Genomic DNA, 54,807 nt, shown 5'->3' with positions numbered 1-54,807 from the left:
TGTCCATGGGCACGGGCGGCGTGACGATCTCATAGGGGACCACGAGCTCCGCAGCGGCCCCGAACAGATTTGCGAGGCGCGCGCCAACCTCGTCCAGAAACTTGTGGGACTTGCCCTTGTAGTGGGCATAGCTCGTATCGAGCATGACCTCGAAGTCGCCCAGGGACGTGCCGGTCACCTTGTAGGCGAAGGGATCGGTCTGGCGGTATTCGCCCCCAAGCTCCTCGGACAGGAAGACGGCCGTCGTCAAACCGTCGAGTCCCCCGAACTCGATCTCCACTCCCACACAGCGCATTTCGCCCGCTTCATTCCGAGGATGGGGCGGGATTTCGAAGTTCTCTTGCCTTGTCATACAGGAATAAAATGCCGGAAATATTGGCTGTTGCCTCACCTTACAAACAACGGCTTGCGTGGAGAGTTCCTATCGGCGGAGGGACGCCACGGGGACGAGGACCGGCCGTTCCGCCTGTGATAAAGATGAGAATCAAACGAAGCGCGATGAGGGACGGAATGCGGATTGTCGTTGTGGCGCTCGCCGGTCTTGCGATTGGCGGCCTGGGGCTTGTTGCGCCGGCGGGGACTCAAACGGGGCCCTCGAGCTGGATTTCTGACGCGGCCTGGGCCCAGGCGGATCCGGATGTCGAGGCGCCGGATACGGAGGAACCCGACGCCGAGGAGCCCGACGAGCCGGTTGTCCCCCCGCTTCCCGTGAAGAAGGACGAGCAGGCGGCCCGCGAAGCTCTCAAGCGGCGCTTCACCGAGTCAGGCTGGATCATCTTCAAGGCGCCGGAGCAGCTCTTCTCGGTCGCCCTGCCCGGCCAGCCCAAGGTCACCGCAAAGCCGGTCGCCGGCCATACGCCGTTGATCCAGCACGACTATCAGGTCGATCCCGGCGACGGCACGGCCTATCACACGATCGTCTTCGAGTATCCCGAAGGCCGCGCACCCGAAGCCGATGTCGACTATTACCGTCGGGTCGTCGAAGCCTACGCGAAAGGCAGCGGCTCGACCGTTTCCAAGCAGGGCCCGGCCAGGATCGACCGTCAGCACGGCTATGAAGCGACCACGATCGACAAGACCAACAGCCTCATCCACCTGATCGATCTGCTGCCCTCGGGCGACAGGATCTACATGCTCGTGACGGCGGGCCCGCCCGGCCACGCCAAGACCGAGGAGGCTCTTCGCTTCCGCCAGTCCTTCCACCTCATCGACCCCAATGCGACGACGGAAGAAGTCGTCGAGGAGACCCTCGAGCAGGAGGCGCCGGAGGCTGAAGGCCCTGTCACAGAAGAGACCGCGCCGGACAAGCCCCTCGCCACCGAAGAAGATCTGATGGGCGAGGAGTCGGTTGAGGAGGCCGTCGAAGAGGACGCCGAGGACGTAACACCGGAAGACGATAAGAACACCGGCGGGACCGCTGCGGACGAGGTTCAGACGGAGGAGACCGGGAAGGCTCAGGACGAGGCGCCCGAAAGCGAACCGGCCGCCGAAGCCGAGTCCGGCCAGACCGAGCCTGACGACACCGCTCCCGGCGAAAGTGCCACGGAAGAGCCGGAGCGCGACGCACCCTTGTATGGCAGCGAGACGCCGGAGCCGGACGCAGCACCGAAGGCTGAAGAGCCGGCGACAGAGCCGGAACCCGCCCCGGCGGAACAGGACGTTGCGCCGGCGGAGGAGCCCGCTCCAGAGGAGAATGCGACCGAGCCCGAAGCGCCGGCAGCGCCCGAGGACGAGGCACCCGAGAGCGCCGAGACACCGGACGAGAAGGCTCCGGTCCCGCCCCTTCCCGACGAGAATGCGGAGACAGTGCCCGAGCCGGATACGGACTCCGTCGAGGAGATGGCGCCGAAGGATGAGCAGGCGCCCGAGACTGAGGAAGCTCCGTCCGAGAAGCCTGCCGAGGAGAAGCCTGCCAAGCCGGATACCGCTAAGCCCGGCACCGAGGAAGCCGCTCCTGACGAGGGAGAATCGGAGGATGACGCCCCGCAGGAAGAGGCGCCGGAGACCGACGAGACGCCCGAGGCGCCGGCTCCGTCACCTTACGACGGAGAGGTCGATCCGGACGAGCAGCTCTCGATCTAGGCGCTGCTCCCGGCGCCACAGGCTAACGTGCTGTAATAGAGAGATGCCGTAACAGGTTGCTTCGCAACAAAAGTTCGGCGCCGACCACCTCGCTTGAATGCGTGGCGCCTGGGGTAGCCTTTGCCAACGGCCCCGGAATTGTTGGAATTTCTTCATCTTCGCGTTTTCTCGTGTTCATGACGCATTGGCGGGGATTCGTTATGATCCCTTGCAATAATAAACTTGCAGGACATGCGGGTCCGGGGACGTTGCCCGCGCCCGAACCTCGCAAGACAAGAACCGAGGTAACGCCGTGACGAAGATATTGAGCCCAGAGGAACTGGAGGCGGAGCTTCGCGCCATTGGGGCGGAGCGCTATCACGACAAGCACCCGTTCCATAAGCTGCTGCATGGCGGCAAGCTGAACAAGGGTCAGGTCCAGGCCTGGGCATTGAATCGCTATTGCTACCAGTCGGCCGTCCCGCGCAAGGACGCTGCCCTGATGAGCCGCTGCTACGACCGCGAGCTCCGCCAGGAATGGGCCCACCGCATCACCGATCACGACGGCGCGCCGGGCGAGGAAGGCGGCATCGAGCGCTGGCTCGCATTGACCACCGGCCTTGGCCTCGACGAGGACTACGTGAAGTCCATGAAGGGCGCCCTGCCCGCCACCCGTTTTGCCGTGGAGGCTTACGTCAATTTCGTTCGCGAAAAGTCCATGGTCGAGGCGGTCGCGTCGTCGCTCACGGAGCTCTTCGCTCCGAAGATCCACGAAGAGCGCATCTCCGGCATGCTGGAGCATTACGACTTCATCGACGATAGCGTGATGCAGTATTTCCGCCGCCGCCTGACCCAGGCGCCCCGCGACGCGGGCTTTGCCCTCGAATACGTGAAGCAGCATGCCCGCACACCGGAGGCCCAGGCCGGCGTCCTTGATGCGCTGCGCTTCAAGACCAATGTTCTGTGGGTGCAGCTGGATGCGCTTTATCTCGCATATTACGACCCGGGCATGATCCCCCCGGGCGCATTCGTACCGGCGGAGCAAGATGGCTGAAACGAACCGGCCTGGCCGCCTGATCGTCGAATCGGGCACCAAGCCATACCTGCCTCCTTATCTGAAGCTCCGCCACGATAAGGGGCGCGACCGATGGATCTTGCTGGCGCCGGAACGGATTTTGACGCCGGACAAGATCGCCGTCGAAGTGCTGCAGCTTTGCGACGGCGCAAGCAGCGTGGAGGATATATCGAAGACTTTGGCCGATCAGTATTCAGCACCTGTCGAGGTCATCCGGAAGGATGTGATCGAGCTGCTGCAGGATCTGGCGGACAAGGGCTTCCTCAAATCCTTCTGACGCTTTGGTGAGCGATATGACGACTGAGCTTAAGGACCATGTCGGCGAAGAGAACGCCCATCTGGAGTCCGTCACCGTCGACGACGAGCCGACCAGCGGCGTGACCGGCGGGAACGACCCGCTGGACGGGCTGTGCGCCCGCGCGCCGATCGGCCTCCTGGCCGAGCTGACTCATCGCTGTCCCCTGCAATGCGGCTATTGCTCCAACCCGATCGAGCTGGAGAGGGTCAACAAGGAGCTGACCACCGAACAATGGGTCTCGGTGATGGAGCAGGCCGGCGAGATGGGCATCCTGCAGGTCCACCTGTCCGGCGGCGAGCCCACCGCGCGGAAGGACCTCGAGGAGATCGTCGCCGCGGCTTCACGCTCCGGTCTCTACAGCAACCTCATCACCGCCGCCGTCACCTTGAAGCGCGAGCGTCTGGAGAAGCTGAAGGAACTCGGCCTCGACCACGTGCAGATCTCGTTCCAGGACGTGGATGCGGAGAATGCCGAGCGCATCGGCGGCTATCCCGGCGCTACGGCAAAGAAGCTGGAAGCGGCCAACTGGGTCACCGATATGGGTCTGCCGCTGACCATCAACGCGCCGATCCACCGGCAGAACATCCACAATGTCGGCCGCTATATCGATATGGCCGTCGAGCTCGGCGCCCAGCGCCTGGAGATCGCCCACGTGCAGTATTACGGCTGGGCGTATCTCAACCGCGCGATGCTCATGCCGACCTATGAGCAGACCATGCAGACGGTCGACGTCGTGGAAGCCGCGCGCGAACGCCTCAAGGGCATCCTGACCATCGACATGGTGGTGCCCGACTATTACGCGAAGCGCCCCAAACCCTGTATGGGCGGCTGGGCCAAGGGCTTCATGAATGTGACGCCGGCCGGCAAGGCCCTGCCCTGCCATGCGGCGGAGAGCATTCCTCAGCTTACCTTCGACAACGTCGCCGACCGGCCGTTGCTCGATATCTGGCTCCACGGCGAAGCGTTCAACGCCTTCCGCGGCACAGATTGGATGAAGGAGCCGTGCCGCTCCTGCGCTTTCAAGGAAATCGATTGGGGCGGCTGCCGCTGCCAGGCTATGGCGATCACCGGCGACCCCACCAATACCGACCCGGCCTGTGCCCTCTCCCCCTATCATGGCGAGATGGCCGCCATGGCCCGCGAAGAATCGCGCCGGCCCCTGAAGCCGTATGTCTACCGCAATCCGAAGAATGCGGCCGAGGCCCTGAAGCCGAAGCAGGAAGAGCCGGAGCTCACCCCGGCCGAGTAGCGAAAATCTAACGCCAGACCGAACAGCCGAAAGCCGGGCTCACTATGAGCCCGGCTTTTCTGTGCTTGTCGTGCGTCGGGAAGCGGCCAGTCGCCGATCGACGGCCCGCCTCCGCCCGTCGATGCCCCGCTACAGCGTGGCATCCGCCGGCGCGCGGATCATACCCGCCCCGCCGCTCAGCGTGCGGTAGGCATAAACGATCGCCATCGTCGTGACGGGAATGGTCACGAACAGGCCGACGAACAATGCGAGCGCGCCCAAGATATTGATGCCGGCGATGGCCAAGATGAGCCCGAAAAGGGTCCAGCGATGGCCCTTGGTGATCTCCATGCTCGCCTTCAGCGCTTCGATCGGTCCCATGAGACGATCGATCACGAGGAAAGGCGCGAAGAAGAAGACCACGAGCGCGATGAGGCCCGGAACGATCAGCAGAATAAGGCCGAGGCCGATCATCAGGCCGAACAGCACCGTAACCGCCAGATATTGCAGATAGGATTGCGGGTGCCAAAGATCGCCGTAGGACGCCCTCGGAAGGTCGTCGTAGGACTTCAGGAAGAAGGCCACGGCACCCATGTTCACGAGGGTCGAGAGTAGGAAGTTGACCAGGTTGCCGATCACGGTGCCCTGGCTTGGGTCTTCCGGATTGACCACCGTATCGCCTACCAGCACGGAATCGATCGCTTCCGTGAGCAAGCCGATGACGACGCTGGCGATAAACAGAATGATGCACGCGCCGATAAAGAACCACGGGCGGGACTTGAAGATCTCCCAGCCCTGCTTGATCGCGTCTCCAACAGAAAAGGTCATGAAATAGCCCCCCTTCACGGCATTTCACCCAGAATCAACTTTAGCGCTATTGCTGCATATTCGCACCCCAGAGCAACGGCAATATTACCGGCGCTTCAGGCCGGGGTAGCGCGCGAATTCAGGACCGGAGCATCCGGCTCCTCGGAAGCTCGAACGCGCTGACCATTATGCCGTCGGAGTCACCCCGAGGGTCCAGAGCGATCCGACCGCGATCGCGCGCCGTCCACAGCAGAAAGCGCTTGGCCCGGAGATCAGGGAAGTCGACACCCCTGAAGGGCCTCCCGGCCCCTGCGACAAATTGCCATTAATTCCCGAAGGTGATACCAAATCTTCCTGATCCTCCGCCTCAACCAAGGGCGGAAGCCCCCGGTTTTGAAGGAAGTTGTCCCATGACTTCGACCCGCACCGCGCACTCGCTCCCGCTCGCCCTGCTGGCCGGTGCGGTCCTGTTTCTAGGCGCTGCGCTGCTGGCCTTCCCCGTTCCGGCCGCCGAGTCTTTCAACCCGGCAGCGGGCAAGAAGGTGAACGAGATCGAGATCGGATATCTCAAGAAGGAGACGCGCCCGAACGCCCTGTCCGCCTCGCGCCTCGAGAAGGAGCCGGAGGATATCGGTGTTGCCGGTGCGGAAACGGCGTTGCGGGAGAATAATTCCGCCGGCCAGTTTCTCGGCGACCACTACTCGGTCACCGAAACTGTCGTCGGCCCCGATGACGACGTGGTGGCCGGCCTGAACGAGCTTGTCGGCAAGGGCGTCCGCTACGTCATCGTGGACGCGCCGGCCGATGATCTGCTCGCCCTTTCCGATGCGGCCAAGGGTAAGGACGTTCTCCTCTTCAATGTGCGTGCCCCGGAGATCGCGCTCCGCCAGGACAACTGCCGCACGAACGTTCTTCACGTCGCCCCCGACCGCGCCATGCTCGCCGATGCCCTGGCCCAATATCTGATCGGCCATGAGTGGAAGGATTGGCTGCTGGTGACCGGCCCCACGCCGGAAGACAAGGCTTATGCCTCAGCCATCGAGCGTGCCGCGGACCGGTTCGGCGGTAATATCGTCGATCGCCGGAGCTACAAGGATCTGCCTGGGCGGGATCGAGACGAGATCGGCACCATCCCCGGCCCGAGCCAAGGCGCCGGCGACGATGTCGCCCGCTACGACGTGATCGTCGTCGCCGATGAGGCTCAGTCCTGGGCGCCTTACGCACCATATCGCGGCAATGCCCTTCGCCCCGTGGTCGGAACCTCGGGCCTGATGGCCGAAAGCTGGCATGGCGCACACTCCAAATGGGGCGCGCGCCAGCTCAACAGCCATTTTGAGGAAGAGCATAACCGCTTGATGCGCCCGATCGATTATCACGCCTACATCGCAGCCCGCACCGTCGGCGAGGGTGCCACCCGGAACCGCAATGCGGATTTCCAGACGATCCATGACTTTATCCTGTCCGACAAATTCCAGCTGAACGGCTTCAAGGGCATCCGGCACACCTACCGTCCCTGGGACGGCCAGTTCCGCCAGCCCATCCTTCTGGTCACAGACAAGGTGGTGGTCTCGGTCTCGCCCCAGCCCGGCTTCCCCCATCCGAGCGCACCGGACGTGCTGGTCGACACCCTGGGGATCGATCAGGACGAAAGCCACTGCAACATCGCCGACCAGGCCGAAACGGCCAAGCCTTAGGGGCTTCGGTTTGGGCTGGCCTAGCGTTCGGCCGACTTGATCAACTCGCCATCGGGGGCGAGCAGCGGCACGTTGTAGCTCAGCAGGATCGCGTTGATCTCGTCCTGGTTCTCGGCAATCACCTTGTTGAGCTGATGCTTCCACTGGGGATCGTTCGGCGGCACCCCCATGGTGATCCCATAGACCAGCGCCGGACCGGCGGTCTCGTTCACCAGCGGCACGACATCGATCGGGACGTGGGAGTTCTGGGCGAAATACCCGCCGATAGGGCCCCAAAGAATGGCCGCGTCCAGCTCACCCTCGGCCAGCGCCTGGATCATATCGAGAGCCGGCCGCGGCGCATCCTGCTCCGAGCTGCTTTCATACGGCACGGCGCTCGCCGTCAGCCCGTTGGTCGCGAGCAGCGCCGCCGGAGGCGTACGGGCGACGATGCCGATCCGCTTGCCCTTGAGCCTCGGATCCGAGAGCCGCTTCACCCCCGCCATGCCTTCGTCGTCGCGCCGATGCAGCAGCACATAGGAGGTGTAGTAATAGGGATTGGTGTCTTCGATGAGCTCGGCGCCTTGCGCATACCCCATCACGATCGCGCAGTCGCGGTTGCTGAACGGGGTTGGCATCCCGCCCCGCGCCTCGGGATACCAGCTATAGGCCAACCGACGGTCAAGCCGGTCGGCGACCAGCTCGGCGAGCTTGTTCTCGAAACCGTGCCCCGCCTCGTTCGAGAACGGCATGTTGTCGGGATCGGCGCAGACGCGCAGCGGTCCCTCGTTCTCGGTCTCGCTCGGTTGCGCATGGGCCTCCTGCGCTCCGGCGAGGCCGCACGGACCCGCAAGCAACAGGACGGCAAAGCCAATGGCCAGGCGATACCCAACGTTGCCGGGACGTCCAAACACTCTCGCTACCTCCGACATCGGCGTCGGCAAACCTCTCATCGGCACAGGGTGCCAGTCTATATCAAAGCGCACCAATTTGCGCTTCCCATGACCTGGGGCCACCAGACGGTCGTCTGCATTTCGGGGTGGTCCTCGACGGCCGCCAGCCCCTCGAAGTGCGGCGGCCCGCAACCGGAGAAATGCTTCTGTTGAAGGCTTTTGACCGAACCGACTTACTTGGCTTCCGCACAGGCGGCAATGTTCGCCGCCCGTTCGGACCCGGTCGGGTAATAGGCGCCCGTCGGCTCGTCGCCGAACGCCGTCATGGCATTCTCGCCCGCGAGGATGCTGTCTTCCTCATGGGTGGCTTTGAGAAGCTTGACGGCGCAGCAATCGGCCTCGAGCTCCATCTTCCGCAGAGCTGGCTTAATGTAGAAGAATGGCTGCGGTCCCATATGGCCCAACCCCTTCTTCAACATGCTCACATGACCGAGCGTATGATGGCAGCATTCATGGGCCAGCAGGAAGTGGCTGTAGGCGGGCGTCTTGGACATGGCGGAACCGCTCACCACGATCATCCCCTCTCCGGCGTCATCCGTCAGGGAGGCGGCCTGCTCAGGAATGCTGGGCAGAACGAACGTCGCCACCTTGCAGTAGGGATTTTCGATCTCGGGCAGCCACATCGGCCGCGCTTCCGTCCTGTCGGACCGGAACACGCCGAGGGTCAACGCCGTTGCCGTAAGCAGAAACAGAAGACGCATGTTTCGTCCGCCGTTCATGAGAGGCTCCCAGTTCTGTGACTCTACCGTGACGCTCACACCCCGCAAAAGTGTCTTTTGTGCACCTGCGAACAAAATCCACGAGAAGGAAGCTTAAATCCTGTTCTCGTTGTGCAACTGCGAACAAACGACACTGCGACACACGTGAACGCCGCCGAAGACCAAATATCGCCCTGTTCACCCTGTTGAAGCTTGCGGACGAAACGTAAAATATAGGTACCAGCCGCCACCAAGCTTAAGTAAAAACAATGTGATAGCGGATTCGCGGACCCGCTGTGATGAGGAGGCGAAAGGACGTCATGGACGTCAGCGGCAAGACGGACAAGATCGTGATCATCGGCGCCGGACCATCGGGTCTGGCCGCGGCGAAGGTCTTCAAGGAACGAGGCATCCCCTTCGACTGCCTGGAGCGCGAGGGGGACATCGGCGGCCTCTGGAACGCCGCCACCGAGACCGGCGTCGTCTACGACACCACCTTCCTGGTGTCCTCCCGCAAGTTCACCGCCTTCGAAGACTTTCCCTTTCCTGACGACTATCCGACCTATCCTTCCCATCGGCAGGTGCTGAGCTATCTCAAGGATTACGCCCGCGAATTCGGACTGGATCAATCCATCGAGCTGAATGCGGAGGTCGAGGAGGCCACCCGGATCGACGGCGGCTGGCGCGTGAAGATCAAGGGCGAGAGTCATCCGCGCTTCTATCGCGGGCTCGTCATGGCGAACGGCCATCACCATATCCCGCGCCGGCCGGATATCCCTGGCGAGTTCACCGGCGAGACCATGCATTCCCGCGACTACCGCTCCGTCAGCCAGCTGGCCGGCAAGCGGGTCCTCGTGCTCGGCGCCGGCAACTCCGCCTGCGATATCGTCGTCGATGCTACGAGTGTCGCCAAATCGGTCCATCAGAGCATGCGGCGGGGCTACTACTTCGTCCCGAAGTTCCTGCTCGGCAAGCCTATGGACGGGCTGATCCACTTCTTCGAGAAATTCCCGTTGCCGCGCGCATCCGAAATCGGCTCTACACGCGCTGGCACCGCATCTTCGTCGGCAAGAACGAGAATTTCGGCCTTCCCGCCCCCGACTATCTGATCATGGACACCCACCCGACCATGAACACCGTGCTGCCCCAGCTCGTGGCCCACGGCCGGATCGACATCAAGCCGGACGTCACGGAATTCGACGGCAAGACGGTGCGGTTCTCGGACGGCAGCGAGGTGGAGGTGGATCTGGTGGTGTTCGCCACCGGCTATGAGATCAGCCTGCCCTTCATCGACAACAGCCTGGTGTTCGACGAGAGCGGCAAGCCCATCCTCTTCCTGAATGTCTTCCACCCGCAATACGACGATTTCTTCGCCGTCGGGCTGATCCAGGCCAATGGCAGCATCTGGCGCCTCGCCGACGATCAGTCCCGTCTTATCGCCGCCTATCTCATCGCCCGGGACAAGGGCGATCCGAAAGCGGACTGGTTCGCCAAGCTTAAGCGCGAAGGGGCCGACCACAAATCCTACAAGGGCTACGTTCAGAGCGAGCGCCACCGGCTGGAAGCGAACTATTTCGCCTATCGCCGCCTCGCCAAGCGCTTGCTGCGCAAGTTCGGCCGCTTTGCCGACGAGACCATCCGCGGCGAGAAGCTTCCCTCCCGCGAGGAACGGGCCCAGGCGGTCGTTCAGCGGCGCGAAGCCGATCCTGTGGGCCACGCTTCGCCGGATGGCGACACCGCCTCCCGCGGCGAGACTGTCTCCAGCGGCCGCGGCTGACCGCCGGCCACCCGCCCTCAGACTGCTGGAGCAACGGCCGCCCTTGCACTAGGCTGCGCGCGCCGGTTCGCCGGCCCATTCCAACGCCACGTGCCGGGGCCGCACCATGAGACCCGCCTTAAGCTACGCCGTGATCCTGGCCTGCGTAATCTTTGGCGCGCTGGCCTTGCGGCTGTGGGACCCGGCCCCCGTCGCTCGCCTCCGGGCGCTTGCCTTCGACAGCTTCCAGCGCATCGCCCCGGCGGAGTTCAGTCCCGACGCGCCGGTCCGGATTGTCGATATCGACGAGGAGTCCCTCGCCAAGCTCGGCCAATGGCCCTGGCCGCGCACCCTCCTCGCCGAGCTGACCGACAAGCTGCGGGAAAATGGGGCCGCGGCCATCGGCTTCGACATGGTGTTTCCCGAAGAAGACCGCATGTCGCCTGCCAACCTCGCCCGGTACTGGGACGGCGCCGACACCGGTCCTCTCGGCGAGGCCCTGCGCAATATGCCGGCCAATGATGCGCTCTTCGCCCGGTCGATCGGCGAAGCGCCCGTAATTCTCGGCTTCATCGCTTTGGGCAATGGCGGTGGGCTGCCGGAAAGGAAGGCCGGCTTCGCCCATGGCGGCGACGATCCCCGCCTCTTCGCCCCGCGCTTTCCGGGCGCCGCCGTCAGCCTGCCCGAGCTCCAGGATGCGGCCCAGGGCTCCGGCGCTCTCAACTGGATCCCCGAGTACGACCAGGTCATTCGTCGCATGCCCATGCTCGTGACCGTGCAAGACACGCTCCTGCCCGCCTTTGCCGGCGAGATGCTCCGGGTCGCGCAGGGCGCCTCCACCGATATGGTGAAGTCGTCGGGGGCGAGCGGCGTTGAATCGTTCGGTGAGCAGACCGGCATAAGCCGGGTCCGGATCGGCGATTTCGAGGTTCCGACCGACCCGAACGGTCAGCTGTGGATGAAGTTCTCCAAAAGCGCGCCGGAACGCTACCTCCCGGCCTGGAAGGTGCTGAACGGCGACATCCCCGCCGCCGAGATTGCCGGCCGCATTATCATTATCGGCACAAGCGCGGCGGGGCTCCTTGACCTGCGCGCCACGCCCCTGGAGGCCTCGGTGCCCGGCGTCGAACTGCACGCCCAGGCCGTGGAACAGATTATCGCCGGCGACTTCCTGCTCCGGCCGGATCTCGCCCTGCCCGGCGAGCTCCTCTACATTCTGTTGCTCGGTATCGTGATCGCCACCCTCATCTACCTGACGGGTGCGGCGTCGAGCGCGCTCATCGCCATCGCCGCCATCGCCGGCGTGGTGGGCTTCTCCTGGTACGCCTATGACAGCCTCGGTTGGCTGGTCGACCCCGTCTTTCCTTCCCTGGCGCTGATTGCGATCTACCTCACCGGCAGCCTGCTGATGTTCCTGCGCACGGAGCACGAGCGGAACCGCGTCCGCAACGCCTTCAGCCACTATATGGCGCCCGCCCTGGTGGAGCGGTTGGCGGCCGATCCAGCCCGGCTGAAGCTCGGCGGCGAGATGCGCAACATGACGTTGCTCTTCAGCGACGTGCGGGGATTTACGACGATTTCCGAAGGGCTTGATGCGGAAGAGCTGACTCGATTTCTGAACGAGCTTTTCACGCCGTTGAGCAACATCATCGTCGCCCAGGACGGCACCATCGACAAATATATGGGCGATGCCCTCATGGCGTTCTGGAACGCGCCGCTGGACGACCCGGACCATGCCGAGCATGCCTGCCGCGCCGCCCTCCTCATGATGGAGGAGATGCGGGCTCTGAACGAGAAATGGCGGAAGGAGGCGGAGAAGAGCGGCCGCGACTATCGCCCCGTCACCCTCGGCATCGGCATCAATACCGGCGAATGCTGCGTGGGCAATCTCGGCTCCGAGATTCGCTTCGACTACTCCGTGATCGGCGACAACGTGAACATCGCCTCGCGAATCGAGGGTCAGTCCAAGACCTATGGCGTCGGCGCGGTCATCGGCGAGTCCACGGTGGAGCGCGCGCCCGGCCACGCCTTCCTCGAGCTCGATCTCCTGAAGGTGAAAGGCAAGACCCAGGCCACCCGGATCTTCGCCCTGCTCGGCGACAGGGCGGCCGGGAACGACGATGCTTTCATCACCTTCAAGGAACGCCACATGGCATTCCTGGAAGCGTTCCGGGCACGAAATTGGGACGAAGCCGACAAGAGTGCGGAAGCTCTCGCCGAGGACCAGCCCTACGGTCTGGAGACCCTCTACGGCCTCTACCGGGAGCGGATCGCCATCTTCCGCGAGACGCCGCCCCCGCCCGACTGGGACGGCAGCGCCGAAGCCGCGACGAAGTAGCGATAGATCACAGCAGGAGCGCGGAGATCTCGCGATTGGCGAAGTCCAGCCGGTCGGCCAAGAGCCGCACGATGAGCTGGTGGAACGCCGCGGCCGCGGCCGGGTCCTTCTCCCGCATCGTTTCGAAAGACGCCCGGGAAAGCCGGAAGACGAGGGTCGGCTGCTCGGCGACAACATCGGCCGTGCGCGGCAAGTCGCGATAGAAGCCCATCTCGCCCACCACGGTCTGGCCGACCATGCGCCGAAGCCGGATCATCCGGCCGGTCTCGTCGGTCACCGTGACCGCCACGCAACCCTCGGCGATCATATCCACCGAATCCGACGGCTCCCCCTGGCGGAATAGCACGTCGCCCGGCATGAACTCGCAGCGATCCAGATAAGGCTCGATGCGGCCGAGATCCGCCAGCACCCCGAACTCCGCCTCGATCCAGCCCTCGAAGGTCCGGTGGGACACCGCCGGCAGAGCCCTCTCGCGCAGCAACTCCTCCTCGCACCACTCAATGGCCTCGTTGCGGCTCCGAAAACTGCGATGCCGGTGTCCGTCTACGAAGAAGCCGGCCCTGGAGAGATTGTTACGCATGGTGTCGTCGAGACCGGAGAAGACCAGGGTCACGCGGGTCTCGTCGCAATAGTTGCGCAGCTTGACCAGGCTCAACACCGCCGACGTATCGAGGCCGGAAACCGCCCCGAAATCCAAGACCACATAGCCGACCGGGATGTCGGTCTGCCCGTCGATGGTGCGGCGGACACGCTCGAACAAGCCGTTGGAGGAGCCGAAGAAGATGAAGCCGGAGAGCCAGAAGATGTGAATCCGGCCGCCCTCCTCCCGTAGGATCCGCGCCTGCTCGGCGGCTCGCTCCACATTGCCGGCAAATTCCTGACGCGTCAGATGCCGCCGGATGACACCGATACGGCTGTAGCTCATGGCGAACATCAGACACGCGCCGATGACGCCCAGCACCACACCGAGAAGATAACCGAAATAGCAAATGACGATCGTGATCGCCAAGGCGAGGGCGAAATCCGCATAGGAGCGCTTGGCCGGGGCGTGGAAAAGCGCCTCGACCAGGATCACCACGCCGAGATACGCCAGCATCCCGCCGAGCACGGATTTCGGCACGAACATCCCGACATCCAGCCCAACGAACAGCACCAGCCCGCAGGTGAGCGCCACGAAGACGCCGCTCAGCCGGCTGACCGCGCCGGCCTCGTTGATCAGGATGCTGCCGTTCAGTGAAAGATTGCCCGCCACGCCGCCCAGCACCGAGGCGAGCAGATTGGCAAGGCCGTTCACCCGGAGCTCGCGGTCGAGATTGGCGGTTTTCTGCCGCGCCACCTCCAGGCTGGAGACGTCGAGCAGCATGGAGATGGCGGTGACGCCGCAGACCGCACCGATTTCGGCGCTGCTGCTGAGCATCGCCGTCCAGTCGATATCGTTGCGCATGGCAGCCTTCAGCGGCGACCAGGGCGTCAGTTCCCCCACGCTCGCCAGGAACCAGCTGCTGGATTGGGAATGATCGAGCAAGAGGAACAGGACCACGTCCATCACGATCATGAAGCCGACGAAGGCGATCGGCAGCGCCAGGAAGGTATGCACCCAGCGGCGCAGGATCACGATGGTCAATGCGAAGACCGCTGCGACACCGAGCTGGGCGGCATTTTGAGACGAGAAGGTCTCCACCCAGCTCGACGGCGAGATCGTGAGGCTGGTGCCGGTGATCACTTCGATGCCGCCGGTCATCAGCAGCCAGCCGGACGCGGCCAGGAAGCCGCCGATCACGGGATACGGCACGAAGCGGAGAAACTGGCCAATCCTAAAGGCGCCGAGCCCGAACAGCAGCAGGCCGGTGAAGAAGGTGCTCACCGCGAGGGCCAGCAGCACGTTGATGATGATCGTGTCCTGGCTCGCCCCCTGCGCCGCCAGGGCGGACGCAATGGTCGTCGCCAGCACGCTCATCACCGCGACCGCAGGCGTATCCGGCCCCGCATCGGAAGGCACCAGGCTCGTGGTGAGCGAGACGATGACGCCGGTGACGATGGTCCCCATCAGCAGCGCCGCCAGGCCCATGGCGAAGCCGCCCGCCAGCGAGCCTTGGAAGATCAGGGCGCTGAAGGAGATGCAATACGCGATCTGGACGACGCCGGCGATCGCGCCGGCGAGCATGTCGCGGCCAAGCGAGGCTGCCTGCGGTCCATCGGGACGCTTGAGAATGGGAATGCGGAGCGAAGACAAGAGCGCTTCTGTTTCAGGAGCGTTTGGGCCATCGCCGGCCATGGTCCGCAAACGTACAGGTTACGGTTACCCCATGCCGCGAGAAGCGGAATGCAAAACCGGCCAAAGCCAGACTTATACAGGTTTTGCGGGCAGTGCCTAGGGGGAAACCGGCCTTGCTGAAGCGGCGTCCCGAGGCTCTAGGCCGCGCCGGAATAGGCGGCCGGACGCGGATCGCGATCGGCTTGGCCGCCACCGTCGGCGAGGCGCCAGGACCCGAGCGCGGCAGGTCCCCCACAGGCCTTTTCGAGGAAGCGGTTGAACGCCGCCCGCGGCACCAGGCAGAACCCCTGCTGGCAAAGTGCACCGCTCAGATGCTTGGCGTCGTTGGCGAGATACCCCCGCGCCTGGAGATGGCAGTTGAGTGCGGCCAGGGCCATGCGGCCCGCATCGGGGCGCGCGGAAAACTGCGCTTCGGTGAAGAACACCTTTCCGACGGCGAGCCCGTAGCTCCGCCTACCAGATTGCCGTCGAAATCCCGCACCTCGACCGAATGGGCCGCACCGGATTCGTGGGCACGCTGGAACGCGGTCGAAAGATCGTCTCGGATCCAGCGCTTCCGCCCCTGACGGTGGCTTGCCTGGGCGCAGGCGTCGACGACCTCTCCGAAGGCCTCGTCGAAGCCGATGCGATAGAAGCCTTCAGAGAGCTTCCGGGCGATCCGGCTGCCGAGCTGGAACTGCTCCAGGAACAGCACCATCCGCTCTTCCGGCGCCCACCATTTCTGGGGTCCGAAGCTGGAGCGGGGATAAAAGCCCCTGGCGTAGGCGGAAAGCAGCGTAGAGACGTCGAGATCGCCGCACAGCCCGGCGAGCCCGTCGGCACGCGCCGAGCTGGCTTCCGGGTCGGGCAAGCCTGCACCGGCCTGGCCGAGAACCTGGCGGGCCATCAGGCCCAGCGTGGCGGGAACTTCGCCAAACACCATCATACGCTCCTACAAGTGACTCAGGCGGACGCCGTTTTTGCCTCTGCCGCTTCTCGATCCGGGTGCACGTGGCGACCTCTTCCGGTCCGATCTCGACCTCCCAGCGGCCGACCCAGCCCTGGGCGTTCATCGCTTTCTCGTTCATGGAGAGGAAGCGATCCCGCGGGATCTCCTGGAAGCCGAAGCTCTCCATGAGCGGGTTCATCAGCTTCGTATCGACGAAGGAATAGCCCCACTCCACCAGGTGCCGCATGAGCACCGCCACGGCGATCTTCGAGGTGTCGCGGGCGTGGGAGAACAGGGACTCGCCAATGAAAACACGGCCGATCGCTACGCCGTAGCCGCCGCCTTTGAGGTTTCCCTCGTGGTCCCAAACCTCGATGGAATGGGCGAAGCCGGCATCGAACAGCCGCGCATAGGCGTGCTTCATCGCCGGCGTGATCCAGTTCACATGCCAATGGCCGGGCCTCGGCTCGGAGCACGCGACGATGACCTCCTCGAAGGCCTGATCGAACGTCACCCGGTACTGGCCTTTTCGCATGGAGCGGCGGGCGCTTTTGGAAATGTGGAAATCGTCGAAGAAGAGCACTGCGCGGGTTTTGGGCGAGCACCATTTCGGGGCGCCGACATGGCCCAGCGGGTAGATGCCCCGCTTTGCTGCGGCGACCAGCGTCGTTACGGAGAGGTCGCGTGCGACGCCGACCACGATCCCGGCCTGCTCCTCGGACCTGGGGTCAGGAATACGGGGCAGCAGCCCGACCTGGTCCTTCAGCCAGAGCTTGGTCAGCCCCGGCATGTCCCCGATATTGTCGGGCTTGAGCGACCAGGCGGTCCCCAGCACCACGCGCTTGGCCCACTCGTAAGGAGGCTCGCGGAACAACTCTTCGCGGGATGAACGGATTTCAGACATCGTACCGGCCGCCTCGACCGACTCGATCTCCGCGACACTCGCTTGCATCAATCGATTGAGCGAAGACACGCACAACTCCAGACTTGCTCGAAACCTAAAGCTCGCGGGCGGAAAATGCCGCGAACCATCATCCCTCGAACAACTGGGTTACACGCCGAAGATTAAGATAGGTTTTCGCCGGCCATGAGATTGCTGGCTATCGGGCGACAGGCCATCCGCAGCCCACCGGCCTCACGAAACCGGCTTCGTCTGCTCCAGGATCCAGTCGCGATAGCCCTCCCCGGCCGCTTCCGTGGGCAGAACGAGCAGCGCCGGCACGTCGTAGGGATGCAGCTCCGCGGTCTCGGAGAGAACGGCCTGTGTGAGCGCGCGGCGGGTCTTGATGATCATGGCGATCTCCGCCTCTTCGTCGATCTCGCCCTGCCATTCGAAGATCGAGATCATGCCGGGGAAGATGTTCACGCAGGCCGCCAGCCGCTTTTCCACCAGCGCCCCGCCGACCCGCTTCGCGTCCTCGAGCGATCCGAAAGTGGTGTAGATCATCACCGGTTGCTCGCCTGTCCGCATCCGTCTTCCTTTCCGTCGTCGTATCTGATGTGCCCGGAAAATTGCGTGCGGGCTTGCTATTGGTGCATCCCCTCGCCTTTATAATGCCCGCTTCCCCGCCGGACACCAAGGGCCGGCCCCTTCGCGCCACCAGCGGTTCTATATGTCACGCTTCCAGAAGATTGCCTTCGTCGCCAGCGATTACGAGGAGGCTCAGGCCGCGCTGAAGCGGCTGACCGAGCGCTACGGCAATGCCCCGCCCTCGGAGGCCGACGCCATCGTGGCGCTGGGCGGCGACGGTCTGATGCTCCAGACCATGCACCGCCACATGACGGACCGCATTCCGATCTACGGGATGAACCGCGGCTCCGTCGGGTTCCTGCTCAACGAATATCGCGAGGAGGATCTGCTCGAGCGCCTGGAGACCGCGGAGATCAACATCATCCATCCTTTGCGGATGACCGCCATGGACGGCACCGGCACCGAGCATCAAGGCCTCGCCATCAACGAGGTCTCTCTCTTCCGGCAGACCTATCAGGCGGCCAAGCTCAAGATCGCGGTGGACGGCACTGTCCGCCTGAACGAGCTGATCTGCGACGGCGTGCTGGTCTCGACCCCGGCCGGAAGCACGGCTTACAATCTTTCCGCCCACGGACCGATCCTGCCTATCTCCGCCGCCCTCCTTGCCCTGACGCCGATCAGCCCGTTCCGTCCGCGCCGCTGGCGCGGCGCGTTGCTTCCAAACGAGGCCACCGTCCGGGTCGAGGTGATGGAGTCGGAAAAGCGGCCTGTGAGCGCGGTCGCCGATCACACTGAATTCCGGAACATAACGGCGGTCGACGTGAAGCAGGAGCGGAAGATCGACATCTTCATGATGTTCGATTCCGGCCATAGCCTCACCGAGCGCATTCTGTCCGAGCAGTTCGAATACTAATCCCCAAAACCGGGACCAAAATCCCGGTCCGATTCAACGATGCTTAAACTTCGTGTACGATCCTCCTCTGCCTTGCCGCGAGAACGGTCGAGGCGAGAGGGACCAGATGCATTCGCGATCGTGATTTTCAGCCCCATTGGGTCGACGCCTCGTAGGGGGCGCGATTCGATCCGCTGGGGTATGCGCCCATTTGTTTGAAGTAATTTCGAGAGTTGCCACTAATGCCCACCCCCAGCGATTCCGTGCGCAGAGCCGAGGCCGCGGTCGAAGCCCTATCTCCGTCGTTCCGAGCCTGGCTCGGGGAGGAGGTCCAGGCGCTCGTCGAAGCCTGCCGTGCCGCCGAAACCGAGGATTTCTCGATCGAGTCCCGGCAGGGCATTTATCTCTCCGCCCACACCCTGAAGGGCCAAGCGAGCACGCTCGGCCAGCCGCAGATCGCCAAGCTTGCAGCCTCTCTCTGCCGGCTGCTCGGCCATTGGCGCCCGAGCGAGGACTATCGTGAGCTCGCCGCCGAGCACGTGGCGGCGATCGATGGGGTCTATCGGCGCAACGATCCGGAGATCGCGAACCGCCTCGCCTATGCGCTGGTGCAGGAAATGAACCGGCGGACCGACGCCCTGCTCGACGCCCCGGCCGAGAGCGAATAGCCGGCGCGCCGCCTACTTCTTGTCGCCGACCGAGAACACCGCATCGACCACCGAATAGTCGCGATAGCCGAGCCGCGCGATCGGCTTCAGCTTCGTGATGTCGACCGTCTGATCGGGTTCGATCATCTCGTCGTCGATATGGATGCCGACCACCCGTCCCAGGATGATGGCGTTGTCGCCGGGCTCCCCGTCGAGCCCCGGCAAGGTGATCGTCTTGTAGTAACGGCACTCGAACGCCACGGGCGATTCCTTGACCCGCGGCGGCGATACGAGATTCGAGGCGGCGGGGGTCAGCCCGGCAAGCGCCATCTCATCCACCTCCGGCGACACGGCCATGGAGGTCTTCCCGACCGCCTCCCGCAGATCGTAGGTCGCCAGCGAGCAGACGAACTCCCCCGTCTCCTCCGCATTGATCTGGCTGTCCTTCCGCCCGCCCGACGCGAACATCAGGTAGTGGGGATTTTCCGACACGGCGTTGAAGAAGCTGTAGGGCGCGAGGTTCACCACGCCGCTCTTGCCGATGGTCGAGATCCAGCCGATCGGCCGCGGGGCGACGAGTGCCTTGAACGGGTCGTAGCGCAGCCCGTGGCTATTGGCGACGGCGTCGTAGAACATCGGCTCCCCTCACAGGCGCAACCGGCCTCAGCCTCGATACGCCGTAACGATATCTTCCAGTCTCGGACGGTCCCGCTCGTCCGGCTTCTCGGTCGCGGTCCCGATATAGACGAACCCTGCGACCCGCTCGTTCCCGGCAAGCCCCAGCGCTCCTGCGACCTCCGGGTCGAACGCGCACCATTCGGTGATCCACTGGGCGCCGAAACCGAGCGCGGTCGCTGCGTGCAACAGGTTCATGCAGACGGCCCCCGCCGATAGCTCCTGCTCCCACGCAGGTGCAGCCGCATTTTCGACAACCTGGGAGATCACCGCAACCACCAAAGGCGCCCGCATGAACCTCTCCCCCTCGAAGGCGATTCGAGCGTCGGTCGCATCCGCCTGCTTGGCCTCGAAGATCCGCGCGAGCGTCTGTCCGAACGAGGCACGCGCTTCGCCCTGGAACAGGATGAACCGCCAGGGCGCGAGCTTCTTGTGGTCCGGCACCCGGGCGGCAGCCGTGAGGATTTGCGTGAGTTGTTCCGCAGTCGGTCCAGGCTCTGCCAGCATGGCGGCGGAAACCGAGCGGCGACTCAAGAGATGATCGAGGATAGGATTGGTCATTGGCGCATAAGGGTTGAGGGGCTTTCCTACGCCGAAACGCGGTCATCCACAATTGCCTCTACCCTTGCTTTTGTTTTGAATTCAGGCCTTAACACTGCCTAAATCTACTCCTCTTGTAGGTGCTGGGGTCGGACCTATGCGCCGCTTCGCGGTGCGCTGATGGCCGACCTGCTTACCGATGGCACGCGGGACGTAATGCTGAGCATGTGGGGGACCAGCCGCGCGCGGCTGAAGCAATGGCTTTTGGCCGCCGCTCTGATTGTTTTGGCGCCGCCACTGGCGGACGCCCAAAGCATCCTGGGCGGAGGCTCCGAGTCGTCGTCTGCCATCGACGCTCCGCTCGGCCTGCAGAGCGGCGCGAGCACCGCCTCACCCCCGAGCCGCGTACCTTCCACCAATCGGCTGTTCGGCTCACCGCCCCAGGCGGAATCCTATCGCGCTGGCGACCCGCCTTCCGGCGCCGCGACCGCCCGCACCACCGAGGGTGAAAGCGCCGACGACGGGGACGACAGCGGCCGGCCTGTTCCCGTCAGCTTCAAGGCCCTGTTGACCGAGCAGGGACCGCCGTTGAAGGGTGGCGTCATCTGGCGCATCTTCACGCCCGGCACGCCCGCCGGCGGCCAGACCCTGGTCAGCACCCATCGCGAAGCCCAGCCGACCGCAGCCTTGGCGCCGGGCCAATACCTCGTCAACGCCGCCTACGGCCTTTCCAACCTCACCCGCAAGATCAACGTCTCCCGCGGCTCCTCGGTGGAGGAGACCTTCGTGCTCAACACCGGGGGTCTGAAGCTCTCCGCCGAGCTCTCCGACGAGACTGAGATCGGCTCCAATCTCCGCTTCGACATCCTCTCCGACGAGCAGGACCAATTCGGCCGCCGCCGGGTCATCCTGGCCGACGTCGAGCCGAGCCGCGTCATCCGGCTGAACGCGGGCGGTTATCACGTCGTCTCCACCTACGGCGATTGCAACGCCACCGTGCGCGCCGACGTCACCGTCGAACCCGGCAAGCTGACCGTGGCCACCGTGAAGCATGCGGCCGCGTCGGTAACGTTCAAGCTGGTCATGGAGAATGGCGGCGAGGCCCTGGCCGACACGCGATGGACGATCATCACCCCCACCGGCGATATCGTGAAGGAAGGGGCCGGCGCCCTGCCGACCCACATCCTGGCCGCCGGCGATTATGCCGTGGTGGCCCGCCATAACGGCCTCAGCTACACGCGGAAATTCACCGTAAGCGCCGGTGACGCAGAGCAGGTCGAAGTGGCCGTCGCTGACGGCCCCTCCTCCCCGGAAGCTCTGCGCAAGATCCTGACCCCTCAATTCCCCGCCGGTGGCGACAACGAGGCGTTCGGGTTTGCCGGTGAATCCGCTACGCCGCCTGCTTCGATCGGCGGCTTCGCAAATCCGGGGGCACTGCTTCACGACACAGTGCCGTGATCGCTTCGTCGAGCGGCATGACCTCCTGATCCCTGCTGCCCAGCCGGCGCACGGACACGGTGCCTTCTTCCGCTTCCCGCTTCCCGACCACGAACAGCACCGGCACCTTGGTCACCGAGTGCTCGCGCACCTTGTAGTTGATCTTCTCGTTGCGAAGATCGGCCTCGGCGCGGATGCCCGCCTCGTTCAGCTTCGCCGCGACCTCGACGGCGTAATCGTCGGCGTCCGAGACGATCGTCGCCACCACCGCCTGAAGCGGCGCAAGCCAGAGCGGCAGATGGCCGGCGTGATGCTCGATCAGGATGCCCGTGAACCGCTCCAGCGAGCCGAACATGGCCCGGTGGATCATCACCGGCACCGTCTTGTCGCCATCCGTCCCGATATAGAAGGCGCCCAGCCGGCCCGGGAGGTTGAGATCCACCTGGATGGTGCCGCACTGCCAATCCCGGCCGATCGCGTCCCGGAGAACATATTCCAGCTTCGGGCCGTAGAACGCGCCCTCCCCCGGATTGACCTCGTATTCGAGCCCGGCCGCCTCGACCGCACGCTTTAGCGCGGCCTCGGACTTATCCCAGACAGCATCGTCGCCGACGCGCTTCGCCGGCCGGTCGGAGAATTTGATCCGCACGTCCTCGAAACCGAAGTCCCGGTAGATCGAGAGCATCTGCTCGTTGAGCCGCACGCATTCCTCGGTGATCTGGTCCTCGGTGCAGAAGATATGCGCGTCGTCCTGGGTGAAATGGCGCACGCGCAACAGACCGTGCAGCGCGCCGGACGGCTCGTAGCGGTGGACCTTGCCGAACTCCGAGATCCGCAGCGGCAGCTCGCGATAGCTCTTCAGGCCGTGCTTGAAGATCTGCACGTGGCCCGGGCAGTTCATGGGCTTGCAGGCATAGATATGCTCGTCAGGCGTCTCCGAGACGAACATGTTCTCGCCGAACTTCTCCCAGTGGCCGGACCGCTCCCAGAGCGCCCGGTCCATCATGTCTGGCGAGTTCACCTCCCGGTAGCCCCACGCCTGCTGTTTCCGGCGCATATAGCCGATGAGCGATTGGAAAAGCGTCCAGCCCTTGGCGTGCCAGAATACGGCGCCCGGCGCTTCCTCCTGGAAATGGAACAGGTCCATCTCGCGGCCCAGACGACGGTGATCGCGCTTCTCCGCCTCCTCGAGCTGCTCGAGATAGGCCTTGAGCTCGTCTTCGTTCGCCCAGGCGGTGCCGTAGATCCGCTGCAGCATCGGGTTGTTGGAATCGCCGCGCCAATAGGCGCCGGCGATCTTCAGGAGCTTGAACCCCTTCCCGATCCGCCCCGTGGAATCCATATGCGGGCCGCGGCAGAGATCGAACCAGTCGCCCTGATGGTAGATCTTGACGCTCTCCCCTTCCGGGATCGCATCCACCAGCTCGACCTTGAACATCTCGCCCTTGTCGGCGAACACCTTCTTCGCCTTGTCGCGGTCCCACACCTCAACGGTGAAGGGATGGTCGCGGGCGATGATCTCGGCCATCTTCTGCTCGATGACGGGCAGATCGTCCGGCGTGAAGGGTTCTTCCCGCGCGAAGTCGTAATAGAAGCCGTTTTCGATCACGGGGCCGATGGTGACCTGGGTGCCGGGATAGAGCTCCTGAACCGCTTCGGCCATCACATGGGCCGCGTCGTGCCGGATGAGCCCCAGGGCCTCCGGGTCCGAGCGCGTGATGATGCGGATATTCGCATCGGCATCGATGGGCTGGCCGAGATCCTTGAGATCACCGTCGAGTTCGACGGCGACTGCCTTCTTCTCCAGGGATTTCGCGATAGAGGCCGCAACCGTCTTGCCCGTGATGCCGGGCTCGAATTCGCGTGCGGAACCGTCGGGAAACGTCAAAGAAATCATATCAATCTCCTCTCACTCCTGCGAACCGCCGCAGGTAAGAGCTGGTCATTTGCAGAATACTGGAAGCCGCTAGCTGTGCCGCTCCGCGTCCTCGCCGGTCTCCGGCGAGCGCTCGGAACATAGTCGCCAACGCCCGTAGCGCCAAGGGGCGAAAGGATGGTTTTCGTTGCGGATATCGGGCACCGGGTCGAACCCATGGCTGCCCCAGGGCGAGCAGCGCCAGAGTCTGGCGAGCGTCAGCCAGCCGCCCCGCCACGCGCCGTTCACCGCCACCGCCTCGCGCCCATAATCGGAGCATGTCGGCAGGTGCCGGCAATGGCCGCCCACGAGGCCCGAGAAGGTATAGCGGTAGGCCAGGATGGGCGCGGTGACGATCCCTTGCGCGATGCGCTGGCCGAGCGAGAGGCTCCGGCTCATGGCAAGCGCCTCGGCCTACTCATAAGGCTCGCCCGATTTCCGCGTATAGACGAAGCGGCCGTCTTCCTTCCTGGCCCGCATGTCGATGTCGCTGTAGAGGACCTCCTCGTCGGCGGCCCGCGTGCCGACTTCCAGGTAGACGGCCTGACTGTCGGACCGGTTGATCAAACGATGCCCGTCAGCGCGGCCGGCCGGAAATCCGGCGCACATTCCAGCATGAAGAACCGTCTCGCCAGCATCGGTGACGAGGACGACCTCACCAGCGAGGATGATCACGAACTCGTCCTCCACAACATGCCAATGCCGTTGCGAAGAGGCGAAGCGAGGCTCCAGGGTGACCTGGTTCACACCGAACTGGGTCAGACCCAAAGTCGCCGAGAGCACGCTTCGCCCGGCCAGCGACCTCCGCCTTGAACGGCGCCGGATACGCAGACCCGACCCGCGGCGTGATCGTCTTAGGATCGAGCCAGCTCCGCCCACCCCCGTCATCCGTCATCGCTTCATCGGAGGTCGAGCTGCCGCTTGTCGGTTGGTCGTGAATCTCATCGCTCATAAGAGGTATCCATCAAAGGGTACGATCATGACCCCGTATGCCTTAGGAGGCAGGAGCCGGAGTGGGATTCGTCTCCCGCTTGGCCTCGATCTGGGAGATCGCATCCTCCACCGCGTCGAAGACGAGCAGCGTGGAGGGCTGACGCGCCCTATAGTCCTTTACGGGCTGAAGAGCTGCGAGATCTTCCCATTTGCCTGTCGGGACGGGCCCGTCCTCCTTCAGCATCTTCCGCATCACCTCGGCGATGGCGCGCAGCTCGGATGCCGTCGAACCAATGATTTCCCGGCCCATGATGGAGGCCGAGGACTGCCCGAGCAGGCAGGCTTTCACCTCCTGCCCGTAATCTGTGACCACGTCGCCATCCATGGAGAGGTCGACGCTGATGGTGCTTCCGCACAGCTTGGAATGAGCCGTCGCGCTGGCCTGCGGCGCGGTCAGCCGCTCGCAGCGCGGGATGTCGCTCGCCAGCCTCAGGATGCGCTGGCTGTAGATGTTTTCCTGCAAAGTCATTGAACCGAACGTAAGAACCCCAACTTGAACGCTAGCCTAGCGCATTATATATGCTCTCTTGGTTTGGTTTGCAGTCGGCCCTGAAAAAGAGGCTGCGGATGGGGCTCGCAGGCGCGGCCGCGATCGAATGCGGCGCCCGATAGCCTAGAAGAAGAACAAGCCGGTTGTTCAGGAATCGGCGCTGGGAGGTAGGGTTTAGGCGTGCATTATCCCCCGTACCAACTACACGCGAATAACGACCTTGGGGTCGGGACTGACAAGGATAGTTTGATGGATGCTTTCGTAGAGAAGCCGAAGCGTAGCGACGACCAGCAGACCGAGATCGTGCGGCCCAGCCGCCACGAGGCCGAGGACGCTGTGCGGACGCTGCTCGCATATGCCGGCGACGATCCGAGGCGTGAAGGCCTGCTCGACACGCCGAAGCGCGTCGTCGACTCCTACGACGAATTCTTCTCCGGCTATCACGAGTCGGCCCACGAAGTGCTGTCCCGCACCTTCGACGAGGTCGGCGGCTATGACGATATCGTCATGCTGCGCGACATCGAGGTGAACTCCCATTGCGAGCATCACATGATCCCCTTCATCGGGAAGGCCCACGTCGCCTATTTCCCGACCGATCGTGTGGTGGGCATTTCCAAGCTGGCGCGGGTGGTCGACGTCTTCGCTCATCGCCTGCAGACCCAGGAGACCATGACGGCGCAGATCGCCGAGACCATCGACGACGTGCTGAAGCCCAAGGGCGTGGCCGTTATGATCGAGGCGGTGCATCAGTGCATGTCCCTGCGCGGCGTGAAGAAGCCCGACGTGGCGACCATCACGACCCAGTTCACCGGCATCTTCAAAGAGGATCCGGCGCAGCAGGCGCGCTTCATGACCCTCGTTTCTTCCGACCGCGGCAGGTAGCAGATGCCCTCCCCGACCAAGGAGGGCACTGAAGCCGGCGCCACGATCGAGGAAGCCACACGGTTCTCACCGAAATTCGGTCCAGACGGCACCTTGCCGGCTGTCGCCATATGCGCGCAGACCGGCGAGGTTCTCATGCTCGCCTACATGAATGACGAGGCCCTCGCCCGCACCCTTGAAACGGGCGAAGCCCACTACTGGAGCCGGTCCCGCGGCAAGCTCTGGAAGAAGGGTGAGACGAGCGGCAACGTCCAGAAGGTCGTCGAGCTCCGGACCGATTGCGATCAGGACGCCGTCCTTCTCAAGGTCGAGATGATCGGCTCTCCGGCTGCCTGCCACACCGGCCGCCGCTCCTGCTTCTATCGTGTTGCGGAGATGGGCGGAGCGGCAGACGGCAAAGACGGATCGTTCGGCCCTCTTCGCTTCGTCGATGCGGAACGTCTGTTCGACCCCGAAACGGTCTACGGCGCCGAATAATCGGGGTCGCGACCTGCGAGCGCCCCAACGGAACCTTAAAGACTCCACAATATTCTGTTGTAGCCGCAAGGATGCGGTGACGTCCGAACTCGTCTCCGCGCGGCGCTTGCGCGAGAAGAACCAAGGGGTCGCGAAATGAGCTTCATGGCAAGGCCGAAGATCGGCATTGCACTCGGCGGAGGATCGGCGCGCGGCTGGGCGCATATCGGCGTCCTGCGCGTTCTCGCCGAGGCCGGCATCGAGGTCGACATCATCGCCGGCACCTCGATCGGTGCCGTTGCCGGCGCGTCCTTCGTGACGGGCCGCCTCGACGCCTTGCACGATTTTGCCACCAGCCTGACCCGGCGCCGGGTCTTCGGCTTCATGGACCTCAATTTCGGGGGCTCGGGCCTGATCACCGGTCAGCGCCTCGGCTCGCGTCTCGACGAGCACCTCAAGGAATATGATATCGAAGACCTGCCCCGCAGCTTCGTCGCCGTCGCGACCGAGCTCGGCACGGGGCACGAGGTCTGGCTGAGCAAGGGCAGCCTGGTCAACGCCCTCAAGGCGTCCTACGCCCTGCCCGGCATCTTCAAGCCGGTCAAGATCGACGGCCGCTGGCTGATCGACGGCGCGCTGGTCAATCCCGTACCGGTTTCCGTCTGCCGTGCCATGGGCGCACGTTTCGTGATCGCGGTGAACCTCTCATCCGACGTCTATTCGCGCGGCACGGTCATCCCCGACCAGGAAGCCATCGGCCAGAACGCGGATTATCCGGACGAGGCGATGCAGCCCGAGACCGGCAGCTCCGCCGTTCGGCTCCTGCAGCGCCAGCTTCTCGGCCGGCGCGACGGCGCCCCGGGCATCTCGTCGGTGATGATGGATGCGATCAACATCACCCAGGACCGCATCTCGCGCTCCCGGCTCGCGGGCGATCCGCCTGACGTGACCATCAATCCGCGGGTCGGCTCCATCCGGCCGTTTGACTTCCATCGCGCGGAAGAAGCCATCGCGGAAGGCGCCGAGGCGACGCGCCGCCACCTCGACGATATCCTGACAACGGTCCGGAGCCTGGCGATCTAGCCGGTGGCGATGTACTCGCGCATGGCCGCCGCTTCCATCTCGGCCTCGGCGATCCGCATTTTCACGACATCGCCGATCGACACCAGCCCGTTGAGCTTGCCCTTCTCCACCACCGGCATATGCCGGAAGCGATGGGCGGTCATCTCGCTCATGAGCTGCTCGATGGTATCGGCCTCCTGACAGCTCACCACATCGGCGGTCATGCAGGTCGTGATCGGTTGCTCGAGCGCTCCGATTCCATCGGTGCCGATCGCCCGCACGATGTCGCGCTCCGACGCGATTCCGACCACCTTGCCAGCCTCGTCGGCGATGACGACACAGCCGACCCGATGAGTGCTCAAAAGCTTCGCTACCTCAAGTAGCGACGCATCGGGAAGCGCGGTGAGCACCTCCCTACCCTTCTCTTTTAGGATAGTCGCCACGTTCATATCTTCCTCCCATGTGCGGGCCTTGTCGCCCGCTTGAACGCATATTGTTGCGTCTCGCCGAACGCATGACAAGCCAATTGAGGACATCGAAGCGCTGAAAATCTGCGCAAATGCCGGGAGTTACGGGAGGCTACTCGATCTCTTCCCGGGGCGGCGCCGGCTCCGGCGGCCGATCGAAGAAGCCGAAGCAGAACAGCCCGAACAGAAATCCGCCGATATGGGCTTCCCATGCGACGCCGCTCCCGGACGGAACGCCCATGATGGGCAGCGCGCTCAGCCCGAACGACACGTTCAGCACGACCCAGATCGCCAGGAAGAGAAGAATGCGGGGATCCGTCAGCGTCTGGCTCAGGGATGCCAGAGGCGTAGCGGTGAGATCCCGTCCCATTCCAGGCCCGTAGGCGCCGGGCCTCGCACGGAAAACGAAGCGGAGCGCGCCCGCCATCTGGCCCGAGATCGCCGCCGATGCCCCGATCATGGGTGCCTGCTCTCCGAAATGCAGCATCAGATGCACCAGCGCTCCGGCGACCCCTGCAAAGGCGGAGAAAAGCAGGAAACGCTGGTCGCCGATTCGGCGCGCCACGGCACTGCCGAAAGCAAGCATCCACAGGCAATTGACCAAGAGGTGCAGCCAACCGCCGTGAACAACGGTATAGGTGACGAAGGATGTGACGCAGGCGAGATAGCCGCCTGGCAGGAGCATCGCCTCTCCCGCATAGCGGGACGGGATGAAAGCCAGGAGAAGAAGAACCGTTACATCGGTCTCGTCGGGCAGCGAGATTCGGATCGCGTGCACCGCGACCATGAGCAGAATCAGGCCCAGCACGCTCCGCGGGACGTTAAAGACTGGTTCATTCCGAGACATTCGGTGTCCGCAATATCCTAAAATTCGACACAACCGGAGGCTGCGCGCACAGGACGGCACCCTCGCGCGCCTCAGAACCCCTTGCTGTTAACCTTTGCAACGGTTCGTAACCCGCCTTTACCGCCAAAAATCTTAGATCTGTCAGCGGTTTCACGCCGTGGCATGGCGGCTGCAACACCCTGTCGAGTACCTCGGCGCTGTTAAGAAAATGTGCCAAATCGGGACGTTTACCTTGGTTTGGACATGCGATGGGCGGCGCCGCGGAGAGGATGTAGCGTCTAGCCCGGGGTGGGTTCATGCAGAGTTCAACGGACAGACAGCTTTACGATTATTGGGACCGCGTGCGCAACGGACGTATCGCCCCGAACAGGGCGGAGATCGAGCCGGCCGCGATCGCGCCCCTGTTGTCGGAAACGTTCATTGTGGAGTACGCGGGCCCGATGCAATTCCGGTTTCGGCTCGCCGGCACCAAGATTTGCGATCAGTTCGGACGCGAGCTGCGCGGCACGGAGTTTCTCGAGCTCTGGGACGGCGCCGACCGTCACGCCATGACCTCCCTCCTCGCCAATCTGTTCGGCGAAGGTGCGGTCGGCCATGTGCGCTTTCAAGGTCTGTCCCTGGAAGGCCGCCACTGCAATTTCTCCATGGTCCTTCTGCCCCTGACGGCAACCTCCCATAGCGTGAACCGCTGCCTGGGCTCCATCACGGCGCTGGAGCCCCATTACTGGCTCGGCATGGATCCGATCGTTCATCTCGATCTGACGGACGTCGCCCTCGACTGGCCTACCAACGGTCCCGCCGGTCGCGCACCCGCTATGGCCGCGCCAGGCAACGACTTCGGCAGCCCAGGCATTCCCAACGGCAGGCCGCGGTTGAAAGTCTACGAGGGTGGCTTGTCTCAGCGTAAAGAATAAGTAATCACATAGATGAAAAGGCGATTTTCCATTTTTTACAGGCGCTTATTCCTTCGTTAACGAACAAGGCGTAGTTTTGGCGGGCTGGACAGAGGCTCCTCTAGCATTCCGCCGCCATACCGTGCGCGGCGAGGGTCTAAAAATGATAAGCGCGCGAAATACCGAGGAAGCGTTCTACGATCAGACGTCCAAGTCGAAGACAGACGAGAATCCGACTGATCCCGGCAACCGGATACCTCCCAAAATCGTTGACGACCGGCGGCAGTACCGCCGCGTGGACGTTCGAATTTTCGGGCGCTTCATGCGCGAGGATAAGCAGGAATTTCCCTGCCGCATCATCAACATGTCCGCCGGCGGCATGGCTATGCTGGCCCCTGTCGCTTGCGAGCAGGGTGAGCGTATCGTCGCCTATCTCGACAATTTCGGCCGTATCGAAGGCAAGGTCGTCCGCTGCTTCGAAGGCGGCTTCGCGATCGAGATCACGGCCAGCGCGGTGCGCCGCGAGAAGATCGCCAACCTTTTGACCTGGGCGGTCAACCAGGAGAATTTGGGCCTGTCGTCGGAGACCCGCGTTCACGAGCGCAAGGTCCCGAACAAGCCGGAATCCAAACTGATCCTGCCCGACGGTCAGACCCAGGAATGCCGGGTGATCGACGTGTCCCTCAGCGGCGCGTCAGTCGCGGTCGATCCGCGTCCTGCGCTGGGAACCGTCGTGGTGCTTGGGCGCATGCGCGGCTTCGTCGTCCGTCAGCACGACGACGGCGTCGCCATCCAGTTCGCCAGCGTCCAGAACCCGGACAGTATCGCCCAGTCTTTCGGCTAGAGATACTTCGCGTCCTAAGCCGGCCTAGACCCCTTACATACCTTCAGTATCCGGATCTCCCGATGGGCCAGCCGCCCAACGGCCGGGGAATGCCGGGATGATCCCGTTTGGTTTATGCTTTGTACCAAACTCGATAAAATTTTATCGATCTCCCGCAATACCTACAATTTTAGACAAATTCGCCTCGAATACGAATTGAAACAGATTTTCCGACTTATGCGGATGTAAAAATCTTTGTGAGACAGTCCCTCCTAAGAATAACGGGGGGCTTTAATGAGGCACTTTGCACTAGGACTTGCACTTCTGATGTCTGCGTCGTCCTTTTCTGCGGAAGCAACCAATGAAAGGGTCATCTCCCTGGAGCCCGGTGAGTCGGTCTCCAAGGTTGCGCAGATGCAGACCTACTCGGAAACCTTGCCACCGATCGGCTATGTGAATTTCTGCCGTGTGCACCGCGCCGATTGCGCGCCCGTGCGCCGCTTCGCTGGCCGCATCACCCTGACCGAGGCCCGCGCTGCGGAGCTGGTCAGCGTCAACACCATGGTCAACGAGGCCGTCACGCCCAAGACCGATCTCGAGCTCTATGGCGAGACGGAGCGCTGGACCTACCCCGCCGGCAGCGGCGATTGCGAGGATTACGTGCTGCTGAAGCGCAAGATCCTTCTCGACCACGGCTGGCCGACCTCGGCGCTTCTCATCACCGTCGTGCGCGACGAGAACAACGAGGGCCACGCCATCCTGACGGTTCGCACCGACCAGGGGGATCTCGTGCTCGACAACAAGCAGCAGGCGATCATGCCTTGGCGCGACACGCCCTACACGTTCGTCAAGCGGCAGTCTGAGCGGAATCCGCTGATCTGGATTTCCCTGGTGCCGCCGGAGCAGGAGGCTCAGACCCCGGTCTCCGCTTCCCAGAGCAACAACTGAGGAGAAACGTCCTTACGAGGACACGCAGTTTGGCAGCCCCCGTAGCCCGGCGACCATCCCACCCATCCCCGACCCCGCCGGGCTAGACTGAGCCGGTCTCTGCAAAAGAGGCCGGCTCTCTTCTTTTCTGGAATAGCGTCCTAGACGCTGATCAGGATGCCCAGCACGATCGCGCCCGAAAACAGGCTCCACACACCCGCCACCATCAGCGAAAGCAGGAACCAGAACGGCGGGCGCGCCTCGATGCGCATGCCGCGCCAGGCGTTGCGCATCAGGATGGCCGGCCCGGCCGTCAGCCCCAGCATGACACCGCCGAGAGATCCGATGAGCGTTTCGGGCGCGAGCTCGAAACGCGCGGGCTTGCCCGAGACGAGCTGCACGAAGCTTGCGATGATCCCGGCCGTCACGAAGCCGACAGCATGATGTAAAGATTGACGCCAAGGGTAGACATCACCGCCCCCTAGAATTTTCCCTGAATTTTAGGAAGTTTAGCGAAACAGGCGAAGGCGATGGATAGAATCTTTACGGTTGGTTAACCATGGGTGGCCAGACACGAAAAAGCCGCTCTGAAAGAGCGGCTTAAACGCAAACGATAAGAATTTAGTCGAACGTGCTTTCGCGCATCCAGGAGACCCGGCTAACCGCCCGCGAGGTCGAAATCGAGGATCGCCATCTGGAACTGATAGGCCAGATCCTCGTCGTCATCGTCGCGGAACAGTATCCCGATGAACTCGTCGCCGATATACACCTCGGCGGAGTCGTCCTTCTTCGGCCGCTGACGAACCTCCAGGGACGGCAGCTGAAACTTCTTCTGGAGATACTGCTCGAGCTTGATGATTTCTTCCCGGGTCACGAAAACTCCTTCATGCGCCACGTAAAGGCGCGTTGTTGAAATGAGATGGGGAGCAGCCGAAAGGCCGGCCGCTCACTCGGATTCGTCGTCGTCCATGATGCCGGCCACGAACTGATCCATGGCGATGGCCGGTTCCTCGCAACCGGCAAAGCCGATCTCGCGGGCCGGAACGCCGGCCACCGTGCGCCGGGGCGGAACGTCCTTCAACACCACGCTGCCAGCCGCCACGCGCACGCAGTCGCCGACCGAGATATTGCCGAGAACCTTGGCCCCTGCCCCCAGCATGACGCCGGAACCGATCTTCGGGTGCCGGTCGCCACTCTCATTGCCCGTGCCGCCGAGCGTCACGCCATGCAGCAAGGAGCAATTGTCGCCGACCACCGCCGTCTCGCCGATCACGATCCCGGTCGCATGGTCGATCATGATGCCCTTGCCGATCTTTGCAGCCGGATGAATGTCCACCGCGAAGACGCGGCTGGACTGGCTCTGCAGGTAGAGCGCCAGGTCCCGCCGTCCCATATGCCAAAGGATATGGGACAGACGGTAGGTCTCGAGCGCGTGGAAGCCCTTGAAATACAGCAGTGGCTCGATCACCCGCTCGCAGGCCGGATCGCGGGTGGCCCAGGCGGCGAGATCCGCCCGGACCTCTTCACCGACCTCCGGCGCCGCCTCGATCACTTCCAGGAACGTACGGTTCAGAAGCCCGGCATCGCCGACCGTATGCTGCAAGCGCTGAGATAGCCGGTGACACAGCGCATCCTCCAGACTCGCGTGGCTGAGCACGGTCGCATAGACGAACCCGGCCAACGCCGGCTCGTTCGCGCGCACCTGCTCCGCTTCATCCTGCAGCCGGCTCCAGATGGGATCGACCCTCTTGAGCTCCGGCCGCCGTGCCGCTGCAGTCTTTTGCATGGCTAACCTCTTAGCCGCCTTTGAACTGGCCGCTTCAAACTTGGCCGCTTCCGACCCGGCCGCTTTCTCGGAACCGAAACGCTGCCAGCGCGGCCATAGGAGGCTGGCTTAACGCCGCTCTCTTAAAAAGTCGAGTACGGCCCGTTTGAATTCCTGGTCTCCGACCGCCTTCATGTGATCGCGGCCCTTCAATTCGAGATATTGGGAATTCGGGATGAGAGCTGCAAGCTCCGCGGGAGATCCGCCGATGACATCCTCGCTGCCGACCACCACCAGGGTCGGCACGGAAATCTCTCCCAAAGCCTCCGGCTGGACCTTCTCGCGCGGCCCGCGCATGCAGGCCGCGAGCGCCTTGAGGTCGCTCTTGGTGGATTCGGCAAAGCGCCGAAACGAGCGCGCCGTGGCGTTCGTGACATCGTCGATGCTCGGCGCCTCCAAGGCATGGGCAAGCGGCCCGGCACCGATCATCCCGCGCACCATGGTGCTTCCGAGCCCGCCGAAGACCAGGCTGCGCACCCGGTCGGGATGGGCGAAGGTCAGGAAGGCCGCGATCCGCGCACCCATGGAGTAGCCCATGACGTCGGCACGCTCGATGCCGAGATGATCCATCAGCCGCACGGCGTCTTCCGCCATGGCCGGCGCCCCGTAGCGCTCCGGCTCGTAGAGCTTTTCGCTTTGGCCGTGGCCGCGATTGTCCAGGGCGATCACCCGCCGTCCCGCCTCTGTAAGCGTGGTGACCCAGCTCGTCGCAACCCAGTTCGCATCGATATTGGACGCGAAGCCATGGATCAGCAGGATAGGATCCCCTTCGCCCACATCGAGATACCGGATCGAGATACCATCGGAGTCGAACTCCGAGAAATTGGATGCCTGAACCACGGAGTCTTGCATTCGCCCCTACCATCCGACCCTGTGGGCCATTATGCTGAACGTCATCGAAAGCGCCGATTTAACAGGGACGCGAGACATGGCACAAACAGTGGTGCCCCATTACGTGAACGATAAGGGAGTCGACCGGATCAAGGTCGGCGTCAAAGAGTTCCAGTGCATGGGGGCCTCCCCGCCTTTCGATCATCCCCACGTCTTCCTGGATATGGGGAGCGGAACGCAGCTCGTCTGCCCCTACTGCTCCACCCTCTACATTTATGATCCGAAGCTCGCCGCGGAAGAGACCGAGCCGGAAGGTTGCGTCTATGTCGCAACCGAACCGGCGGGCGCTTAGGCCCGTCTCCACGTGAACGCTCCCCTGACGCCTCTGACGATCGCCGGCGGCGGCATCGGCGGCCTGTCCACGGCCCTGGCCCTGGCGAAGCACGGCCTGACCGCCCGCGTGCTGGAGCGAGGCGGCTTCGCCGAGGAGCTTGGCGCCGGCATCCAGCTCGGCGCAAATGCCTTTCGCCGGCTCGAGATGCTGGGCGTCCGCGACGCGATCGAGGCCAAGGCGGTCTATCCCGAGGCGCTCCACATCTTCGATGCCTATTCCGGCAAGCGGCTGAAGCGGCTTCCCTTCGGCAAGGCATATGAACAGCGCTACGGCGTCCCCTATGTCGCCATGCGCCGGGCCGATCTCGCCAAGATACTGTACGGGGCCTGCCGCGCCGAGGCCGGCATCGAGCTCCACGATCATTTCAATATCGCCAATGTGTGGGAAGAGGACGACCGCATCGTTCTGCAGGGCCCGTGGGAGGAACAGACGGAGCTCCTGATCGGTGCCGACGGGCTATGGTCGAATGTCCGTAAGGCTATCGCGCCGACCTCCCATCTCGTCTTCACCGGCCACACGGCTGCGCGGACCATGCTGGCGGCGAAAAATCTCCCGGCGCCCTTCGACGCCCCCGTCGTCACTCTGTGGCTGGGCCGGGGCAGCCATCTGGTGACCTATCCGGTGGCGAAAGGGGAAGCGCTCAACATCGTCTTCGCATCCCATGGCGGGCGCCCCCACGAGGGCTGGAACGCCGAAGCGAGCGCCGAAGATGTCGTACAGGGCGCCGTCCAATGGCACGACGATGCCCGGGACCTCCTGGACCTCCCCACCCTGTGGCGGCAATGGTCGCTTTACAGGCTGCACGGCCTGCGCCGCTGGACGAGGGAGCGCGTGGCTCTCCTCGGCGACGCGGCCCATCCCGTGTTGCCCTTCATGGCACAAGGAGCGGCCCTGGCCATCGAGGACGCCGTCGCCCTCGCCGATGCTCTGTCGGAGTCGCCGGACGCGCCGGCGCGCGCGATCTCACATTACGAAGCCATGCGGCGGGTGCGCGCGGCGCGGGTGACCCGCCAGTCGGCGCGGCTCGGCCGGATCTACCATCTCGGCCAGCCTTTCGCCGCGGCGCGCAATCTCGCTATATCGAAGCAATCGCCGGAGAAGGCTCTCGGCCAGTTCGATTGGCTCTATGGCGCCTAGTAGCGCGGCACCCGGCTGTCTTCCTTTTGCTCTTCGGCAAGGGTCTGGCTTCCGGCCGTCATGAAGATCAGCGAGCCGAACGCCACCGACAAGAGCGACCCAACAAGCACCGCAAGCTTGGTGATCTCTTCACGCTCGACATCCGGGAACGCCAGCAAGCCGATGAAAAGACTCATGGTGAAGCCGATGCCGCAGAACACGGCCACGCCGTAGGTCTGCCGCCAGGTCGCGCCTTCCGGCCACGCCGCCAGCCCGGTTTTGACCGCCACCCAGACCGTGAGCATGATGCCGCCCTGCTTGCCGATGAACAGGCCGAGGATGATGCCCAAGGCCAGCGGCTCGATCAGATGGCCGATGCCGACGCCTGCAAGCGACACGCCCGCATTGGCCATGCCGAAGATCGGCACGATCAGGAAGGCGACCCACCTCTCCAGGGCGTGCTCCATGTCGTGCAGCGGCGAAGGGACTTCCTTCGTGCCCACGGCCTCGTGCCCGCCACCGATGGGAATTGCCAATGCCAGGATGACACCGGCGAGGGTCGCGTGGATCCCTGAGAACAGCATGGCAGCCCAGAGTGCCGCGCCGACGATCAGATAGGGCCAGACCCGCATCACGCCGAACCAGTTCATCAGAAACAGGATGGCGGCTGCGCCCGCTGCGGCGCCTAGGAAAGGCAGCGAAAGATCGCCCGAATAGAACAGCGCGATGATCAGGATCGCCAGAAGGTCGTCAATGATCGCAAGCGAGGTCAGAAAGACCTTCAGGGAGTTCACCACCCGGTTGCCGAACAGCGAGAGGACGCCGAGCGCGAAGGCGATATCCGTCGCGGTCGGGATTGCCCAGCCGCGCCAATCCTCCGGCACGTCGTAATTGACGATCATGAAAATGATCGCCGGCGCGATCATGCCGCCCACCGCCGCCACGCACGGAAGGATGCGTTTGGACCAGGTGTTGAGCTGCCCCTCGATCATCTCCCGCTTGATTTCGAGTCCGACGAGCAGGAAGAACAGCGCCATCAGCCCGTCATTGATCCAATGGAGCACATCAAGGCCGCCGACCTTGGTGTGGAGGATGTGCGTGTAATCCTCCGACCAGGCGGAATTGGCGATGATGAAGCCGAGGGCGGCAGCGGCGATGAGCACGAGACCGCCGGCCGACTCCGCTTGCACGAAATCCCGGAAGGCTGCTCTCGAGCGCGCGACGATCGACATTACTGGCTTATCCATGAAGGCAAGAAATCCGGTGGGTCTCGGCGCCAATCTATAGCAACCGGGGATGGTTGATGCCAACGGAACCGGGCGGCACTGCGACACAAAGACGGGGCTCCCAAAACATCGGGACGGGCCCGGGCCAGTTCGGCCTCAGCGTGTCTCTCCTCGCCCGTCCTCGGCGAAGTTCACGATTCGGAAGTGTGTTCCCCACTAATGTCCCGGCTTTAGACGCTGAGGGAATATGACGGCACAACGGTTCACGATCACCGCCCTGCTGGCCGGGCTGACGCTCCTTTTCATCGCAGTCCTGGTGCTGGCGGTCTTGCGCGAGCAGCCGGGTAGCAATTCGTACGTCGCCCTCGCCGACGCCTTCCTCCACGGACAGCTTCACGTCAACGGCTGCCTCGACGAGGACTGTGCCCTATTCCACGGCAAGGCCTATGTCGTCTTTCCGCCACTGCCCGCGCTGCTGATTACCCCGTTCGTTGCCATCTTCGGCACCGACTTCCACTACTTCCTTCCCCTCAGCCTCTTCGCCTTTGCAGGCACCGCTCTTCTGTGGTGGCGGATGTGCGATCGGCTCGCCGAGAGCCGTGACCTGCGAGCGCTCATGATCCTGCTGATCCTGTTCGCGACGCCCCTGATCTTCGTCACCATCCGCGGCGACCATATCTGGTTCTTCGCCCAGAGCTGGGCCTTCTTCTTCACGACGGCGGCCCTCTACGCGACCCTCGTCAGCCGCAGTGCGCTGTTCGCAGGCCTGTTTATCGCGGCCGCCTTTCTCTGCCGGCAGATGTCGATCCTCTACCTGCCCTTCCTCTACGTGCTGCTGATGGAGGAGGAGCGCCCTCTCTGGCATATCGACCGGGCGGCCTTCGCACGGGCCCTGCGCCTTGCAGCCTTTCCCGTCGCCGCGGTCGCCGCCTATCTCGCCTATAACTGGGTGCGGTTCGGTTCACCCATGGAGACCGGCTACGACTATCTCTTCCCGATCTCCCTCGACAGGCCAGGCTACGATCCCGGCTTCATCAAGCACCGTCTACGCGAGCTCGGCCCCTTCGCCGTCGAGTATTTCCCGTTCAACGCCTTCTACATGTTCTTCCAGGGGCCCCATGTGGAGTTCATGGGCCGCTACCTGACGGAGCTGAAGGCGTTCGACAACAACGGCGCATCCCTTTTCCTGGTGACGCCGGCCCTGCTCTTCGCCTTCCTGGCGCGCTGGAATCGCGCCTTCTGGATCGGGCTTGCGACCTGCGCCTTCATTCTGGGCGTCACCCTGTTCTATCACTCGAACGGGTTCTCCCAGTACAGCACCCAGCGCTACGCCCTGGATTGGCTGCCCATCATGCTGGTGTTCGTGGCCCTGGGACTGAAGCGCGAATACGCCCCGCCGCTCGCCATCCTGATCGCCTATTCCATGGGAACGACCCTGGCGATGATCGCCATCGGCGGCCTGCTCGCAAGCTAGCGTTTCGGACTCTTTCTGGACTTTAGAGCTCTACACCTGGGAGCCCGCGGCGCCGTTTTGCGGCGGCGGCACCCGGAAGGTGATCTTCTTGTGGCCGAAGAAATTGGCCAGCGCGCCCACCCCGATGGCGAGCCCGTGGGCGAGACCCTGCTTTACGACGAGCGGATATCCGAAGCCGCTCTGCACCATGAGCAGCAGGTATGACACCACGACCACCACCGCAGCGCCGACCAGGTTCACGACGATGAAGATCACGATCTGCTGCGAGACGGGACGGTCCGAACCGGGAAACACGAAGCGCGGATAGAGCGAGAATCCGACCGACATGCCGATTGCATAGGCCAGCAGCACCGCGGCCTCGAAAGGCATGATCAGGGAAAGCGGGAACCGCACCAGCCAGTTCGCGGCCGCCGCGAACCCGCCGAGCGCGAGAAACCGCACCCCCTGATGCTGGGACAGACGCTTCGTGACGTGGATCAGACGCTTCACGAAAGCCAGCCTGCCAGAAAGGCAGCCGCCATCACACCGCCAAGTGCGATGCTGACCCGGTCCCGCAACGCGAAGGCGACCGGATCGTCGTTCAGTTCGCCCCGATGGCAGAGCAGCCAGATGCGGGAGATCCACATGAAGAGCACCGCCGGGAAAGCCCAAAGGAAGAGCGGCTGATTGTAGAAATCGGCATTGAAGGCGTCGTTGATGATGTAGAGCACCATGATCGTGACGGCCGTCATGCCGGTCGCCACCCCCATGGCGAGCACGAAGCCCGCATCGCCGCCGCGATAGCCCCTGCCCTTCAGCATCTCGTCGTTCTCGATGCCGCTCCGCTGGATCTCCGTCTGCCGCTTGGCGAAGGAAAGGGACGTGAACAGGAACATCGAGAAGACCAGCAGCCACGCGGAGGGCTCGGCCCCGACAGCGACGATGCCGAGCCCGAGGCGGAGCGTGAACAGCAGGGCCAAGGTGAACGCGTCCGCGATCGGCTGGCGCTTGAGATAGATCGAGTAGGCCAGCGTCGTCGCCATATAGGCCGTGAGGATCGCAGTGACGCCCCAGCCGAGATAGAGGCCGATCGCGTAGGAGCCGAGCACGAGCGCCGGCGAAAGCAGCATCGCGTCGGAGAGCCGCATGGTCCCTGCCGCGAGCGGCCGGGCCTTTTTGCTCCAGTGGCGGCGGTCGTCGGCCAGGTCGAACAGATCGTTCAGGAGATAGGTGCCCGAGGCCATCATGGACAGCGCGGCGAAGGCCGCGAAAGCCCGCGCCACGGCCGCCGGATCGGCAGCCATGCCGGCGAGCACAAGCGGCACGAACACCAGCAGGTTCTTGGCCCATTGATGGGCCCGCACGGCTTTCAGCCACCCCTTCGGCCCGAGTTTCTCCCTGGGGAACACGGCCTCGATTGGCTTATCCAGCCGCTCCGCTGCCCGCGTCGTGGAAGGCGAGGCGCCGGCCAGGATGATCGCTTCGGCCTCTTTCCAGACCGCCAGGTCGGACCGGCTGTCACCGGCATAGGCGAAGCCGTGGGGAAACCGCTCGGTCAGCATGGCCGCCTTGGCGCGCCCTTTGAGATTGCTGCTGCCGTCGCTCGCCACGACGAAATCGATGAAGTTGAACCGTTTTGCCAGCCTGTGGGCCAGAAGCTCGTCGGAGGCAGAGGCAATTCCGACCTGGCGTCCAGCGCGCTTGGCACGCCGGGCATAGGCGATGAGCGCCTCGTTTACCGGCAAGCTCTCCACATCGAGCGCGACCCGCTCCGAGAGCTGACGCTTGAGAACGGCCTTGCCCTGCAGCAGCCAGATGAGAAGCCGGAAGACCCGCAGCGGGTTGACGCTGAGATAGGCCGCCGCCGCCTCGAAGAGGAGGTCGGTCTTGAGCAGCGCATGGTCGAGATCGAGCGCGAGTGGCTCCCGCCCGGCTGTCTCTCGCGTCCGCTTGGGAGAGGACTCCGCCCTGCTCAACATTCCGATCCCGCTATTTTCGAGTGAGGACCGACAGGCTAGAGAAGAAGGCGGCGTTTGGCGAGAAATTGAGCTTTATAGCGTGAACGGGCCGTAACCTCTGGAGGCCGCATTCCTGCCGCGCTGGCGCAGCCACTTCCGCAAAAAGGCAGCCACCAAAAAGAAAGGGCCGCCGTCGCCGGCAGCCCTTTGGAAAGAACGCGCTCGCCGGCTCCTATTGCATGGAGTCGCCGGCCGGCTCGTCCTTGGTGTCGCCCATGTTGCCGTCAGCGGCAGGCGGCTCGGCCTTGTCGGCATTGTCCTGAAGCGCCTTCGCTTCCTCCAGATGCTCCTGGATGTGAGGCAGCGTGTCGGCGGCGAACGCCTTCAACTCACCGTCTTTGCCGTCATCCGCATAATCCTCGAAGATGTCGACAGCGGCCTGATGAGCATCGACCTGCTGAGACGCATATTCCTCGTCGAACTGATCCGGCTCGGCGTCCTTCAGCTGCTGAATCATATCGCGATGGCTTTCGTCCAGATCGGTCGGAAGCTTCACATCGATCTTATCCGACTGGACGATCTCCTTGAGTTTCGCAGCATTTTCGCTGTGGGCATCGACCATCTTCTGGCCGAAGGAGCGGACCGCATCCGACTGGCCCTTCTCCGTTGCGATGCGCCCGGCCTCGACCTCGTACAGGTCGGACATGGCCGCGTTCTTGGCGAATTCCGGTGCGCCCTGTTCGCCGCAGCCGGCCAGCGCAACGCCGGCGACGGCCAGGCCCGCAAGGCCAAGGATTATATTTCGCATTTTCGACTCCTCCCAAATACGGCGGCCATTTGACCTGCCTATGGCGGGAGAAAGCTTCGAATGCGCGCGGAAGTTCCAAGAACCCAAGCGGGCCTTAGTGGGTCGAAAGCTTGGGTTTCTCTCGAGAACAGTCGACAGCGGGATTGTCTGCTTAAGCGCCCACATATGGGAGAACGAACGGGACCCCGTCTGCCGGAACGGTGTTGGTCCGCACCGGACAGCCATAGACCTCCGAGAGGAGCTCATCGAGAAGCACGTCCTCCGCAGGCCCCGCGCCCTAACCCGCCCCCGATGCATGAGCACGATCTCGTCGGCATAGGCCGCCGCCAGGTTAAGGTCGTGCAGAATGACGAGCACCGCACGCCCCAGACCCGCCTGCCGGCGCGCCTCCCCCAGCACGATGCTCTGATGGGAGAAGTCGAGACTTGCCGTCGGCTCGTCCAGCAGGAAGGCGGCGGGCTCGTCGGGTGAGCGCTCCGGCGCCTCCAGCTGGCATAGCGCGCGGGCGATATGCACCCGCTGCCGTTCCCCGCCGGAAAGCTCGGTATAAAGCCGCTCCTCGAACCCCTTCAGCCCGACGGCCTCGATCGAATTCGCCGCAAGCGCCACCATCTGCTCATCCCGCATGCCGAAGCCGGGAACGCTCGCGCCCAGCAGCGCGACCTCCAAGACGGTGAAGGGAAACGAGAGCACCGTGGATTGGGAGACGACCGCCCGGCGACGGGCCAGCTCTCCCGCAGGCACCGCCTGCAGATCGCGCCCTTCCAACAGGATTGCGCCCTCCGTGGGACGCAGTTCGCCGCAGAGCAGCTTGAGCAGTGTGGACTTGCCGGCCCCGTTCGGCCCCACGATGGAGATCACCCGACCAGGCGCGAGCGTCAGATCCGCTTCGTCCACCAGCCGCTTGCCGGCGACCTCGAACGTGGCATGTCGTGCTTCGAGCATGGCCTAGCCGAAGCCTCCCACGCCGCGCTTGAGCACGAGATGGAGGAAGACCGGTGCCCCGATCGCGGCCATGACGATGCCGATGGGAAGCTCCGCAGGCCGGACCACGATGCGGGCGAAGATGTCGGCCAGCAGCACCAGCGTCGCGCCGAGCAGAGCGCTGCCGGGCAGCACGACCCGGTGATCGGGCCCGGCGATGATCCGCACCACATGGGGCACCACGATGCCGACGAAACCGATCACGCCGGCAACAGCCACCGCCGCGCCCACCGATGCGGCCGTCGCGAGGATCGCCAGCCGCTTGGTCTTCTCCACATTGACGCCGAGATGAAAGGCTTGCGCCTCGCCCAAAAGGAAGCCGTTGAGCGCCCGGATCAGCCGCGGCGCGACAAGCAGCACAAGAAGAACGAACGGAATGACCGCGAATACCTTGGGCCAGCTCGCGCCCCCAAGGCTCCCCATGGACCACAGGGTGAGATCGCGCAGCTCCCGGTCGTCGCTGCCGTAGGCCAGAAGCCCGGTCAGCGCGCCGGCCAGGGCACCCAGCGCAATACCCGCGAGCAGCAGCGTACCGATGGCGAGTTGGCCGTGGCGCCCTGCGATCGCGACCAGAATGGTCGTCGAGACCGCGCCGCCGATGAAGGCGGCGAAGGGCAGCGCATAGATGCCGAAAGGTTCGATGAAGGGCGCCAGCACCGTATTGCCGAGAACGATCGTTGCGACGGCGGCAAGCGCAGCACCGGCCGATACGCCGATCAGCCCGGGATCGGCCAGCGGATTGCGGAACAGCCCCTGCATCATCGCGCCGGCCACCGCCAGCCCTGCTCCGACGAACATACCGAGCAAGGTCCGCGGCATGCGGATATCGAGCAGCACCAGCCGCTCCCGCGCCGTCGCCCCATCGCTCGCACCGAACCAGGCGGCGTCCAGCGCCCGCGGCAGGGAGGTGAGCGTGATCCCCGTAGGCCCAACCGATAGGGACAGCAGCGCCGTGACCAGCAGGATCAAGGCCGATGCCGCGAGAAAGCGCGGCACCAGCCGGGACCGCTCGGTCATCGGCAGCGTCGGAATCCGGTCAGCGCTCTCGACGCTCATCGGTCAGCGTGGGGGTTTTTGACTCCGGCCTCATGATGGGCGCCGTCGCCGCCGTCTTCATGCGGGATCTCAAGCTCCGGATAGAGCTTCGCCATCAGGTCCCGCGCCGCTTTCGAGGCGCGCGGTCCGAAGCCGAGGAGATAAAGCCCGTCCATGCTGATGACGCGGTTATTCTTCACCGCAGGCGTCATCTCCATCCCCTTGACGCTCTTGATCATTTCCAGGCTGTTCGAGCCCGGGCCTCCATGCGCCATGGTCACGATCGCATCCGGCGCAAGCTCGATGGCGGATTCGTTCACCACCGGCTTGTAGCCCGTCACCATGCCGGCGGCATTCTCCCCGCCGGCCAGTTTGATGATGGCGTCCGCGCCCGTCCCCGCACCCGCGACGCTCGCCTTGCCGTCGCTCACCGAGAGGATGAACAGAACGCGCTTGGGCGTATCGATCTTCTCACGCTGCTCCGCGAGCAAGGCAAAATCGTCCTCCACGCCCTTCGCGATCTTTTCCCCGGCCTCTTCCTCGCCAACCACCTTGGCCACGAAGCGCACCTTGTCCGCCACGGCCTCGGGAGAGGTATCGTCGGGCACTTCGACATAAGGCACCGATGAGGATTTCAGCAGCTTCACCACCTCAGGCGGTCCGGACCCGGCGGAGGCGATGATCACGCTGGGATTCATGGAAAGCACGCCTTCGGCGGAAAGCGCCCGCATATAGCCGACCTCTTCCTTCTCCTCGAGCGCGGTCGCCGGATACTGGCTCGTCGTGTCCACGGCGATGATCTGGTCGTCCTTGTCGAGCGCGTAGAGGATTTCGGTGACGTCGCCCCCAATGGACACGATCCGGGAAAGATCCTCCACCTCGATCTGATCGCCCGCCGCGTCCGTCACCGCCACAGCGAAGGACGGCGCCGCCTGCACCCACCAGGCGCCCAGCGCGAGCATGATGAGAAGAAGCGCGGCCCCGATGGAAACGCGCAAGGTTGATGCTGTCATATCGGGAGCCCCTATTTCGTCAGGATAAGCTTGTCGTTGGCGGTCAACCTCAGCCGGTACTCCTGGCCGCCATGTTCGATGACGGCGACACGGCCGCCCTTGAGGAGATCGGTAATTCGCCAGCGAACCGGCGCCGTCGATTCGGACGCAGCCTCCGACGCCCCCGCATCGCCCTGCGCTGACAGATCGTCGTCATTCCTGGATTGCGCGCATTCCATAGGTCCCCACCTTTTTAAACCGCCGCGCGAAGCCTCGGCCCACACGGTCTGTCACCAAAAAGACACAGGCTCTGGCAAAGCCGAATTCCCTGCGCAATACGAGGGTTTGCCGAGCCGCATTTTGTTGACTTTGATAGTCATGATTTATAGCTTGCGCAAGCCTGACCTGAGATCAGGCTGATCCGGCTCATGATTTTCGAAAATCGCCGGACCTAGGCCAGCCCGCTATCAACGCGTCCAATCGCGGACAGCCAGCCAGCCCGAAAACAAGAACAGTTGGGGTTTAACGGGGGTTGGCATGATGTCACCGCATCGTGGCACGCGCCTTGGCGCGTCCATCTCCTCGTCTGTCCGGCCGGACGGCGAGGTACTATCGAACTATCTGAGAGATCCGCACAGCGCAGCTGGGCCGGAGGGCGCCGCCCGGATTCCGTGGGGTCCGCTGCTGCTGGTTGCCACGGCATCCGCCCTGGCGCTCGGCCTGTCCGGGCCCGTCTTCGGCCAGGAAGCGACCCTGCCCGAGATCACCGTGGAGGCCGGCCAGCCGGCCCGCGTCGTGACGCGCAGGGCCACGCCACGCCCGGCGATAGCGCCGCAACCCGTCGAGCCGGTCGGCACCGATTCGCCCGACACGGTCGAGACCGAAGTGATCAGCGCCGCCGAGCTGCCCTATTACACGCCGGCCAGCGTGAGCACAGCAGGTCGCGGCGAGATCGAGACCTTCGGCACCGACCGCCTCGACAACGTCATCCGCTCCATGCCCGGCACGTTCACCCGCGAAAGCACCAGCAATCCGGGTGTCGCCGTGAATATCCGCGGCTTCGAAGGCCAGGGCCGCGTCAACATGATGATCGATGGCGTGCGGCAGAACTTCCGCATCACGGGCCATGAGGCCGGCGGCTTCGCCTATGTCGATCCGCTGCTTCTCGCCGGCATCGACATCCAGCGCGGCGCGGTCACGACGACCGGCGGCGGCGCCCTGGCGGGTACCGCGAACTTCCGCACCCTCGATGTGCAGGACATCATCCGTCCCGGTCAGAATTCCGGTGGCCTCACATCGCTCAACTGGGGCAGCAACGGCGTCGGATGGTCCGAGATGGGCGCAGCCGCGGCCAGGGCCGGCAAGATCAGCGTCGCAGGTGCAATCAGCAAGCACGACGAGAAGGACTACCAGAACGGCAACGGCGTCACGATTCCCTATACCGGCGAAGACCTGATCTCCGGTCTCGGCAAGGTACATATCGACATCACGCCGGAGCAGCGCCTCTCCTTCGGCACCGTGCTCTACAACAACGAGTTCGTCGCCAACTCCTACGATCAGAAGCTCAAGTCGAACATCTATACGGCGAACTATTCCTACGCGCCGGCGGCCAACGACTTGATCGATTTCCGCGCCCAGCTGTCCTATTCGGACGTGGAGATGAACTACGGCGGCTACTACACCGGCGTTGCGCCGTCGATCGCCGATGCAACGGACCGCGTGGTGCAGGACGACGGCTGGGGCTTCAACACCTCTAACGTCTCCCGCTTCAACCTCGGCGAGATCGCCGTGGCGAGCGAGTTCGGCGTCGAGTATTTCCGCGACGACGTCAGCACCCAGAATGGCGGCGTGAACCCTTCGGGCATGTCCGATCTTCTGGGCGCCTATAACCAGACCACCTTCTCCTACGGGATCTGGGATCTGACCGCCGGTGTCCGCTATAACGAGTACAAGCTCGAAGGCGACACCTTCCTCGCGGCCACCAACCCGTACGGGCTGCCGGCCGGCGACTACGACATCGACAACAATTATTCGAGCTGGGATCCCAAGGTCACTCTTGCGGCCCAGGTGACGCCGTGGCTGCAGCCCTACGTCACCTATTCGGAATCGATGCGCGCTCCGACCGTCCAGGAGACGCTGATGACAGGTCTGCACCCGATTCCGATCGGCGGACCGACCCTCAACCTGACCTTCCTTCCAAACCCGTTCCTGGAGCCTGAATATCAGAAAGGCTGGGAGTTCGGCTTCAACATCGCGAAGGAGAGCGTCTTCCAGTCCGGCGACAAGCTGCTCTTGAAGGCCGATTACTACACTCAGGAGGTCGAGAACTACATCACCGAGTGCGAAGGCCCTTCGGATGTGAACGTTAGCTTCCCGAACGGTTTCTTCGGCCCACCCAGCATCGACATCATCCAGACCGCTTATTTCTGTAACAACTTCGGCGTTTCCAACGTCGACGGCGTCGAGATGGAAGGTCTCTACGACACCGGCACGGCGTTCGGCGGGTTCTCCTACACCTACACCCACACCGATCTCCCCCACCAGGGAAGCGGCCTGGGCGCAGAGAGCTACCTGCCCGAGCATTACGCCACCGTCACCGGCGGTATCCGCTTGATGGATCAGCGCTGGACCATCGGGATGCGCGGAACCTTCGTGTCCTCGACCGATCTCGGCGACGGCAACGAGCTGGCGGGTTACGAGCTGGCCGATTTCTTCACCAGCTACCAGGTACGGGAGTGGCTGAATCTCGGCCTGACCGTGGAGAACCTGTTCGACCGGGCCTATACACCAGCCCTGAGCACCATCGCCACCGGACTGGACGATACGGATATCGATCTGGGCCGCGGCCGGACCTTCTACCTGTCTGCACGCGCACAGTTCTAGGCCGCGTGCCGATCTGAGAAGGAAGAAATATGGGATCTGGCCGGCGCCATCGCCGGCCGGGTCTCATGTGAGTTGAGCGGAAGCACCGGTGGGGCTCGCCCCTGCCGGCGCTTTCGCTATAGTGAGGAAAAGCGCCCCGCGGGGCCGAGATCTAAGAGGAGGATTGCGTTTCGATGTATATCGCCATGAACCGTTTCAAGGTGAACAAGGGCTCGGAGAAGGATTTCGAGCATGTCTGGCTGTCCCGCGAGACCCATCTCGAGGAACTGCCGGGCTTCGTCGAATTCCAGCTCCTGAAGGGGCCGGAGCACGACGATCACACGCTTTATGCATCCCACACCGTGTGGGAATCCTATGAGGCGTTCGAGGCCTGGACCAAGTCCGAAGCCTTCCGCAAGGCCCACGCCGGAGCCGGAAACAACAAGCCCCTCTACCAGGGCCATCCGCAATTCGAAGGCTTCACCAGCATCCAGGAGGTCAAGGCCGGACCGAAGACGGTCGCAGCCGAATAAGGACCTGCCCGCCCGGCGCCTGACAGCCGGTACCGAGAAACAAAGCGGCGCTGCCCACCCTGGGCGGCGCCGTTTTCTTTTGGCGTCACGCGATGGGCATCTGAAGCTGCGAATCGGATCGGGCCCAGAGCACCACATGGAGTTCCTCCCCCGGCCATCATTCATGGGCAGGCTACGCCTATAACGGAAGCCGCTCCGCAGAGCCCGCGGGGAGCACAACGCCCACGTACCATCCGACGCCGACGCCCGACTCAACCCCAAACGCAAAACGGCCCGGCTCATAAGAGTCCGGGCGTTTGGAAAAATTCCTGGCGCAGGGCTACGCAAACACTAGAGCGAGCGGGGCCAGGGAGCAACTAAGCACCCTGACCAAGCTCGAAACCCTGCGAACCGCAGCTTACTTAAGCGGCGGAGCAACCGGCGGCAGCGGCTCGGTGACCACAGCCTGCTGGTGATGATGGAAGCAACCACCAAGCGTCATGCCAACAGCCATGATCGCGAGGGCCGCGATAACTTTAACGGGATTCTGCATTTCCGTTCCCCCTTGGACTAAACAACGAGCCTCACATGAGGCCCGCATTTTCCTGCAATGGTCCGTCAGGCACGCCGGCCCGAACGGCAACTGGAAAACCTACGCATAACAGATTGGTTCCCCCAATGCAGCGCGAAAATGACATTAAAACAGAGAAGTTACCAGCGCGTTGATTTTCGGCACCAGCTGGCCCGAAAGCCCTTAGTGGCTGGCCAAAATCATGCTGCGGACGGTCGGATAGACCTGATTTTCCCAACGTCTTCCGCTGAAAACGCCGTAATGGCCGACGCCTGGCTGCATGTAATGCATCTTCTTGTGGGGCTTCAGCCCCGTGCAAAGATCGTGGGCCGCGGCAGTTTGCCCTAGCGCGCAGATATCGTCCCGCTCGCCCTCGACGGTCAGAAGCGCCGTTTTCCGAATCGACCCCATATCCACCGGTTCGCCCTTGAAGGTCAGCTCGCCCTTCGGCAGCCGCGCCTCCTGGAAAACCCACTGAACCGTCTCCAGATAGAATTCCGCCGGCATGTCCATGACCGCGAAATACTCGTCGTAGAACGTCTTGATGCGGTCCGCCTCGGCCGTTTCGCCCTTTGCGAGATGGCCGTAGAGATCCCGATGGGTCCGCATATGGCGGTCCAGGTTCATGGACATGAACGCCGTGAGCTGCATGAAACCCGGGTAAACGCGGCGTCCGGCGCCCTCGTAATCGGAGGGCACGGTCGCGATCAGGTTGCGCTCGAACCACTCGATCGGGTGATCCAGCGCAAGCTCGTTGACCTTGGTCGGATTGATCCTCGTATCCACCGGGCCCGCCATCAGCGTCATGCTGCGCGGGCACGCCGGGTTGTCCGCCTTGGCCATGGCGGCCACCGCCACGAGCGCCTGGACGCAAGGCTGGCAAACCGCCACCACATGGGAGCTGGGACCCATCTCCTCCAGGAATCGGATCAGATAGTCGACGAAATCGTCGAAACCGAAACCGCCCTCCTCCAGACCGACATCCCGGGCATTGTGCCAATCGGTGATGTAGACATCGTGCTCGGGCAGCATGGTGCGGACCGTGTTGCGCAGCAGCGTGGCGAAATGGCCGGAGAGCGGCGCCACGACCAGCACCTTCGGCTGTTTCGCCGAGATATCCTTCTTGAAATGAAGCAGCGTCCCGAACGGCAGCGTCAGGGCCGGTTCTTCGGTCACCTGCGCCAGGCTATTGCCGACCGTCACCTGCTCGATGCCGTATTCGGGCCGCTTATGGGTCAACTCCGCCCGCGCAATCAGCTCGAAGCCGGCGGCGAACGCATCGATCCACGGAAAAGGCGTGGCCTGCCGCCACGCATCCATCCAGGCCAGCGAGGTCCGGGCCATCGTCTTGGCAGGTTCGAAGAGCTGAGTCTGAGCTTGGTAGGCGCGATACAGCATACGTTCCTTATCAGACAGGTCGCCGCACCCGGTGCGATTCGGAACGGCGGCCATTGCGCAGCCGGCAAACGCTAGTGCATCCTTTCGGTGGCAGCGAGCACTTTTTTGACACATCCGTGTCAAGAAGCCGCCCCTATGTGGAAACCTCCAGCGAAGGAACAGGCGCCAATGACCGAGGCGGTCCTCACAATAAGCAGCAAGAACTATTCCTCCTGGTCGTTACGCGGCTGGCTGCTCTGCAAGATGGCCGGGCTGGAGTTCGAGGAGGAGCAGCTTCCCTCTGACGATCCGTCCACACGCGCCGAGCTGCTTCTTCTTTCGCCCTCGTTTCTGGTGCCCTGCCTCACCCACGAGCAGGTGCGCGTATGGGACACTTTGGCCATCGCCGACTACTTGGCGGAACGCTTTCCGGAGGCCGGGATCCTGCCCCAGGACGTGGCCGCAAGGTGCCACTGCCGCTCGATCGCCGGGGAGATGCATTCCGGCTTTCACAATCTGCGCTCTGCCCTGCCCATGAACTTGAAGGCGAAGCTTCCGGCGTTCGGCACCTGGACCGGCGTGAAGACCGATATCGATCGCATCCTGACGATCTGGCAGGAATGCCTCCAGACCTATGGCGGTCCCTATCTCTTCGGCGCCGAGCCGAACCTGGCCGACGCCATGTACGCGCCGGTCTGCACCCGCTTCAACACCTATGACGTGAAGCTCGACCCGGCGAGCGCAAGCTATTGCGCCACGATCCTCAACTGGCAGCTCATGTCGGAATGGATCGAGGCCGCCAACCAGGAGCCCGACGAGCTCGAGGAGCTCGACGTCGAGTTCTAGGACGCCCCGGCTCGTCACGACACGAGCGCGCATTTCAGGTCGTTCGCCTGCGGCATTCAGTTGCCGGAGGCCTCCATGGCGCGAGCGCCGGTCTGTAACCATATCTCCACATATTCGGTCCATTCCGGACCCGCTAATTGTCAGACGACGATCATTGATGAAGGAGACGATATGAGCACCGAAGACGCCTCCAAGCGCCGTACGGCTCCTCTGCAGACCCGGTCCAATTTCGGCACCAACGAGATCAAGGACATTCAGGGCGCTTTGAATGCCCTGCTGGCCGACATGTTCGCTCTCTATATGAAGACGAAGAACTACCACTGGCACATGTCCGGGCGCCATTTCCGCGATTACCACCTGCTGCTGGACGAGCAGGCCTCCCAGATCTTCGCCACCACCGATCCGCTGGCCGAACGCGTCCGCAAACTCGGCGGCATCACCCTCCACTCCATCGGAGAGGTCAGCCGCCTTCAGCGCATCGAGGATAACGACGCCCAGTTCGTGACGCCCGAAGACATGCTCGCCGAGCTCCGCGAGGACAATTTGACCCTCGCCGCCAGCATGCGCGAGGCCCACAGCCTTTGCGACGAGCTTGGCGACGTGGCGACCGTGAGCATCCTGGAGCCTTATATCGACGAAGCCGAGCGCAGGGTGTGGTTCCTCTTCGAGGCAGGCCAGACCCGATAAGCGTCATAAGCGGAGAACCCGCTACGAGGCTTTCGCTTCAGGCGAACTTTTGAGCGAGACCATTCAGTGGTTGCGCGCCCCTGTCGCTTGCGACGGGAGGCGCGCATTCGCATAGTGGCGCGCAGATCCACCGCTTGAGCATGCGCAAAGCCTAACCGTCTGGAGTCTCCTCGTGACCGCCTCCGTCAAACTCGACGACTGCAAATACGTCCATCTCGGCATCTTCGATTACCTGACCTTCCGGGAGAAGCGCCTCGACGCCGAAGCCTTCAAGCGGACCCAGAAGGACGGCTGGCATTTCATCGATTGCCTGCCCTACTGGATGCCGGACGAGACCTGCTTCGAGGACAAGGGGTTCGTCGACGAGGCGGTGGCCGTCGACCTCGACAGCATTCGTCCCTATCCCTTCGAGCCCGACGCCTGCCTCGCAATCGCCGACTATAGCGGCGCCAGCGCCGCGATCTCGCCGCGCGCCGTGCTGAAACGCGTCGTGGACAAAGCCCGCGGCATGGGGCTGGAGCCCTTCGGCGGCTTCGAATACGAGGTCATCTTCCTGGAAGAGGACGGCGAAACCCTCCGGGCCAAGAACTGGCAGGATGTGCAGCCCGCCCTTCTGCATAACCGCTGCTGGTCGGCGGTCGCGCCCGCAGCCGATGCCGATTTCCTGAAGCTGGTGCAGGATGAGCTGCTCGCCGCCGGCATCAGCGTCGATCACCACTGCATGGAGCTCGGGCCGGGCTGCGTGGAATATACCCTCGGCACCGATCCCCTCGTGAAGGCCGCCGACGATGCCGCCCTGTTCAAGGACTTCATCAAGGCCATCTCCCGCCAGCAGGGTCTCACCGCCAGTCTCGTTTCCCAGCTCGATGACGGATTCCCCGGCCAGTGCGGCCACGTCATCCTGTCCCTGAAAAATAAAGAAGGCGAGCCGGCCCTCGCCGACCCCGACGGAGCTCATGGCCTGAGCGATCTGGGCCGCGCCTTCCTCGGCGGCATCGTGGCCCTCACCCCCGAGCTCATGAGCATGTTCGCCCCGACCGTGAACGCCTATCGCCGCCTGCGTCCGGGCAACTGGGCTCCCCGCGCCGCCAATTGGGGCATCGGCAACTACACCTGCGGCGTGCGCGTGGTGACCCACACGCCCGAAGAGACGCGGTTCGAGTTCCGCCTTCCCGGCGCCGATATCGAGCCCCATGTCGCCGCCGCCATGATGCTGGGCGCAGGTCTCTGGGGCATCGAGAACAAGGCCGATCCCGGCGACCCCGTCGTCGGCAACGGGCGGCTGGCCGACGTTCCGGCGGACCGCGCCCTGCCCCTTTCCTTGGAGGCCGCCGCCGCCCGCCTGGCTCAGTCGGATGCTGCCAAGGCCCTGTTCGGCGAGGCCTTCGTCAAGCATTACGCCGCCAGATGCGCCGCCGAGTCGGCAGCCTTCCACGCTCATGTCTCGGCCTTCGAGCGCGCGCGCTATCTGGAGACGAGTTGATCGCGATCCGGTATAGGTTGGAGCGCTCTTCATTGTCCCAACCTTCCGGATTTTCCATGCATCGCTTCCTGCTCGTTCTTGGCTTTGCCGCCTTGCTGGCGGCTCCCTTCCTCCACGCGCAGACGGCCAAGGCGGCCGCGGCCGAGGCCTGCAATGCCCGCCCGACGTCGAACCTGGTCGTCAGCGTGAAGGAAAAAGGCGCCAAAGGCGACGACCGGACCGACGATTCCAAAGCCATTCAGAAAGCCATCGATCAGGTCGCCGGCACCGGCGGCACGGTTTTGGTGCCGAACGGCACCTATATGGTGCACGCCACCGGCATCCATGCCCTCAAGCTCAAGAGCAAGATGACCCTGAAGCTCGCCCCCAAGGCGGTGCTGAAGGTGATCCCCAATGGGGCGAAAAGTTACGCGGCCCTGACCATCAAGGACGCCAGCGATGTGAACGTCGTCGGCGGGACCATCCTGGGCGACCGGAGGTCCCACAAGGGCACGCAGGGCGCGCGCGGCATGGGCATCGAGATCGGTCCCAAGGCGCGCCGCATCGCCATCGTCGGCGTGACCGCGACCGAGATGTGGGGCGACGGCTTCTATCTACGGGACTCGGTGGACGTAGCGTTTTGCGGCGTTAAGGCGGTCGGCAACCGCCGCCAGGGCCTTTCCATCATCAGCGGCAGCCGGATCCTCGTGACTCGATCTGAGTTCCGCGACACCCAGGGCACGGCGCCGGGCGCCGGCATCGATATTGAGCCCAACAAGGACCACGAAAGCGTCCGGGAGATCGATATCGAGCACTCGAAATTCACGAACAATGTCGGCGGCGGCGTCAGCATCAATGGCTGGAAGGGCAAGATCGTCAAGGTCCGCATCAACCGCAACGTGTTCGAGGGGCCGGACCCGATCCGGATCAAGCGCGCTCCCAACATCCGGTCCACCGAGATTTGCTACAACCGCTTCATCAACAAGCAGGTGCAGGATTCCGGCGGCCTCAACAAATACGCCGAGCCGGTCGAGTCGGTGTTCCTGCAAACCGACTGCAGCGACGGTCTCGATATGCGCTTCGGCAAGAACCGTAAGAAATAGCGAGCATCCTCAGTCGCTCTGATTGTGAATGAGGTCGTTCCGCGCCAGGGTCAGATGCTCCCTGATCATGCGCTTGGCCGCTTCCGCATCCCGCTCGCAGAGCGCCCCGAAGATCTCACGGTGCTGGTCGTTATAGCTCGCGATCCGCTCAGGATGCAGGGTCTTCTCCTTCTGGGCATCCCACTGAGCGTGCAGGCGCACCTCATTGATCTGCTTATAGAAAAATACGACCAGTGGATTGCGCGACGCTTCGGCCAGCGAGAGGTGGAATTCTGCATCCCATTTGGAGAAGGCATCCTTGTCGTCTTCCAGGGAGTCGAGCTTGTCGAGCAGCTCCTCCATGGCCTTGAGCTCCTGGCGCGTGGCGTGCTGCACGGCGAGCTCGGCCATATAGGGTTCGATGGCAAATCGCATCTCGACCAGCTGAAGAGGACTCACCGCATCGGAGATGTCCTCCAGGGCGTCCAAACCCGCCGACCAGTTCACGAAGGTGCCGCTCCCCACCTTTCGGGAGATGAAACCCGCCCGTTCCAGGCGGTCCAGGGCCCGGCGCACCGTGCTGCGCGCCGCCCCGAAGCTGAGCGCCAGGTCGCGCTCCGGCGGAAGCTGCGAACCCTTCTTATAGACGCCGGTCTCGATCGCAGCCTTGAGCTGCTCGGTGATCGAAGACGCATTCCGGCCGGAGCGCTTGCCACCGCCCTCGTTCATTGCGGGCACCCCGTTGAGAGCGCCGAACCCATCGTCAAACGGCTCCTGTCCGGCCACATCCGGCTCGAAGGTGTCGGCTGTCATATCCGTCCGCAATGCGGAAATCGGCGGGGTGGCGGCGGTCATGGCGTGCACCTGTTCAATTGGTATCGAATTGGTTTCCACTGTTATAGGGCTTGCTGGACCAAAATACAATCCTTCGACCCTGGCCCGCGGCTTGCGAAAGCCCTGCCAGTTTGCCGGCAAGATGCGGCGCCGTTAAATACGTCGTCTATAACGCACTGTTATTGATTAGCTTTTTTGGCGCTCTTGGAAATATTGTCGCAGCCCGCTTTCTGATGATGTCTTTTTCATCATCTCGAGTGCCGCCCGATATTTAGGCACAAGCTCAATAATTGGTCTTTGATTGGACTTGCCAAAGGTCCCCGGCTGAGGGAGGTTACGGGCAGATTGAAGCTTGTAATGGATGACCCAATGACCACGGATCTTGAGAGTTTTGTAGACGCCCCTGGCCGGGACGAGCTTGTTAAGGAGGTTCGCCGTCAGATCG

General features: G+C 63.5%; 56 protein-coding genes and 1 pseudogene (1 of these 57 only partly in view). 26 read left to right on the top strand and 31 right to left on the bottom strand.

Annotation, left to right across the window (positions count from 1 at the left end):
- Positions 1–295: the 5' portion of an amidoligase family protein gene (locus tag A7A08_RS00285; protein ID WP_169822881.1), read on the bottom strand. It extends 614 nt beyond the left edge of the window; only the first 295 of its 909 coding nucleotides appear in the window; its start codon is at positions 293–295; the stop codon falls past the left edge of the window.
- A gap of 215 nt (positions 296–510) precedes the next feature.
- On the opposite strand from A7A08_RS00285, the gene A7A08_RS00280 reads away from it, so the two are divergent.
- The 4 genes from A7A08_RS00280 to pqqE all read left to right on the top strand — a co-directional run bounded on the left by A7A08_RS00280 (position 511) and on the right by pqqE (position 4,683).
- Complete coding sequence (locus A7A08_RS00280) at positions 511–2,082, top strand: prolipoprotein diacylglyceryl transferase (RefSeq protein ID WP_069093581.1); 1,572 nt, start codon at positions 511–513, stop codon at positions 2,080–2,082.
- A gap of 292 nt (positions 2,083–2,374) precedes the next feature.
- Positions 2,375–3,115 (top strand): pyrroloquinoline-quinone synthase PqqC, encoded by a 741-nt coding sequence (pqqC, locus tag A7A08_RS00275; protein ID WP_069093580.1) that lies wholly within the window; start codon positions 2,375–2,377, stop codon positions 3,113–3,115.
- Positions 3,108–3,413, top strand: coding sequence for a pyrroloquinoline quinone biosynthesis peptide chaperone PqqD (gene pqqD / locus A7A08_RS00270; RefSeq protein ID WP_069093579.1), 306 nt, complete (start codon positions 3,108–3,110; stop codon positions 3,411–3,413). Before pqqC ends, pqqD begins: the two co-directional genes overlap by 8 nt.
- Before the next feature lie 16 nt (positions 3,414–3,429).
- Complete coding sequence (pqqE, locus tag A7A08_RS00265; RefSeq protein ID WP_083226420.1) at positions 3,430–4,683, top strand: pyrroloquinoline quinone biosynthesis protein PqqE; 1,254 nt, start codon at positions 3,430–3,432, stop codon at positions 4,681–4,683.
- Between the two features lie 129 nt (positions 4,684–4,812).
- On the opposite strand, the gene A7A08_RS00260 is transcribed toward pqqE, so the two are convergent.
- A complete protein-coding gene (locus A7A08_RS00260; RefSeq protein ID WP_141693780.1) occupies positions 4,813–5,490 on the bottom strand; it encodes a DUF975 family protein in 678 nt (225 codons plus the stop codon).
- Positions 5,491–5,879: 389 nt separating this feature from the next.
- Here A7A08_RS00260 and A7A08_RS00255 point away from each other — a divergent pair, with 389 nt between their 5' ends.
- Positions 5,880–7,163, top strand: coding sequence for an ABC transporter substrate-binding protein (locus A7A08_RS00255; protein WP_069093577.1), 1,284 nt, complete (start codon positions 5,880–5,882; stop codon positions 7,161–7,163).
- A 20-nt stretch (positions 7,164–7,183) separates the two neighbouring features.
- Here the strand turns inward: A7A08_RS00255 and A7A08_RS00250 are convergent, their stop codons facing one another.
- Positions 7,184–8,056, bottom strand: a complete 873-nt coding sequence (locus A7A08_RS00250; RefSeq protein WP_169822880.1) for a quinoprotein dehydrogenase-associated putative ABC transporter substrate-binding protein — start codon at positions 8,054–8,056, stop codon at positions 7,184–7,186.
- 212 nt (positions 8,057–8,268) lie between these two features.
- Positions 8,269–8,814, bottom strand: a complete 546-nt coding sequence (locus tag A7A08_RS00245; RefSeq protein WP_069093576.1) for a M48 family metalloprotease — start codon at positions 8,812–8,814, stop codon at positions 8,269–8,271.
- Between the two features lie 278 nt (positions 8,815–9,092).
- Here A7A08_RS00245 and A7A08_RS17045 point away from each other — a divergent pair, with 278 nt between their 5' ends.
- From A7A08_RS17045 to A7A08_RS00230, 3 genes are all read left to right on the top strand, one after another.
- Positions 9,093–9,902 (top strand): flavin-containing monooxygenase, encoded by an 810-nt coding sequence (locus A7A08_RS17045; RefSeq protein WP_083226328.1) that lies wholly within the window; start codon positions 9,093–9,095, stop codon positions 9,900–9,902.
- 2 nt (positions 9,903–9,904) lie between these two features.
- The gene (locus A7A08_RS17040) at positions 9,905–10,570 is read left to right on the top strand and encodes an NAD(P)/FAD-dependent oxidoreductase (protein ID WP_069093574.1); all 666 of its coding nucleotides are present in this window, start codon (positions 9,905–9,907) and stop codon (positions 10,568–10,570) included.
- Between the two features lie 106 nt (positions 10,571–10,676).
- Entirely contained in the window at positions 10,677–12,887 is a 2,211-nt protein-coding gene (locus A7A08_RS00230; RefSeq protein WP_069093573.1) for a CHASE2 domain-containing protein, read from the top strand.
- Positions 12,888–12,894: 7 nt separating this feature from the next.
- Here the strand turns inward: A7A08_RS00230 and A7A08_RS00225 are convergent, their stop codons facing one another.
- The 4 genes and pseudogenes from A7A08_RS00225 to cutA all read right to left on the bottom strand — a co-directional run bounded on the left by A7A08_RS00225 (position 12,895) and on the right by cutA (position 17,561).
- On the bottom strand, positions 12,895–15,120 hold the full coding sequence (locus tag A7A08_RS00225; RefSeq protein WP_069093572.1) for a SulP family inorganic anion transporter: 2,226 nt from the start codon (positions 15,118–15,120) through the stop codon (positions 12,895–12,897).
- Between the two features lie 179 nt (positions 15,121–15,299).
- Positions 15,300–15,883: pseudogene (locus A7A08_RS16640) on the bottom strand (leucyl/phenylalanyl-tRNA--protein transferase); the annotation flags it as partial.
- Positions 15,801–16,880, bottom strand: coding sequence for a leucyl/phenylalanyl-tRNA--protein transferase (aat, locus tag A7A08_RS00215; RefSeq protein ID WP_245290796.1), 1,080 nt, complete (start codon positions 16,878–16,880; stop codon positions 15,801–15,803). The gene aat and the pseudogene A7A08_RS16640, both read right to left, overlap by 83 nt.
- A gap of 345 nt (positions 16,881–17,225) precedes the next feature.
- Positions 17,226–17,561, bottom strand: coding sequence for a divalent-cation tolerance protein CutA (gene cutA, locus A7A08_RS00210; protein WP_069093569.1), 336 nt, complete (start codon positions 17,559–17,561; stop codon positions 17,226–17,228).
- A 142-nt stretch (positions 17,562–17,703) separates the two neighbouring features.
- On the opposite strand from cutA, the gene A7A08_RS00205 reads away from it, so the two are divergent.
- Positions 17,704–18,474 (top strand): NAD kinase, encoded by a 771-nt coding sequence (locus A7A08_RS00205; protein WP_069093568.1) that lies wholly within the window; start codon positions 17,704–17,706, stop codon positions 18,472–18,474.
- A gap of 221 nt (positions 18,475–18,695) precedes the next feature.
- Positions 18,696–19,121: an Hpt domain-containing protein gene (locus A7A08_RS00200; RefSeq protein WP_069093567.1), complete on the top strand. Its 426-nt coding sequence runs from the start codon at positions 18,696–18,698 to the stop codon at positions 19,119–19,121.
- A 12-nt stretch (positions 19,122–19,133) separates the two neighbouring features.
- Here the strand turns inward: A7A08_RS00200 and A7A08_RS00195 are convergent, their stop codons facing one another.
- Together A7A08_RS00195 and A7A08_RS00190 are read right to left on the bottom strand one after the other, a co-directional pair.
- Positions 19,134–19,736: a flavin reductase family protein gene (locus tag A7A08_RS00195; protein WP_069093566.1), complete on the bottom strand. Its 603-nt coding sequence runs from the start codon at positions 19,734–19,736 to the stop codon at positions 19,134–19,136.
- A gap of 27 nt (positions 19,737–19,763) precedes the next feature.
- A complete protein-coding gene (locus tag A7A08_RS00190) occupies positions 19,764–20,336 on the bottom strand; it encodes a nitroreductase family protein (RefSeq protein ID WP_069093565.1) in 573 nt (190 codons plus the stop codon).
- Positions 20,337–20,495: 159 nt separating this feature from the next.
- Here A7A08_RS00190 and A7A08_RS00185 point away from each other — a divergent pair, with 159 nt between their 5' ends.
- Positions 20,496–21,773, top strand: coding sequence for a hypothetical protein (locus A7A08_RS00185; protein WP_069093564.1), 1,278 nt, complete (start codon positions 20,496–20,498; stop codon positions 21,771–21,773).
- On the opposite strand, the gene thrS is transcribed toward A7A08_RS00185, so the two are convergent.
- The 4 genes from thrS to A7A08_RS00165 form a co-directional block, all read right to left on the bottom strand.
- Complete coding sequence (thrS, locus tag A7A08_RS00180) at positions 21,706–23,649, bottom strand: threonine--tRNA ligase (protein WP_069093563.1); 1,944 nt, start codon at positions 23,647–23,649, stop codon at positions 21,706–21,708. The two genes, A7A08_RS00185 and thrS, sit on opposite strands and share 68 nt — an antisense overlap.
- A gap of 69 nt (positions 23,650–23,718) precedes the next feature.
- On the bottom strand, positions 23,719–24,066 hold the full coding sequence (gene yidD / locus A7A08_RS00175) for a membrane protein insertion efficiency factor YidD (RefSeq protein WP_069093562.1): 348 nt from the start codon (positions 24,064–24,066) through the stop codon (positions 23,719–23,721).
- A gap of 15 nt (positions 24,067–24,081) precedes the next feature.
- Positions 24,082–24,450, bottom strand: a complete 369-nt coding sequence (locus A7A08_RS00170) for a cupin domain-containing protein (protein WP_342586605.1) — start codon at positions 24,448–24,450, stop codon at positions 24,082–24,084.
- A 211-nt stretch (positions 24,451–24,661) separates the two neighbouring features.
- Positions 24,662–25,129 carry an iron-sulfur cluster assembly scaffold protein gene (locus A7A08_RS00165; RefSeq protein WP_069093561.1) on the bottom strand — a complete coding sequence of 156 codons (468 nt, stop codon included), beginning with the start codon at positions 25,127–25,129 and terminating at the stop codon, positions 24,662–24,664.
- 270 nt (positions 25,130–25,399) lie between these two features.
- On the opposite strand from A7A08_RS00165, the gene folE reads away from it, so the two are divergent.
- The 3 genes from folE to A7A08_RS00150 all read left to right on the top strand — a co-directional run bounded on the left by folE (position 25,400) and on the right by A7A08_RS00150 (position 27,571).
- On the top strand, positions 25,400–26,032 hold the full coding sequence (gene folE / locus A7A08_RS00160; protein WP_069093560.1) for a GTP cyclohydrolase I FolE: 633 nt from the start codon (positions 25,400–25,402) through the stop codon (positions 26,030–26,032).
- 3 nt (positions 26,033–26,035) lie between these two features.
- On the top strand, positions 26,036–26,509 hold the full coding sequence (gene hisI / locus A7A08_RS00155; RefSeq protein ID WP_069093559.1) for a phosphoribosyl-AMP cyclohydrolase: 474 nt from the start codon (positions 26,036–26,038) through the stop codon (positions 26,507–26,509).
- A gap of 135 nt (positions 26,510–26,644) precedes the next feature.
- On the top strand, positions 26,645–27,571 hold the full coding sequence (locus tag A7A08_RS00150) for a patatin-like phospholipase family protein (protein ID WP_245290762.1): 927 nt from the start codon (positions 26,645–26,647) through the stop codon (positions 27,569–27,571).
- Here A7A08_RS00150 and A7A08_RS00145 read toward each other — a convergent pair.
- Entirely contained in the window at positions 27,568–27,999 is a 432-nt protein-coding gene (locus tag A7A08_RS00145) for a CBS domain-containing protein (protein ID WP_069093558.1), read from the bottom strand. The genes A7A08_RS00150 and A7A08_RS00145 overlap by 4 nt on opposite strands.
- 130 nt (positions 28,000–28,129) lie before the next feature.
- Positions 28,130–28,825, bottom strand: a complete 696-nt coding sequence (locus tag A7A08_RS00140; RefSeq protein ID WP_245290761.1) for a rhomboid family intramembrane serine protease — start codon at positions 28,823–28,825, stop codon at positions 28,130–28,132.
- A gap of 335 nt (positions 28,826–29,160) precedes the next feature.
- Here A7A08_RS00140 and A7A08_RS00135 point away from each other — a divergent pair, with 335 nt between their 5' ends.
- The 3 genes from A7A08_RS00135 to A7A08_RS00125 all read left to right on the top strand — a co-directional run bounded on the left by A7A08_RS00135 (position 29,161) and on the right by A7A08_RS00125 (position 31,528).
- A complete protein-coding gene (locus tag A7A08_RS00135; RefSeq protein ID WP_069093556.1) occupies positions 29,161–29,778 on the top strand; it encodes a PAS domain-containing protein in 618 nt (205 codons plus the stop codon).
- A gap of 142 nt (positions 29,779–29,920) precedes the next feature.
- Positions 29,921–30,601: a PilZ domain-containing protein gene (locus tag A7A08_RS00130; RefSeq protein WP_083226325.1), complete on the top strand. Its 681-nt coding sequence runs from the start codon at positions 29,921–29,923 to the stop codon at positions 30,599–30,601.
- 393 nt (positions 30,602–30,994) lie between these two features.
- On the top strand, positions 30,995–31,528 hold the full coding sequence (locus A7A08_RS00125) for a transglutaminase-like cysteine peptidase (protein ID WP_245290760.1): 534 nt from the start codon (positions 30,995–30,997) through the stop codon (positions 31,526–31,528).
- A gap of 140 nt (positions 31,529–31,668) precedes the next feature.
- Here A7A08_RS00125 and A7A08_RS00120 read toward each other — a convergent pair whose 3' ends face one another.
- The 4 genes from A7A08_RS00120 to A7A08_RS00105 all read right to left on the bottom strand — a co-directional run bounded on the left by A7A08_RS00120 (position 31,669) and on the right by A7A08_RS00105 (position 34,172).
- Positions 31,669–31,995, bottom strand: a complete 327-nt coding sequence (locus A7A08_RS00120; protein WP_069093554.1) for a DUF6949 family protein — start codon at positions 31,993–31,995, stop codon at positions 31,669–31,671.
- A gap of 170 nt (positions 31,996–32,165) precedes the next feature.
- Complete coding sequence (locus A7A08_RS00115) at positions 32,166–32,381, bottom strand: DUF3126 family protein (protein ID WP_069093553.1); 216 nt, start codon at positions 32,379–32,381, stop codon at positions 32,166–32,168.
- 72 nt (positions 32,382–32,453) lie between these two features.
- Positions 32,454–33,293 (bottom strand): serine O-acetyltransferase, encoded by an 840-nt coding sequence (gene cysE / locus A7A08_RS00110; protein WP_069093552.1) that lies wholly within the window; start codon positions 33,291–33,293, stop codon positions 32,454–32,456.
- Between the two features lie 108 nt (positions 33,294–33,401).
- Positions 33,402–34,172, bottom strand: coding sequence for an alpha/beta fold hydrolase (locus tag A7A08_RS00105; protein WP_245290759.1), 771 nt, complete (start codon positions 34,170–34,172; stop codon positions 33,402–33,404).
- A gap of 88 nt (positions 34,173–34,260) precedes the next feature.
- Here A7A08_RS00105 and A7A08_RS00100 point away from each other — a divergent pair, with 88 nt between their 5' ends.
- Together A7A08_RS00100 and A7A08_RS00095 are read left to right on the top strand one after the other, a co-directional pair.
- Positions 34,261–34,515: a zinc-finger domain-containing protein gene (locus tag A7A08_RS00100; protein WP_069093550.1), complete on the top strand. Its 255-nt coding sequence runs from the start codon at positions 34,261–34,263 to the stop codon at positions 34,513–34,515.
- A 12-nt stretch (positions 34,516–34,527) separates the two neighbouring features.
- On the top strand, positions 34,528–35,694 hold the full coding sequence (locus tag A7A08_RS00095) for an FAD-dependent monooxygenase (RefSeq protein WP_083226322.1): 1,167 nt from the start codon (positions 34,528–34,530) through the stop codon (positions 35,692–35,694).
- Here the strand turns inward: A7A08_RS00095 and nhaA are convergent.
- Entirely contained in the window at positions 35,691–36,920 is a 1,230-nt protein-coding gene (gene nhaA, locus A7A08_RS00090) for a Na+/H+ antiporter NhaA (protein WP_069093549.1), read from the bottom strand. The genes A7A08_RS00095 and nhaA overlap by 4 nt on opposite strands.
- 226 nt (positions 36,921–37,146) lie before the next feature.
- On the opposite strand from nhaA, the gene A7A08_RS00085 reads away from it, so the two are divergent.
- Complete coding sequence (locus tag A7A08_RS00085) at positions 37,147–38,373, top strand: hypothetical protein (RefSeq protein ID WP_069093548.1); 1,227 nt, start codon at positions 37,147–37,149, stop codon at positions 38,371–38,373.
- 30 nt (positions 38,374–38,403) lie between these two features.
- On the opposite strand, the gene A7A08_RS00080 is transcribed toward A7A08_RS00085, so the two are convergent.
- From A7A08_RS00080 to hemP, 6 genes are all read right to left on the bottom strand, one after another.
- Positions 38,404–38,862, bottom strand: a complete 459-nt coding sequence (locus A7A08_RS00080) for a GtrA family protein (protein ID WP_245290758.1) — start codon at positions 38,860–38,862, stop codon at positions 38,404–38,406.
- Positions 38,859–40,331, bottom strand: coding sequence for a UbiA family prenyltransferase (locus tag A7A08_RS00075; protein WP_069093547.1), 1,473 nt, complete (start codon positions 40,329–40,331; stop codon positions 38,859–38,861). The genes A7A08_RS00080 and A7A08_RS00075 overlap by 4 nt, the downstream gene beginning before the upstream one ends.
- 211 nt (positions 40,332–40,542) lie before the next feature.
- Entirely contained in the window at positions 40,543–42,063 is a 1,521-nt protein-coding gene (locus A7A08_RS16635) for a DUF4142 domain-containing protein (protein ID WP_083226321.1), read from the bottom strand.
- A 3-nt stretch (positions 42,064–42,066) separates the two neighbouring features.
- Positions 42,067–43,158 carry a FecCD family ABC transporter permease gene (locus A7A08_RS00060; protein ID WP_069093545.1) on the bottom strand — a complete coding sequence of 364 codons (1,092 nt, stop codon included), beginning with the start codon at positions 43,156–43,158 and terminating at the stop codon, positions 42,067–42,069.
- The gene (locus A7A08_RS00055; protein WP_083226320.1) at positions 43,155–44,150 is read right to left on the bottom strand and encodes a heme/hemin ABC transporter substrate-binding protein; all 996 of its coding nucleotides are present in this window, start codon (positions 44,148–44,150) and stop codon (positions 43,155–43,157) included. Before A7A08_RS00055 ends, A7A08_RS00060 begins: the two co-directional genes overlap by 4 nt.
- Positions 44,151–44,161: 11 nt before the next feature.
- Positions 44,162–44,368 (bottom strand): hemin uptake protein HemP, encoded by a 207-nt coding sequence (gene hemP / locus A7A08_RS00050; RefSeq protein WP_069093543.1) that lies wholly within the window; start codon positions 44,366–44,368, stop codon positions 44,162–44,164.
- 298 nt (positions 44,369–44,666) lie between these two features.
- Here hemP and A7A08_RS00045 point away from each other — a divergent pair, with 298 nt between their 5' ends.
- Both A7A08_RS00045 and hmuQ read left to right on the top strand, forming a co-directional pair.
- The gene (locus A7A08_RS00045; RefSeq protein ID WP_083226319.1) at positions 44,667–47,012 is read left to right on the top strand and encodes a TonB-dependent receptor domain-containing protein; all 2,346 of its coding nucleotides are present in this window, start codon (positions 44,667–44,669) and stop codon (positions 47,010–47,012) included.
- A 173-nt stretch (positions 47,013–47,185) separates the two neighbouring features.
- Positions 47,186–47,524 (top strand): heme-degrading protein HmuQ, encoded by a 339-nt coding sequence (gene hmuQ, locus A7A08_RS00040; protein WP_069093542.1) that lies wholly within the window; start codon positions 47,186–47,188, stop codon positions 47,522–47,524.
- Positions 47,525–47,921: 397 nt separating this feature from the next.
- Here hmuQ and A7A08_RS17035 read toward each other — a convergent pair whose 3' ends face one another.
- Positions 47,922–48,056, bottom strand: coding sequence for a hypothetical protein (locus A7A08_RS17035; RefSeq protein WP_280948541.1), 135 nt, complete (start codon positions 48,054–48,056; stop codon positions 47,922–47,924).
- 201 nt (positions 48,057–48,257) lie between these two features.
- The gene (locus A7A08_RS00035) at positions 48,258–49,472 is read right to left on the bottom strand and encodes a polyhydroxyalkanoate depolymerase (protein ID WP_069094231.1); all 1,215 of its coding nucleotides are present in this window, start codon (positions 49,470–49,472) and stop codon (positions 48,258–48,260) included.
- A gap of 168 nt (positions 49,473–49,640) precedes the next feature.
- Between A7A08_RS00035 and A7A08_RS00030 the strand changes: the two genes are divergently transcribed.
- The 4 genes from A7A08_RS00030 (at position 49,641) to A7A08_RS00015 (ending at position 53,549) form a co-directional block, all read left to right on the top strand.
- Positions 49,641–50,297: a glutathione S-transferase family protein gene (locus A7A08_RS00030; protein ID WP_069093541.1), complete on the top strand. Its 657-nt coding sequence runs from the start codon at positions 49,641–49,643 to the stop codon at positions 50,295–50,297.
- Positions 50,298–50,468: 171 nt separating this feature from the next.
- On the top strand, positions 50,469–50,984 hold the full coding sequence (locus A7A08_RS00025; RefSeq protein ID WP_069093540.1) for a Dps family protein: 516 nt from the start codon (positions 50,469–50,471) through the stop codon (positions 50,982–50,984).
- 172 nt (positions 50,985–51,156) lie between these two features.
- Positions 51,157–52,467 (top strand): glutamine synthetase family protein, encoded by a 1,311-nt coding sequence (locus A7A08_RS00020; RefSeq protein WP_069093539.1) that lies wholly within the window; start codon positions 51,157–51,159, stop codon positions 52,465–52,467.
- Between the two features lie 56 nt (positions 52,468–52,523).
- Positions 52,524–53,549, top strand: a complete 1,026-nt coding sequence (locus tag A7A08_RS00015) for a glycosyl hydrolase family 28-related protein (protein WP_069093538.1) — start codon at positions 52,524–52,526, stop codon at positions 53,547–53,549.
- Positions 53,550–53,558: 9 nt separating this feature from the next.
- On the opposite strand, the gene A7A08_RS00010 is transcribed toward A7A08_RS00015, so the two are convergent.
- Together A7A08_RS00010 and A7A08_RS16420 are read right to left on the bottom strand one after the other, a co-directional pair.
- Entirely contained in the window at positions 53,559–54,383 is an 825-nt protein-coding gene (locus A7A08_RS00010) for a FadR/GntR family transcriptional regulator (RefSeq protein ID WP_069093537.1), read from the bottom strand.
- A 165-nt stretch (positions 54,384–54,548) separates the two neighbouring features.
- The coding region (locus tag A7A08_RS16420; RefSeq protein WP_208430551.1) for a hypothetical protein at positions 54,549–54,807 on the bottom strand (259 nt) is incomplete at its 5' end.

The organism is Methyloligella halotolerans (assembly GCF_001708935.1).
GTDB lineage: Bacteria > Pseudomonadota > Alphaproteobacteria > Rhizobiales > Methyloligellaceae > Methyloligella > Methyloligella halotolerans.
Note: the sequence above shows the minus strand (reverse complement) of the source record. Positions and strands in the feature narration are given on the sequence as shown.

What these genes read in the sequence shown, in the direction of transcription:
- A7A08_RS16635 (WP_083226321.1), bottom strand. Translation starts at nt 42,063, where the DNA reads ATGCTCGAAGCACGACATGCCACGTTCGAGGTCGCCGGCAAGCGGCTG.
- A7A08_RS00045 (WP_083226319.1), top strand. Translation starts at nt 44,667, where the DNA reads ATGATGTCACCGCATCGTGGCACGCGCCTTGGCGCGTCCATCTCCTCG.
- A7A08_RS00280 (WP_069093581.1), top strand. Translation starts at nt 511, where the DNA reads ATGCGGATTGTCGTTGTGGCGCTCGCCGGTCTTGCGATTGGCGGCCTG.
- A7A08_RS00030 (WP_069093541.1), top strand. Translation starts at nt 49,641, where the DNA reads ATGACCGAGGCGGTCCTCACAATAAGCAGCAAGAACTATTCCTCCTGG.
- A7A08_RS00010 (WP_069093537.1), bottom strand. Translation starts at nt 54,383, where the DNA reads ATGACCGCCGCCACCCCGCCGATTTCCGCATTGCGGACGGATATGACA.
- A7A08_RS00015 (WP_069093538.1), top strand. Translation starts at nt 52,524, where the DNA reads ATGCATCGCTTCCTGCTCGTTCTTGGCTTTGCCGCCTTGCTGGCGGCT.
- A7A08_RS00205 (WP_069093568.1), top strand. Translation starts at nt 17,704, where the DNA reads ATGTCACGCTTCCAGAAGATTGCCTTCGTCGCCAGCGATTACGAGGAG.
- A7A08_RS00260 (WP_141693780.1), bottom strand. Translation starts at nt 5,490, where the DNA reads ATGACCTTTTCTGTTGGAGACGCGATCAAGCAGGGCTGGGAGATCTTC.
- A7A08_RS00185 (WP_069093564.1), top strand. Translation starts at nt 20,496, where the DNA reads ATGGCCGACCTGCTTACCGATGGCACGCGGGACGTAATGCTGAGCATG.
- hmuQ (WP_069093542.1), top strand. Translation starts at nt 47,186, where the DNA reads ATGTATATCGCCATGAACCGTTTCAAGGTGAACAAGGGCTCGGAGAAG.
- A7A08_RS00135 (WP_069093556.1), top strand. Translation starts at nt 29,161, where the DNA reads ATGCAGAGTTCAACGGACAGACAGCTTTACGATTATTGGGACCGCGTG.
- pqqE (WP_083226420.1), top strand. Translation starts at nt 3,430, where the DNA reads ATGACGACTGAGCTTAAGGACCATGTCGGCGAAGAGAACGCCCATCTG.
- A7A08_RS00145 (WP_069093558.1), bottom strand. Translation starts at nt 27,999, where the DNA reads ATGAACGTGGCGACTATCCTAAAAGAGAAGGGTAGGGAGGTGCTCACC.
- A7A08_RS00085 (WP_069093548.1), top strand. Translation starts at nt 37,147, where the DNA reads ATGACGGCACAACGGTTCACGATCACCGCCCTGCTGGCCGGGCTGACG.
- A7A08_RS00130 (WP_083226325.1), top strand. Translation starts at nt 29,921, where the DNA reads ATGATAAGCGCGCGAAATACCGAGGAAGCGTTCTACGATCAGACGTCC.
- aat (WP_245290796.1), bottom strand. Translation starts at nt 16,880, where the DNA reads ATGCCGGGGCTGACCAAGCTCTGGCTGAAGGACCAGGTCGGGCTGCTG.
- A7A08_RS00200 (WP_069093567.1), top strand. Translation starts at nt 18,696, where the DNA reads ATGCCCACCCCCAGCGATTCCGTGCGCAGAGCCGAGGCCGCGGTCGAA.
- A7A08_RS00055 (WP_083226320.1), bottom strand. Translation starts at nt 44,150, where the DNA reads ATGACAGCATCAACCTTGCGCGTTTCCATCGGGGCCGCGCTTCTTCTC.
- pqqD (WP_069093579.1), top strand. Translation starts at nt 3,108, where the DNA reads ATGGCTGAAACGAACCGGCCTGGCCGCCTGATCGTCGAATCGGGCACC.
- A7A08_RS17040 (WP_069093574.1), top strand. Translation starts at nt 9,905, where the DNA reads ATGGACACCCACCCGACCATGAACACCGTGCTGCCCCAGCTCGTGGCC.
- folE (WP_069093560.1), top strand. Translation starts at nt 25,400, where the DNA reads ATGGATGCTTTCGTAGAGAAGCCGAAGCGTAGCGACGACCAGCAGACC.
- A7A08_RS00025 (WP_069093540.1), top strand. Translation starts at nt 50,469, where the DNA reads ATGAGCACCGAAGACGCCTCCAAGCGCCGTACGGCTCCTCTGCAGACC.
- nhaA (WP_069093549.1), bottom strand. Translation starts at nt 36,920, where the DNA reads ATGGATAAGCCAGTAATGTCGATCGTCGCGCGCTCGAGAGCAGCCTTC.
- cysE (WP_069093552.1), bottom strand. Translation starts at nt 33,293, where the DNA reads ATGCAAAAGACTGCAGCGGCACGGCGGCCGGAGCTCAAGAGGGTCGAT.
- thrS (WP_069093563.1), bottom strand. Translation starts at nt 23,649, where the DNA reads ATGATTTCTTTGACGTTTCCCGACGGTTCCGCACGCGAATTCGAGCCC.
- A7A08_RS00100 (WP_069093550.1), top strand. Translation starts at nt 34,261, where the DNA reads ATGGCACAAACAGTGGTGCCCCATTACGTGAACGATAAGGGAGTCGAC.
- cutA (WP_069093569.1), bottom strand. Translation starts at nt 17,561, where the DNA reads ATGCGGACAGGCGAGCAACCGGTGATGATCTACACCACTTTCGGATCG.
- A7A08_RS00255 (WP_069093577.1), top strand. Translation starts at nt 5,880, where the DNA reads ATGACTTCGACCCGCACCGCGCACTCGCTCCCGCTCGCCCTGCTGGCC.
- A7A08_RS00150 (WP_245290762.1), top strand. Translation starts at nt 26,645, where the DNA reads ATGAGCTTCATGGCAAGGCCGAAGATCGGCATTGCACTCGGCGGAGGA.
- A7A08_RS17045 (WP_083226328.1), top strand. Translation starts at nt 9,093, where the DNA reads ATGAGGAGGCGAAAGGACGTCATGGACGTCAGCGGCAAGACGGACAAG.
- A7A08_RS00125 (WP_245290760.1), top strand. Translation starts at nt 30,995, where the DNA reads ATGCAGACCTACTCGGAAACCTTGCCACCGATCGGCTATGTGAATTTC.
- A7A08_RS00075 (WP_069093547.1), bottom strand. Translation starts at nt 40,331, where the DNA reads ATGTTGAGCAGGGCGGAGTCCTCTCCCAAGCGGACGCGAGAGACAGCC.
- A7A08_RS00035 (WP_069094231.1), bottom strand. Translation starts at nt 49,472, where the DNA reads ATGCTGTATCGCGCCTACCAAGCTCAGACTCAGCTCTTCGAACCTGCC.
- A7A08_RS00190 (WP_069093565.1), bottom strand. Translation starts at nt 20,336, where the DNA reads ATGACCAATCCTATCCTCGATCATCTCTTGAGTCGCCGCTCGGTTTCC.
- A7A08_RS00230 (WP_069093573.1), top strand. Translation starts at nt 10,677, where the DNA reads ATGAGACCCGCCTTAAGCTACGCCGTGATCCTGGCCTGCGTAATCTTT.
- A7A08_RS17035 (WP_280948541.1), bottom strand. Translation starts at nt 48,056, where the DNA reads ATGCAGAATCCCGTTAAAGTTATCGCGGCCCTCGCGATCATGGCTGTT.
- A7A08_RS00165 (WP_069093561.1), bottom strand. Translation starts at nt 25,129, where the DNA reads ATGACTTTGCAGGAAAACATCTACAGCCAGCGCATCCTGAGGCTGGCG.
- hisI (WP_069093559.1), top strand. Translation starts at nt 26,036, where the DNA reads ATGCCCTCCCCGACCAAGGAGGGCACTGAAGCCGGCGCCACGATCGAG.
- hemP (WP_069093543.1), bottom strand. Translation starts at nt 44,368, where the DNA reads ATGGAATGCGCGCAATCCAGGAATGACGACGATCTGTCAGCGCAGGGC.
- A7A08_RS00060 (WP_069093545.1), bottom strand. Translation starts at nt 43,158, where the DNA reads ATGAGCGTCGAGAGCGCTGACCGGATTCCGACGCTGCCGATGACCGAG.
- yidD (WP_069093562.1), bottom strand. Translation starts at nt 24,066, where the DNA reads ATGAGCCGGAGCCTCTCGCTCGGCCAGCGCATCGCGCAAGGGATCGTC.
- A7A08_RS00195 (WP_069093566.1), bottom strand. Translation starts at nt 19,736, where the DNA reads ATGTTCTACGACGCCGTCGCCAATAGCCACGGGCTGCGCTACGACCCG.
- A7A08_RS00245 (WP_069093576.1), bottom strand. Translation starts at nt 8,814, where the DNA reads ATGAACGGCGGACGAAACATGCGTCTTCTGTTTCTGCTTACGGCAACG.